Origin of the sequence: Desulforadius tongensis (assembly GCF_016907915.1) — a bacterium.
In the GTDB taxonomy this organism is placed as follows: domain Bacteria; phylum Bacillota; class Desulfotomaculia; order Desulfotomaculales; family Desulfohalotomaculaceae; genus Desulforadius; species Desulforadius tongensis.
In genome coordinates this window covers 1-47,206 of the sequence record NZ_JAFBCW010000019.1, presented here as the reverse complement: position 1 = coordinate 47,206, position 47,206 = coordinate 1, and the positions used below count along the sequence as shown (strand labels likewise).

General features: G+C 47.3%; 44 protein-coding genes, 1 tRNA gene, 1 pseudogene and 1 other annotated feature. Of the genes and pseudogenes, 44 read left to right on the top strand and 2 right to left on the bottom strand.

The annotated features are described in order from the left end of the window. Positions 1-154 precede the first annotated feature (154 nt). From JOC37_RS08710 to tatC, 30 genes and pseudogenes are all read left to right on the top strand, one after another. Entirely contained in the window at positions 155-742 is a 588-nt protein-coding gene (locus JOC37_RS08710; RefSeq protein ID WP_204618071.1) for an ANTAR domain-containing response regulator, read from the top strand. Positions 743-905: 163 nt separating this feature from the next. Continuing rightward, positions 906-2,240: a type I glutamate--ammonia ligase gene (glnA, locus tag JOC37_RS08705; RefSeq protein ID WP_204618069.1), complete on the top strand. Its 1,335-nt coding sequence runs from the start codon at positions 906-908 to the stop codon at positions 2,238-2,240. A 287-nt stretch (positions 2,241-2,527) separates the two neighbouring features. Further along, positions 2,528-3,859, top strand: a complete 1,332-nt coding sequence (glnA, locus tag JOC37_RS08700) for a type I glutamate--ammonia ligase (protein WP_204618066.1) — start codon at positions 2,528-2,530, stop codon at positions 3,857-3,859. Positions 3,860-4,283: 424 nt separating this feature from the next. After that, positions 4,284-8,876, top strand: a complete 4,593-nt coding sequence (gltB, locus tag JOC37_RS08695; RefSeq protein WP_204618064.1) for a glutamate synthase large subunit — start codon at positions 4,284-4,286, stop codon at positions 8,874-8,876. A 29-nt stretch (positions 8,877-8,905) separates the two neighbouring features. After that, positions 8,906-10,390, top strand: a complete 1,485-nt coding sequence (locus JOC37_RS08690) for a glutamate synthase subunit beta (protein ID WP_204618063.1) — start codon at positions 8,906-8,908, stop codon at positions 10,388-10,390. Between the two features lie 294 nt (positions 10,391-10,684). Next, positions 10,685-11,785: a class II glutamine amidotransferase gene (locus JOC37_RS08685; RefSeq protein WP_204618061.1), complete on the top strand. Its 1,101-nt coding sequence runs from the start codon at positions 10,685-10,687 to the stop codon at positions 11,783-11,785. Further along, positions 11,782-13,290, top strand: coding sequence for a glutamate synthase-related protein (locus tag JOC37_RS08680; protein ID WP_204618059.1), 1,509 nt, complete (start codon positions 11,782-11,784; stop codon positions 13,288-13,290). Before JOC37_RS08685 ends, JOC37_RS08680 begins: the two co-directional genes overlap by 4 nt. A 15-nt stretch (positions 13,291-13,305) precedes the next feature. Then, complete coding sequence (locus JOC37_RS08675) at positions 13,306-14,040, top strand: GltB/FmdC/FwdC-like GXGXG domain-containing protein (RefSeq protein ID WP_204618057.1); 735 nt, start codon at positions 13,306-13,308, stop codon at positions 14,038-14,040. A 20-nt stretch (positions 14,041-14,060) separates the two neighbouring features. After that, a complete protein-coding gene (gene lpdA, locus JOC37_RS08670; RefSeq protein WP_204618055.1) occupies positions 14,061-15,443 on the top strand; it encodes a dihydrolipoyl dehydrogenase in 1,383 nt (460 codons plus the stop codon). Positions 15,444-15,460: 17 nt separating this feature from the next. Then, positions 15,461-16,318, top strand: a complete 858-nt coding sequence (lipA, locus tag JOC37_RS08665; RefSeq protein ID WP_204618053.1) for a lipoyl synthase — start codon at positions 15,461-15,463, stop codon at positions 16,316-16,318. A 165-nt stretch (positions 16,319-16,483) separates the two neighbouring features. Further along, on the top strand, positions 16,484-16,987 hold the full coding sequence (ilvN, locus tag JOC37_RS08660) for an acetolactate synthase small subunit (RefSeq protein WP_204618052.1): 504 nt from the start codon (positions 16,484-16,486) through the stop codon (positions 16,985-16,987). A 103-nt stretch (positions 16,988-17,090) separates the two neighbouring features. Then, positions 17,091-17,357 (top strand): ribbon-helix-helix protein, CopG family, encoded by a 267-nt coding sequence (locus JOC37_RS08655; RefSeq protein ID WP_204618050.1) that lies wholly within the window; start codon positions 17,091-17,093, stop codon positions 17,355-17,357. Further along, positions 17,358-17,708 carry a type II toxin-antitoxin system PemK/MazF family toxin gene (locus tag JOC37_RS08650; RefSeq protein ID WP_204618048.1) on the top strand — a complete coding sequence of 117 codons (351 nt, stop codon included), beginning with the start codon at positions 17,358-17,360 and terminating at the stop codon, positions 17,706-17,708. It abuts the gene before it with no gap. A gap of 182 nt (positions 17,709-17,890) precedes the next feature. Next, positions 17,891-18,610 (top strand): gamma-glutamyl-gamma-aminobutyrate hydrolase family protein, encoded by a 720-nt coding sequence (locus tag JOC37_RS08645; protein WP_204618046.1) that lies wholly within the window; start codon positions 17,891-17,893, stop codon positions 18,608-18,610. Between the two features lie 186 nt (positions 18,611-18,796). Then, positions 18,797-19,930, top strand: a complete 1,134-nt coding sequence (locus tag JOC37_RS08640; RefSeq protein ID WP_204618044.1) for an amidohydrolase — start codon at positions 18,797-18,799, stop codon at positions 19,928-19,930. Between the two features lie 104 nt (positions 19,931-20,034). Next, positions 20,035-20,448, top strand: coding sequence for a response regulator (locus JOC37_RS08635; RefSeq protein ID WP_204618042.1), 414 nt, complete (start codon positions 20,035-20,037; stop codon positions 20,446-20,448). A 95-nt stretch (positions 20,449-20,543) separates the two neighbouring features. Beyond that, the gene (tsaE, locus tag JOC37_RS08630; RefSeq protein WP_204618040.1) at positions 20,544-21,017 is read left to right on the top strand and encodes a tRNA (adenosine(37)-N6)-threonylcarbamoyltransferase complex ATPase subunit type 1 TsaE; all 474 of its coding nucleotides are present in this window, start codon (positions 20,544-20,546) and stop codon (positions 21,015-21,017) included. Then, positions 21,004-21,726 (top strand): tRNA (adenosine(37)-N6)-threonylcarbamoyltransferase complex dimerization subunit type 1 TsaB, encoded by a 723-nt coding sequence (gene tsaB / locus JOC37_RS08625; protein ID WP_338017368.1) that lies wholly within the window; start codon positions 21,004-21,006, stop codon positions 21,724-21,726. The genes tsaE and tsaB overlap by 14 nt, the downstream gene beginning before the upstream one ends. Further along, on the top strand, positions 21,716-22,174 hold the full coding sequence (rimI, locus tag JOC37_RS08620) for a ribosomal protein S18-alanine N-acetyltransferase (protein WP_420797287.1): 459 nt from the start codon (positions 21,716-21,718) through the stop codon (positions 22,172-22,174). The genes tsaB and rimI overlap by 11 nt, the downstream gene beginning before the upstream one ends. Before the next feature lie 162 nt (positions 22,175-22,336). Continuing rightward, on the top strand, positions 22,337-23,359 hold the full coding sequence (gene tsaD, locus JOC37_RS08615; protein ID WP_204618036.1) for a tRNA (adenosine(37)-N6)-threonylcarbamoyltransferase complex transferase subunit TsaD: 1,023 nt from the start codon (positions 22,337-22,339) through the stop codon (positions 23,357-23,359). An 84-nt stretch (positions 23,360-23,443) separates the two neighbouring features. Beyond that, positions 23,444-24,823: a DUF512 domain-containing protein gene (locus JOC37_RS08610; protein WP_204618034.1), complete on the top strand. Its 1,380-nt coding sequence runs from the start codon at positions 23,444-23,446 to the stop codon at positions 24,821-24,823. A 70-nt stretch (positions 24,824-24,893) separates the two neighbouring features. Then, positions 24,894-25,234: a binding site (T-box leader), on the top strand. Between the two features lie 103 nt (positions 25,235-25,337). Next, on the top strand, positions 25,338-26,636 hold the full coding sequence (locus JOC37_RS08605; RefSeq protein ID WP_204618032.1) for a phenylacetate--CoA ligase family protein: 1,299 nt from the start codon (positions 25,338-25,340) through the stop codon (positions 26,634-26,636). Positions 26,637-26,657: 21 nt separating this feature from the next. Then, positions 26,658-27,089 carry an ACT domain-containing protein gene (locus JOC37_RS08600; protein WP_204618030.1) on the top strand — a complete coding sequence of 144 codons (432 nt, stop codon included), beginning with the start codon at positions 26,658-26,660 and terminating at the stop codon, positions 27,087-27,089. A gap of 113 nt (positions 27,090-27,202) precedes the next feature. Next, a pseudogene (locus JOC37_RS08595) lies at positions 27,203-27,789 on the top strand (5-formyltetrahydrofolate cyclo-ligase). Between the two features lie 105 nt (positions 27,790-27,894). Further along, positions 27,895-28,116 carry a Sec-independent protein translocase subunit TatA/TatB gene (locus JOC37_RS08590; RefSeq protein WP_204618027.1) on the top strand — a complete coding sequence of 74 codons (222 nt, stop codon included), beginning with the start codon at positions 27,895-27,897 and terminating at the stop codon, positions 28,114-28,116. 39 nt (positions 28,117-28,155) lie between these two features. Then, positions 28,156-31,188: a formate dehydrogenase-N subunit alpha gene (gene fdnG / locus JOC37_RS08585; protein WP_204618026.1), complete on the top strand. Its 3,033-nt coding sequence runs from the start codon at positions 28,156-28,158 to the stop codon at positions 31,186-31,188. A 12-nt stretch (positions 31,189-31,200) separates the two neighbouring features. Next, positions 31,201-32,013 (top strand): 4Fe-4S dicluster domain-containing protein, encoded by an 813-nt coding sequence (locus tag JOC37_RS08580; protein ID WP_204618024.1) that lies wholly within the window; start codon positions 31,201-31,203, stop codon positions 32,011-32,013. A gap of 47 nt (positions 32,014-32,060) precedes the next feature. Continuing rightward, the gene (nrfD, locus tag JOC37_RS08575; protein WP_204618022.1) at positions 32,061-33,191 is read left to right on the top strand and encodes an NrfD/PsrC family molybdoenzyme membrane anchor subunit; all 1,131 of its coding nucleotides are present in this window, start codon (positions 32,061-32,063) and stop codon (positions 33,189-33,191) included. A 108-nt stretch (positions 33,192-33,299) separates the two neighbouring features. Then, positions 33,300-34,118 (top strand): formate dehydrogenase accessory protein FdhE domain-containing protein, encoded by an 819-nt coding sequence (locus tag JOC37_RS13610; RefSeq protein WP_204618020.1) that lies wholly within the window; start codon positions 33,300-33,302, stop codon positions 34,116-34,118. Between the two features lie 34 nt (positions 34,119-34,152). Beyond that, positions 34,153-34,920: a twin-arginine translocase subunit TatC gene (gene tatC, locus JOC37_RS08565; protein ID WP_204618018.1), complete on the top strand. Its 768-nt coding sequence runs from the start codon at positions 34,153-34,155 to the stop codon at positions 34,918-34,920. A 67-nt stretch (positions 34,921-34,987) separates the two neighbouring features. Here the strand turns inward: tatC and JOC37_RS08560 are convergent, their stop codons facing one another. After that, positions 34,988-35,185 (bottom strand): hypothetical protein, encoded by a 198-nt coding sequence (locus JOC37_RS08560; protein ID WP_204618017.1) that lies wholly within the window; start codon positions 35,183-35,185, stop codon positions 34,988-34,990. Positions 35,186-35,450: 265 nt separating this feature from the next. Here JOC37_RS08560 and JOC37_RS08555 point away from each other — a divergent pair, with 265 nt between their 5' ends. The 4 genes from JOC37_RS08555 to JOC37_RS08540 all read left to right on the top strand — a co-directional run bounded on the left by JOC37_RS08555 (position 35,451) and on the right by JOC37_RS08540 (position 39,249). Then, positions 35,451-35,630: a hypothetical protein gene (locus JOC37_RS08555; RefSeq protein ID WP_204618015.1), complete on the top strand. Its 180-nt coding sequence runs from the start codon at positions 35,451-35,453 to the stop codon at positions 35,628-35,630. Positions 35,631-35,644: 14 nt separating this feature from the next. Further along, positions 35,645-36,868 (top strand): molybdopterin molybdotransferase MoeA, encoded by a 1,224-nt coding sequence (locus tag JOC37_RS08550; protein ID WP_204618013.1) that lies wholly within the window; start codon positions 35,645-35,647, stop codon positions 36,866-36,868. Positions 36,869-36,964: 96 nt separating this feature from the next. Further along, a complete protein-coding gene (locus JOC37_RS08545) occupies positions 36,965-38,899 on the top strand; it encodes a molybdopterin biosynthesis protein (RefSeq protein WP_204618011.1) in 1,935 nt (644 codons plus the stop codon). Further along, positions 38,899-39,249, top strand: a complete 351-nt coding sequence (locus JOC37_RS08540) for a winged helix-turn-helix domain-containing protein (RefSeq protein ID WP_204618009.1) — start codon at positions 38,899-38,901, stop codon at positions 39,247-39,249. Before JOC37_RS08545 ends, JOC37_RS08540 begins: the two co-directional genes overlap by 1 nt. Here the strand turns inward: JOC37_RS08540 and fdhD are convergent. Beyond that, positions 39,242-40,030 carry a formate dehydrogenase accessory sulfurtransferase FdhD gene (gene fdhD / locus JOC37_RS08535; protein ID WP_204618007.1) on the bottom strand — a complete coding sequence of 263 codons (789 nt, stop codon included), beginning with the start codon at positions 40,028-40,030 and terminating at the stop codon, positions 39,242-39,244. The genes JOC37_RS08540 and fdhD overlap by 8 nt on opposite strands. An 80-nt stretch (positions 40,031-40,110) precedes the next feature. Between fdhD and JOC37_RS08530 the strand changes: the two genes are divergently transcribed. The 10 genes from JOC37_RS08530 to JOC37_RS13700 all read left to right on the top strand — a co-directional run bounded on the left by JOC37_RS08530 (position 40,111) and on the right by JOC37_RS13700 (position 47,144). Further along, positions 40,111-40,602, top strand: coding sequence for a molybdenum cofactor synthesis domain-containing protein (locus JOC37_RS08530; RefSeq protein WP_204618005.1), 492 nt, complete (start codon positions 40,111-40,113; stop codon positions 40,600-40,602). A 297-nt stretch (positions 40,603-40,899) separates the two neighbouring features. Further along, a complete protein-coding gene (gene groES, locus JOC37_RS08525) occupies positions 40,900-41,187 on the top strand; it encodes a co-chaperone GroES (RefSeq protein WP_204618003.1) in 288 nt (95 codons plus the stop codon). 43 nt (positions 41,188-41,230) lie between these two features. Further along, complete coding sequence (groL, locus tag JOC37_RS08520; protein ID WP_204618001.1) at positions 41,231-42,859, top strand: chaperonin GroEL; 1,629 nt, start codon at positions 41,231-41,233, stop codon at positions 42,857-42,859. Between the two features lie 88 nt (positions 42,860-42,947). Next, positions 42,948-43,904 (top strand): cysteine synthase A, encoded by a 957-nt coding sequence (gene cysK, locus JOC37_RS08515; RefSeq protein ID WP_204617999.1) that lies wholly within the window; start codon positions 42,948-42,950, stop codon positions 43,902-43,904. A 115-nt stretch (positions 43,905-44,019) separates the two neighbouring features. Next, positions 44,020-44,961 carry a DMT family transporter gene (locus JOC37_RS08510; RefSeq protein WP_204617998.1) on the top strand — a complete coding sequence of 314 codons (942 nt, stop codon included), beginning with the start codon at positions 44,020-44,022 and terminating at the stop codon, positions 44,959-44,961. Position 44,962: 1 nt separating this feature from the next. Continuing rightward, a complete protein-coding gene (locus JOC37_RS08505) occupies positions 44,963-45,508 on the top strand; it encodes a methylated-DNA--[protein]-cysteine S-methyltransferase (RefSeq protein WP_204617996.1) in 546 nt (181 codons plus the stop codon). Further along, entirely contained in the window at positions 45,492-46,043 is a 552-nt protein-coding gene (locus tag JOC37_RS08500; RefSeq protein WP_204617994.1) for a 5' nucleotidase, NT5C type, read from the top strand. The genes JOC37_RS08505 and JOC37_RS08500 overlap by 17 nt, the downstream gene beginning before the upstream one ends. Positions 46,044-46,106: 63 nt before the next feature. Beyond that, positions 46,107-46,181 (top strand) — tRNA-Thr (locus JOC37_RS08495). Positions 46,182-46,727: 546 nt separating this feature from the next. Then, a complete protein-coding gene (locus tag JOC37_RS08490; RefSeq protein WP_204617992.1) occupies positions 46,728-47,003 on the top strand; it encodes a hypothetical protein in 276 nt (91 codons plus the stop codon). A 36-nt stretch (positions 47,004-47,039) separates the two neighbouring features. Further along, entirely contained in the window at positions 47,040-47,144 is a 105-nt protein-coding gene (locus tag JOC37_RS13700; RefSeq protein WP_420797288.1) for an ATP-binding protein, read from the top strand. Positions 47,145-47,206: the final 62 nt, after the last annotated feature.

The window sequence follows — 47,206 nt, the reverse complement described above, 5'->3', positions numbered from 1 at the left end:
ATGAACTTCGTTCCACAACATGAACCGCCGTATACCGAACGGTACGTACGGTGGTGTGAGAGGACGGGAGTTAATCACTCCCTCCTACTCGATCTTCCTTTATAATTTTACATAATACCATTGTGATTAGATGCGATGGAGTGAGGTGAGCTCCATGTCCGGCCAGCGAATTATCCTGGTTGATAATGATGCCAACTGGAGAAAAAATTCAAAGTCAATTTTGAGCAAAGTGGGTTATTTAGTTATTGGTGAGGCGGTTGATGGAGTAACAGCCATCAAATTGGTACGGGCAAGGCAGCCGGATTTAGTGATAATAGAGGCTTCAATACCCGGCATGGAAGGGGTTGAAGTGGCTAAAATACTAAATGAGGACAACCTGGCCCCGGTAATTTTAACGGCTAACAGTTACCAACAGGAGTTAATAGATAAAGCTGTAAATGCCGGTGTGCAGAGCTTTTTAATAAAACCCATAGACGAAAGCCATTTGGTTCCGGCGGTGGAGCTGGCACTGGCCAATTACCATGAAATGGTTAAACTGCAGCGAAAAATCAAACAATTGGAAGAGAAGTTGGAAAGCCGCAAGGTGATTGAAAGGGCCAAGGGTATTTTAATGGAAACAATGGGTCTTACCGAGGCTCAGGCGTTTAAAAAATTGCAGAAGCAAAGCATGAACAAGCGGGTCAGTATGCGGGCGGTGGCCGAGGCGGTGATTATGGCCCATAACCTGCGCAATGAGCTGTAGCAATAAAAGCTGAAGTAAATAAGCAGTTGAGTACAATGGGGTGCTCCGATGACAGGCAAGGATGCCTTTGCGTAAAAGGGACGTTTATCTCTTTTAGCAAAGGTTTTTTTAATTTATTAGAAGGTATTAAACTGACAAATTTTTTAAGAAAGGTGGATAACCGATGAATGAGCAGCTTAAACAAGAAGTAATGGAAAAGGCCCGTGAGGCAGGGGTGAAATTTATCCGACTCCAGTTTACCGATATTACCGGGGTACTAAAAAACGTGGCCATAACTGTAGAACAGCTGGAAAAGGCGCTGGATGGGGAGTTAATGTTTGACGGTTCATCTATTCATGGATTTGTGCGTATTGAAGAATCCGATATGTACCTGCGTCCCGATCCCAGTACCTTTGCAGTTTTTCCCTGGCGGCCGAGGGAAGGGGCGGTGGCCAGATTAATCTGCGACATTTATAAACCTGACGGCACCCCCTTTAGCGGTTGTCCCAGAAACGCGCTGAAAAAAGTACTGCAGGAAGCTAGAGAAATGGGCTACACCATGGCGGTGGGGCCGGAACTGGAGTTTTTCCTGTTCCAGGTGGATGATGAAGGTCGCCCCACGCTGGAAACCCATGACCGGGCGGGATATTTTGACATGTCCCCCATTGATTTGGGTGAAAATGCCCGTCGGCACATGGTGCTGACGCTGGAAGAAATGGGGTATGAAATAGAGGCCTCCCACCATGAGGTAGCCCCGGGCCAGCACGAAATTGACTTTAAATATTCCGATGCCCTGGACGTGGCAGATAAAATTGTAACCTTTAAATTTGTGGTTCGTACCATTGCCCAGCGCCATGGGCTGCATGCCACCTTTATGCCCAAACCCATTTATGGTATCAATGGTTCCGGTATGCACTCCAACCAGTCATTGATGACCCTGGATGGTAAAAATGCCTTCTATGATCCAGAGGCACCGGATCAGCTCAGCCAAATCGCTTATAATTATATTGCCGGGCTTTTAAAACATGCCCGGGCCGTTACCGCGGTAACCAACCCCACAGTAAACTCCTACAAGCGGCTGGTGCCCGGTTACGAAGCGCCGGTATATTTAGCCTGGTCCGGCAGCAACCGCAGCGCCGTAATTCGCATCCCGGCCAAACGGGGAATTTCCACCAGGGTAGAACTGCGCAGCCCGGACCCATCCTGCAACCCCTACCTGGCCATTGCGGTAATGCTGAAAGCTGGTTTAGACGGCATAAAAAACAACCTGCAGCCGCCTGCTGCCTGCAGCACCAACATTTACGATATGACCGCGGCCGAAAGGGAAAAGCAGGGTATTGATAACCTACCGGCCAGCCTGCCCGAGGCGGTGGAAGAATTAGCTAAAAACCGGGTCATTCGCAGTGCCCTTGGTGAACATATATTTAAAAAATTTGTGGAAGCAAAATTAAAAGAATGGGAAGAATTCCGCTTACAGGTTACACCGTGGGAAGTGGAAAATTACCTGACAATGTTTTAAAGCCCTCTAAGGGCTTTAATGTAAACCATCCTTTCTATTACCCTTCTCCTTTTTGGGGAAGGGTATTTTTTATGTATACAGCATTCTTGCAAAAAACACTAACATTGCATAAAATACTGTGCTATACTATAATAGAATCACAACCTAAATATACCGTTACAACGGCGTAGCGGTGTTAAGAAAGGCAATGGGGCCTCTGCGGTAATGCTGTGTGCATTACGGGCAAGGCCTCTTTTGTGTTATTGTGTTATAATATTAAGAAAATTTAACGAGAGGTGTGAGCCGTAGTGCCAAAGCTAACAGCAGCAGATGTGAAGGCCTTATGTAAAGAGCGGGATGTAAAATTTGTTCGTTTACAGTTTACCGATATTTTCGGCGTGTTAAAAAACGTAGCCATTACAGTGGAACAGCTGGATAAAGCGTTAAACAACGAATTGATGTTTGACGGATCATCCATCGAAGGTTTTGTGCGCATTGAAGAATCCGACATGTACCTGCGCCCTGATCCCAACACCTTTCAGATATTTCCCTGGAAGCCGCGGGAAGGGGCTACCGCCCGCTTGATTTGCGATATTTACAACAGTGATGGCACACCCTTTATCGGTGATCCCCGGTATGTTTTGCGCCGGGCGCTGGCCGAGGCGGAAGAAATGGGATATACCATGAACGTTGGTCCCGAGGCAGAATTTTTCCTGTTCCACGTGGATTCGGATGGTAAACCAACCACCATTACCCATGACCGGGCCGGTTACTTTGATATGACGCCGGTTGACCTGGGTGAAGATGCCCGCCGGGATATGGTGCTGATGCTGGAAGATATGGGCTTTGAAGTAGAAGCATCTCACCACGAAGTGGCCCCGGGCCAGCATGAAATTGATTTTAAATATTCCGATGCTTTGGATGTAGCTGATAAAATTGTTACCTTTAAGTTTGTAGTACGAACCATTGCCCAAAGGCATGGGCTGCACGCAACCTTTATGCCCAAACCGGTATTTGGTATCAACGGTTCGGGCATGCATATGAATATGTCGCTGATGAAAAATGGCGAAAATGCTTTTTACGATCCCAGCACCGACAGCAAGCTGAGTGAAACTGCCATGTACTATATAGGCGGGTTGATAAAGCATGCCCGGGCCATTACAGCAATAACCAACCCCCAGGTTAATTCATATAAGCGCTTGGTAGCCGGGTACGAAGCACCGGTGTATATTGCCTGGTCTGCCCGAAACCGCAGTCCGCTGATTCGTATTCCGGCCAAAAGAGGTATGTCCACCCGTGTGGAACTGAGAAGCCCGGATCCATCCTGCAATCCATACTTGGCTTTGGCAGTGTGCTTACGTGCCGGTCTGGATGGTATTAAAAATAAAATTGCTCCACCGCCTTCCTGCGACCAAAACATATATGAGATGACAGAGGAAGAACGCAGGGAGCAGGGTATAGCCTGTTTACCCGAAAACCTACGGGAAGCGATGGAAGAATTAGCCAAGGACCCGGTAATTAAAGATGCCCTTGGTCCCCATGTATACAACCGCTTTATGGAAGCCAAAAGAATAGAGTGGGATCGCTACCGCATGCAGGTTCATCCTTGGGAGCTGGAGGAATACCTAACCAAGTTTTAGCTGTGTTTTTCAACTGCTGGGGTAGTGAAAAATATAAAAAGTTAAGGCCCGGAATAAGGTTATGGCCTTAGCCCGGGCATTTTTCTGCTCTGGGAAGATGAATGAATATTCTGCCAATAAGGAATTATAGTATCGTTGATAAATACGCCTGCCGGTATTGTTCCGCCGGGATGGAAATGAGCATGATTTATCAGCCTTTTTTTAAATATATCAATAATACCATACTGGAGGTGATTAAAAATGGAGGTAATACTGCCTTTCTTAAATGAGGGACAGGAAAAACCGCCGTTTCTTCCTGGTGGGCTTACGAGGATTATACGCTTCTGAAACTGCTGGGGAGGAACGAAACGGTTAATCAGTTTCAGTGTGGTTTCAGCTGTTATTTAAAGATATAAACAATATTATGGAGAAAGGTTGCAAAATCATGAAAACATATGGATTGCCCCCGAAACAGGGTCTATATGATCCTAAATTTGAACATGATGCATGCGGCATTGGATTTGTAGCCAACATCAAAGGAAAGAAATCTAACCAAATTTTGCACCAGGCGCTTACCATTCTCATTAATCTTGACCACCGGGGAGGTCAGGGCGCTGAGACCAATACAGGGGATGGGGCCGGAATTCTGATGCAGATACCCCATGCTTTTTTGGAAAAAGAGTGTGCAGAATTAAATATTTCCCTGCCTCCTGCCGGTAGATACGGTGTAGGTATGCTTTTCCTGCCCACCGATGCCGGCCGGCGGGAAGCCTGCCAGCGAGTAGTGGAAAAAGTTGTGCAGGAGGAAGGCCAGGTTTTACTGGGATGGCGTACAGTTCCCGTAAATGACTCTATGGTGGGTGAAACCGCGAAACTGGCCCAACCATATATAAGCCAGGTGTTTATTGCCCCGAACCCGGAAATTAAAGACAACCTGGCCTTTGAACGTAAGCTTTATGTGATAAGAAAGCGGGCTAAAAAGGAAGTTCGCCGCTCATGCCTGCAGGATGGGGAACCCTTCTATTTTGCCAGTTTGTCCTCCCGTACCATTGTTTACAAAGGGATGCTTACTCCTGAACAGTTGGATCAATTTTATCTGGACCTGCAGGATCCGGACATAGAAACCGCGCTTGCCCTTGTGCATTCCAGGTTTAGTACCAATACCTTCCCCAGTTGGGAACGTGCTCATCCTTATCGCTATATAATCCATAACGGTGAGATCAATACGCTGCGCGGGAACGTCAACTGGATGCATGCCCGCCAGGCCATGTGCCAGTCAGAGCTCTTCGGCGAAGATATGAAAAAGATCCTGCCGGTAATTGACCAGGAGGGCAGTGACTCGGCCATGTTTGACAACTGCCTGGAATTTCTTACCCTTTCAGGGCGTTCACTGCCCCACGCTGCCATGATGATGATTCCAGAACCGTGGTCCAATCATGAAAGTATGAGCGATGAAAAAAAGGCATTTTATGAATATCACAGCTGCTTAATGGAACCGTGGGACGGACCGGCTGCCGTTGCCTTTACCGATGGTAGAATCATTGGCGCGGTGCTTGACAGAAACGGCCTGAGGCCCTCGCGTTATTACGTAACCAAGGATGACATTATTATTTTGGCTTCGGAAGTAGGCGTGCTTGATGTGGAGCCTGAGAAGGTGACATATAAAGAACGGCTTCACCCGGGACGTATGCTGCTTGTGGATACCGGCGCGGGCCGTATTGTTACCGACGAAGAATTAAAGCAGCGTATAGTTTCCGAGCATCCTTACCGCCGGTGGGTAGATAAATATATGATTAACCTTGAAGACCTGCCCAAGGCTTCCCGGGTTCCGGAACCGAACAAAGACACCATGGTCCGGCGGCAGCAGGCCTTTGGTTATACTCACGAGGAACTGGGTAAGATACTGGAACCAATGGCTAAGAATGCTGTTGACCCGGTTGGTGCCATGGGTAATGATGCCTCGCTGGCAGTGTTATCTGAAAAACCGCAGCTTCTGTACAACTATTTTAAGCAGCTGTTTGCCCAGGTAACCAACCCGCCAATTGATGCCATTAGAGAAGAATTAATTACTGCCACCGGAACAACCATTGGTGCCGAAAAGAACCTTATTAAGCCGGAGCCCGACAGCTGCCGGAGAATCAGGTTAAAAGTACCCGTTCTCAGCAATGAAGAATTGGCAAAATTGCGGCACATTGATTGTGATGGTTTTAAAGCGGTAACTTTGTCCATTTTGTACAAAGTATCTGAAGGAAGCCGGGGATTGGAAAAAGCATTGGATAACCTATTCCGGGCGGCAGATGGTGCCATTTCTAACGGTGCTAATTTACTGATTTTATCCGACCGGGGTATAGATAGCCAGCAAGCTGCTATTCCTGCCCTGCTGGCTGTGTCGGGACTTCATCATCATTTGATAAGAGAAGGCAGCCGTACCAAAGTAAGCCTGCTGCTTGAATCCGGGGAACCGCGGGAAGTGCACCATTTTGCACTGCTGCTGGGTTATGGTGCCAGTGCCATTAACCCTTACCTGGCTTTTGAAACCCTGGAGAATATGGTTCAAAAGGGGCTGCTTACCGGTTTGAGTTCCGGGGAGGCAATTAAGAATTACATTAAGGCAGCAACCAAAGGTGTAGTCAAGGTAATGTCCAAAATGGGCATTTCTACAATTCAAAGCTACTGCGGGGCGCAGATATTTGAGGCCATTGGAATTCACCAGTCGGTTATAGATAAATATTTTACCTGGACTTCTTCACGCCTGGGCGGTATTGACCTGGATGCCATTGCCAGGGAAGTTGAACTTAGGCATCGGCGGGCGTTTTCCGAGCCGGGGGACGCTGCTTTGGACTGCGGTTCCGCCTTCCAGTGGCGTCATGACGGGGAAGAGCACATGTTTAACCCGGAGACCATTTATACCCTGCAGCAGGCCTGCCGCAGCAATGACTATAATCTTTTTAAGCGCTATTCATCGCTGCTGAACAGTAAAGCGCAGAAAAGCTGTACTTTACGCGGGCTTTTTACCTTTAAATCAAACCGCAAGCCCATTCCAATAGATGAAGTGGAACCGGTGGAAGAAATCTGCAGGCGTTTTAAAACTGGGGCCATGTCGTACGGTTCCATAAGTAAAGAAGCCCATGAATGCCTGGCCATTGCTATGAATAGAATTGGCGGCAAGAGCAACACCGGTGAAGGCGGGGAAGATCCTGCTCGTTTTATACCCGATCCCAATGGTGATTCCCGCCGCAGTGCCATCAAGCAGGTGGCTTCAGGCCGGTTTGGGGTTACAAGCAATTATTTAGTTAATGCAGATGAAATTCAAATTAAAATGGCCCAAGGGGCAAAACCCGGTGAAGGCGGCCAGCTGCCGGGCAAAAAGGTGTATCCCTGGATTGCGGAGGTAAGGGGTACCACAGCCGGTGTGGGGCTTATTTCACCGCCGCCTCACCATGATATTTATTCAATTGAAGACCTTGCAGAGCTGATTCACGATCTTAAAAATGCCAATCCCAGGGCCAGAATTAATGTCAAGCTGGTTTCAGAGGTAGGTGTGGGCACCATTGCTGCAGGGGTAGCCAAAGGGCGGGCCGATGTTGTGCTGATCAGCGGTTACGACGGGGGTACGGGTGCATCCCCGCGCACAAGCATCAGGCATGCCGGGCTGCCCTGGGAATTAGGTGTTGCGGAAACACACCAAACCCTTGTATTAAACAAGCTTCGTGACCGAATAGTTGTAGAAACCGACGGTAAACTTATGACCGGGCGTGATGTAGTAATAGCAGCACTTTTAGGTGCTGAAGAATACGGTTTTGCCACCGCTCCCCTTGTGGCCATGGGCTGCGTTATGATGCGGGTCTGCAACCTGGATACCTGCCCGGTGGGTATAGCCACCCAGAACCCGGAACTGCGCAAGAATTTCCGGGGTGATCCGGAGCATGTGGTTAATTTGATGCGTTTTATTGCCCAAGAAATGCGGGAGATAATGGCTGAGTTGGGCTTCCGTTCTGTGAATGAGATGGTGGGTAGAACTGACGTGCTTGAGGTTAGTAAGGCTGTTGACCACTGGAAGACAAAAGGACTGGATCTTTCCGCTCTGCTGTACCGGCCGGATGTTCCGGAAAGTGTGGGTAGATACTGCCGGGTTGCCCAGGATCACAGGCTGGAGAAATCCCTTGACATGCAGGAACTGTTAAGGATCTGCCGGCCTGCCCTGGAAAATGGGGAACCGGTGGAAGCTAAGCTGCCCATTCGCAACATTAACCGGGTTGTGGGAACCATCCTGGGCAGCGAGGTTACAAGGCGTTATGGTGCGGAAGGACTGCCCGAGGATACCATTCGATTGTATTTTGAGGGTTCGGCCGGGCAGAGTTTCGGTGCCTTTGTCCCCAAGGGGATTACACTTACCCTGGAAGGGGATGCCAACGACTATATCGGTAAGGGTCTTTCAGGTGGCAAAATAATTGTATTTCCTCCAACCAAGTCCACCTTTGTGCCTGAAGAAAATATTATCATCGGCAATGTGGCTTTTTACGGCGCTACATCGGGAGAAGCGTATATCCGCGGTGTGGCCGGTGAGCGATTCTGTGTCAGAAACAGCGGTGTGCGGGCGGTTGTGGAAGGTGTAGGTGATCACGGGTGTGAATATATGACTGGCGGCCGGGTGGTGGTGCTTGGTTCCACCGGCAGAAACTTCGCAGCGGGCATGTCCGGCGGTGTTGCCTACGTGCTTGATGAAGACGGTACTTTCCATAATCGCTGCAACCTGGAAATGGTTCTGCTTGAAAAACTGGAGGATACCGGTGAAATTGAAGAGGTTAAAAATTTGATTAAACGGCATGTAAAATATACGAGAAGTAAAGCTGCTCAAAGGGTGCTGGATAATTGGGATGACATGCTGCCAAAGTTTGTACGGGTTATTCCCAAGGACTACAAGCGCATGATGGAAGCCATTGAGCGGGCATATAAGATGGGGTTAAGCGGAGAAGAAGCTATTATGACTGCTTTTGAGGAGAACAAAAACGACCAATCTCGGGTCAGCGGTAATTAATTGAGCAAAATTGGTTGGGAGGAAACGTTATGGGTAAACCTACCGGATTTATGGAATATAACAGGGAACTTCCTGCCCATCGGGAACCTTTAGAGCGTGTAAACGATTGGCAGGAGTTTCACCATCGCCTGCCGGAAGAAAAATTGAAAACACAGGCAGCGCGGTGTATGGAATGCGGCATACCATTCTGTCACAGCGGAATTATGATTAACGGGATGGTTTCGGGCTGTCCCAACCATAATTTGCCGCCGGAATGGAATGATTTAGTCTACCGGGGATTGTGGAAAGAGGCCCTTAATCGCCTGTTGAAGACAAATAACTTTCCGGAGTTCACCGGCAGGGTTTGTCCGGCACCCTGTGAGGGGGCATGCACTGCCGGGCTTGTTGGCTCGCCTGTTACTATAAGAAACATTGAGTGTGCCATTATTGATAAAGCATATGAAGAGGGGTGGATCGTGCCACAGCCGCCTGCTAAACGCACCGGCAAAAGGGTTGCCGTGGTTGGTTCGGGGCCTTCCGGCCTGGCCTGTGCGGCCCAGCTTAATAAAGCCGGCCACTGGGTTACTGTTTTTGAGCGTGCCGACAGAATTGGCGGGCTTTTGATGTACGGTATTCCCAATATGAAGCTTGACAAACGGTATGTACAAAGGCGAGTTGATATTATGGCAGCGGAAGGGATTAAGTTTGTAACTAACACAGAAGTTGGTAAGGATTATCCGGCAGAAAAACTTCTTCGGGAATTTGATGCGGTGGTTCTTTGCGGTGGAGCTACCAAAGCCCGTGACTTACCTGTTGAAGGGCGAAATCTTAAAGGTATTCATTTTGCAGTAGAGTTTCTTCATGCCAATACTAAAAGTCTGCTGGATTCCAATTATGCGGATGGAAATTTCATTTCTGCTGCGGGGAAAGACGTTGTTGTTATTGGCGGTGGAGATACCGGCACCGACTGTGTTGGTACCTCGCTGCGTCATAAGTGCAGGAGTGTTGTACAGCTTGAAATTATGCCTAAACTCCCCTCCGAGCGCAGTTCAAGTAACCCTTGGCCGCAGTTTCCCAGGGTGCATAAAGTTGATTACGCCCAGGAAGAAGCAGCAGCTCTTTATGGTGCTGATCCGCGCCAATATTGCATCATGACGAAAAAATTTGTTGGAGATGAGCGCGGGCATGTAAAAGAGGTGCATACCGTTAACGTTGAATGGGCGAGGAATGACCAGGGGCGTTTAGTGCCGAGGGAAATACCCGGCACGGAGAAGGTTTGGCCTGCCCAGCTGGTGCTGCTGGCCATGGGTTTTACCGGTCCCGAAGACACTCTTCTTGACCAACTGGGTATTGCTCGCGATGAGCGTTCTAACGCCAAAGCTGAGTATGGTAAGTTTATGACCAATGTTGAGGGAGTATTTGCTGCCGGTGACATGCGCCGGGGGCAGAGCCTGGTGATATGGGCTATCAATGAAGGGCGGGGTGCAGCACGGGAGTGCCACCGCTACTTGATGGGATTTTCAAACCTGGTATAATAATATATTTGTAAGATGACGCTCCCTTTTAAAAGGGAGCGTTAATCCTTAAAAATTACCGGTTAACGGGAGTATGGGGTAAGTTAATCGGCTGAAGTAAGTAAAAACAATGAAGTGAAGCAGCTGCCGTAGTATGCAAGTTCACTCATGGGTGTTAGAGGAGAATTTGCAGCCTTCTTTTGCTAGCTAGCGACAGCTTTATAAGTTAAGGCCCGGTTTAGAGTTCGGTTTTAACCTCGGTTTTTGGCCTCATCAGCATGATAAAAATTCTAGTAATAGGAGGTTATTGCACCAATGATTGGTACATTCCCCAGAATCCCTTCAGGATGCGCCATCAGCGGGATGATGAGTAAAAAAGGCCGCCGTATGAACGGGGAAGCGGTAATTAAATCCATTGCACTGATGCATGACCGATCCAACGGTTTAGGCGGCGGTTTTGCTGCCTACGGCATATATCCTGACTTTAAAAATCACTACGCGTTTCACATCCTGTACAGCAGTAAACAAAATCGCATTGATACTGAAACCTATTTAAAAGATAAATTTATTGTTGATCGCTGCGAACCGATTCCAACGAGAAATGTGGATAATATTACCGATCCTCCGATTATCTGGAGGTATTTTCTCTTGGTTGACGGTAAAAGTTTGTATGATAATGCCGGTCAACCGGTTGATGAAAGAGATTATGTGGTAGAAGCTGTAATGTATATTAATAATTGCCTGGATGGTGCCTTTGTAATATCTTCCGGTAAAAATATGGGTGCCTTTAAGGGGGTTGGCTACCCGGAAGATATCGGTCGTTTTTTCTGCCTGGAAGATTATGAAGCCTATATTTGGACTTCACACGGGCGTTTTCCCACTAACACACCGGGCTGGTGGGGTGGTGCCCATCCCTTTTGTTTGTTAGACTGGTCGGTGGTGCACAACGGGGAAATATCCTCTTACGGCATCAACAAGAGATACCTGGAAATGTTCAACTACCGTTGTGAATTACAAACAGATACCGAAGTGGTGGCCTATTTTGTGGATTTACTGCACAGAAAACAGGGAATTCCCTTGGAATTAACTTGTAAAATATTGGCAGCGCCTTTTTGGCAGGAGATTGACAGAATGGAACCGGAGCAGCGGGCTGTTTATACCGCCATCAGGCAGGTGTACGGTTCGGCGTTGTTAAATGGTCCCTTCAGCTTTATTATTGCCAACAGCAGGGCGATGATAGGACTCAATGACCGGATTAAACTGCGTCCCATGACTGTGGGAATTAAAGATGACATGGTTTATATGGCCAGTGAAGAAAGTGCCATCCGCGAAATATGCCCGGATTTGGACGAAGTATGGACGGCTGAGGCGGGGGAACCAGTTATTGCTGAATTGGAAGAGGGGGTAGAAGTATGAGTGTTTATCTGCCGGCAGAATTTAACGTGCAAATCGATCACACCCTCTGCCGCCGCTGCAGGCGCTGTGTGGCGGAGTGCGGCTTTGGCACGCTGAGTTTTAAAGGGGATAAAGTGGTGGCTGACCACAAAAAGTGCGTGGCCTGCCAGCGCTGTGTAAGTACCTGCCCGGAAGCGGCTATTAATGTTGTTAAGAATCCCCTGGCCTATAAAGAAAATCATCACTGGACGCCGGAGCACATTAAAAACCTGCATAAACAGGCGGCCACCGGCGGAATGCTGCTTACCGGCGGCGGCAACGACAAAGTATACAAGAGCTACTTTGATCATATGGTGCTGGATGCCTGCCAGGTAACTAACCCTTCCATTGACCCGCTGCGGGAACCAATGGAGTTAAGGACTTACCTGGGTTCAAAGCCCGACAGCTTGGAGTTCCGGTACAGTGAAAACGGTGAGTACAAGTTAAAAACGAAGCTAAATCCCCAGGTTAAACTGGATACACCCATTGTATTCAGTGCCATGTCCTATGGGGCCATCAGTTTAAATGCCCACAAGGCGCTGGCCAGTGCCGCTAAAGAGTGCGGCATTTTGTACAACACCGGTGAGGGTGGTTTGCACAAGGAGTTGTATTGCTATGGCGAAAATACCATTGTGCAGGTGGCTTCCGGTCGTTTTGGGGTTAATCAAGAGTACCTGAATCGGGCTGCGGTGGTAGAAATTAAATGCGGCCAGGGGGCCAAGCCTGGTATTGGGGGACACCTTCCCGGCGAAAAAGTAAACCGGGAGGTTTCCCAAACCAGAATGATACCGGAGGGGTCTGATGCTATTTCACCGGCACCCCATCACGATATCTATTCCATTGAAGATTTGGCCCAACTTATTTATGCTATTAAAGAGGCCACCGGCTATGAAAAGCCTGTCAGTGTAAAAATTGCCGCGGTGCACAACGTTGCGGCCATTGCCAGCGGTATTGCCCGGGCCGGTGCAGATATCATCTACCTGGATGGTTTCCGGGGCGGCACCGGGGCGGCACCGACCATTATCCGGGATAATGTGGGTATACCCATTGAAATAGCCTTGGCTGCAGTGGATGACCGGCTGCGTAAAGAAGGCATCAGGAATAAGGTATCCATTATAGCTTCCGGCGGCATTCGTTCCAGTGCTGACATGGCTAAAGCAATTGCACTGGGGGCTGATGCTGTGGCCGTAGGTACTGCCGCCCTTATTGCCATGGGCTGTCGTCTCTGCCAGAAGTGTTACACCGGCAGCTGTTCCTGGGGTATTGCCACCCAGCGCCCGGAACTGGTTCGCCGCCTGAACCCGGATAAAGCGGCCCAATGCTTAATTAATATGATCCGCGGCTGGTCGCTGGAATTAAAAGAAATATTAGGGGCGTTGGGTGTAAATGCAGTGGAGAGCCTGCGCGGCAGTAGAGAGCGCCTGCGGGGTATCGGTTTAAACGAAACGGAACTGAACATCTTAGGTATTAAACCGGCAGGCCGGTAATGAGGAGGGGTGTACATGCGGATAGATGCCCGGGGTATGTATTACCGGGATTTAAATAAAATGATTCACCAGGCGGTGAAGAACGGCGAAACAGAGATTGTACTGGATAATGTTAACGGCCAGCGCTATATCGGTACCGGTATTAACGAAAAAGTGCGTATAACTGTCAACGGTGTACCGGGGAATGACCTGGCCGCCTTTATGAACGGTCCGGAAATTACTGTTTATGCCAACGCCCAGGATGGTATCGGCAACACCATGAATGACGGCACTGTTGTGGTACATGGTGGGGCAGGAGATGTACTGGGTTATGCCATGCGCGGTGGCAAAATTTTTATCAAAGGTAATGTGGGCTACCGGGTGGGTATTCATATGAAAGAGTACCAGGACCGGGTTCCCGCCATTGTAGTCGGCGGTACTGCCGGCGATTTCTTTGGTGAGTATATGGCCGGCGGTATTTTAGTGGTGCTGGGATTAAACCGTAAACCGGGGGACCCCCTTACCGGAGACTATTTGGGTACAGGAATGCATGGTGGAATAATTTACTTGCGCGGGGAAGTAGAAAGATATAAACTAGGAAAAGAAGTAGAAGTCTTTGAACTAAACGAGGAAGATGAAAAAAAACTGCAGCCGTTTCTTGAAGAATACTGTGCCCATTTCGGGTTTGAACTGGAAGAAGTTTTAAGTGTTCCATTCTGTAAACTGCTTCCGGTTTCTAAGCGTCCTTACGGAAGGCTGTACGCCTACTAAAAGAGTCCGGAGGTGTGGTCATGGCCTACAAAGTTGTTGTTATCGGCGGCGGTCCCGGTGGATACACGGCAGCCATCCGGGCCGCCCAGCTGGGTGCCAGTGTTGCTTTGGTAGAAAAAGACCAGCTGGGGGGGACCTGTTTAAACCGGGGGTGTATTCCCACCAAGGCGCTGGTCAGCGGTGCAGAAACACTGGCTGCCGTGCGCAGTGCCGGTGATTTCGGCATTGATGTAGCGGGTATTTCCCTTGATTACGCCCGGTTGGCAGCCCGTAAAAATCAAGTTGTCGGTCAATTGGTAAAGGGCCTGCAGTTTCTGCTGAAGAAAAAACATAAAATAGAAGTGATAAACGGTGTTGGCCGCATAATTGCCCCGGGAAGGGTAATGGTGGAAACCGGCCGGGGTGAAAGTGTGAATTTGGAAGCGGAAAACATTATTGTGGCCACCGGCAGCAGGCCGGCCTTAATACCGGCACTGGGTTATGACGGGGAAAATGTTATTACTTCTGACGAAGTATGGCAGTTAAATAAACTGCCCGGTGAAATGCTGATTATCGGCGGCGGTGTGATAGGGTGTGAGTTTGCCGGTATCTTTGCTGAATACGGGGTAAAGGTAACCGTTATTGAGGCCATGCCCACCATATTGCCCACGGCAGACCGGGAAGCGGCACGTCAGCTGCAGTCCCTGTTAAAACGCCGGGGTATAGCCATAAAGACAAAAACAAAGGTAGAAAAGGTGAAAAAAGAAGGGAATAAAGTTGCCGTAGTGCTGGAAGGTGGAGAAACCATCTCTGCGGATAAAATATTAATATCCATTGGCCGTGCCTTTAATACCGATAACCTGGGCTTAAAAGAGGCCGGGGTGGAGCTTGGGCAGAAAGGTGAAGTGTTAGTAAACCGGTTTATGCAGACCAATGTGCCCGGCATTTACGCCATCGGTGACATTACCGATAAAATTCAATTGGCCCATGTGGCTTCAGCCCAGGGGTTGGTGGCGGTGGACAACATCATGGGCAGATCAAGGGCCATGGATTACCGGGTGGTGCCCAGCTGTATATTTACATCACCGGAAGTGGCCGGGGTGGGTTTAACCACCCAGCAGGCCAGTGATGAAGGTATTAAAGTTAAAACGGGCAAATTCCCATTCATGGCATCGGGTAAAGCCCAGGCCATGGGTGAAACCAGCGGCTTTGTTAAAGTGCTGGTGGACCCGGAGAGCGACAAAATTTTAGGCGTGCACATAGTGGGACCCCACGCCAGCGACCTTATTGCCGAAGCGGCCCTGGCAATACAATTGGGAGCCACTGCGGAACAGGTGGCCAACACCATCCATGCCCATCCCACGCTGGCCGAAGCACTGGCCGAAGCGGCAGAAGCGGTGCACGGCAGAGCGATAAACATTTAAAAAAGAGGTTATTAATTATGAGCAAAGAAAGACGTTTTCCGGACTGGATGCGGCGGAAGGTAACCTGTTCCCAAGACCTGGCCAGAACCAGGGAAATGCTGAAAGACCTGTCGTTAAACACAGTTTGCCAGAGTGCCCGCTGTCCCAATCTCTCGGAATGCTTCTCCCGGCGCACTGCCACCTTTATGATTTTAGGTCCGGTGTGCACCCGAGGCTGTCGTTTTTGTGCGGTGGATAAAGGTTTGCCGGAACCGCCGGATATTCATGAACCGGAGCGGGTGGCCGAGGCGGCGGTGAGATTGGGGTTAAAACATGTGGTGGTTACATCGGTAACCAGGGATGACTTGCCCGACGGGGGAGCACAGCACTTTGCCAATACCATAGAGGCGATAAGGAAAAGATTGCCCTGTTCCACAATAGAAGTATTAATCCCTGACTTTCGCGGTGACCGGGAGGCTCTTTATAAAGTGGTACAGGCAAAACCCGATGTAATTAATCATAACGTGGAAACGGTACCCCGGCTGTACAGTGATGTCCGCCCCCAGGCGGATTACAAACGCTCATTAGAACTGCTGAAACAGTCAAAAAAGTTAAACAGCGGTATACTGACCAAATCCGGCCTGATGGTTGGCTTAGGTGAAACCACCGCCGAGGTGCTGCAGGTGATGAGCGATTTGCGCCGGGTGGGCTGCAGTATACTAACCATTGGGCAGTACCTGCAGCCAACGGCCGATCACCTGCCGGTGGGTGAATACATCACGCCCCAGACATATCAGTACTACCGGGATAAGGGTTTCAGCATGGGTTTTAATGCTGTGGAAGCCGGGCCCTACGTACGCAGTTCCTACCGGGCGGGAGATGTTTTTAAACGTTAGTAGGATAAAATTTGCAATCAATGGTTATATCTATAATAAAAGGAAAAGGGCTCGAATTATCGAGCCCCTATTTAGTTGCCAGAGAAAGGAAAACAAGTTACCCTTGGAAAGGCCGGGCGGACTGTGTTACAATAAACTATGGATTTATTTTGGTGAGGGGATATTATGAAACACAGTCTTGCTGTTTTAGTAGTAAATAAACCCGGCGTACTGGCACGCATTTCCGGTTTACTGTCCAGGCGGATGTTCAACATTGAAAGTATTGCTGCCGGCTTGACTGAAGATCCCGATATCACCAGAATTACTGTGGTGGTACAGGGCGATGACCAGGTGCTGGATCAAGTGATTAAGCAGCTGTCCAAACTGGTGGAAGTTATTAAAATACTACGCATAGAAGGAATGGATGCCATTAACCGGGAGCTGGCGTTGATAAAAGTTAAAGCTAACCCGGACAAACGCTCAGACATTGTGGATATTGTAGAGATATTCAGAGCCAAAATAGTGGATGTCAGCCGGGAAACCATGGTAATAGAATTAACCGGGGATGAGCAAAAAATTGATGCCCTGTGTGAAGTGCTGCGGGATCACGGTATTATAGAGATGGTGCGCACCGGGAAGATCAGCCTTTCCCGAAAGTCTGTGGCGGCAAAAGATGGCACGGGGATTTAATATACCTTGAACATTGATGGGTGACCATAAGATTTATTGCACTGTAACTGTATATAATTAATTACATCAGGCGAAAATGGGGGCCAAGGGAGGGGTTCGGTAGGTGAGTTACAAAAAAGTAGAAGTGAACCTACCCGACAATCTTGTGGATGAAATTGATGTTTTAGCCCGGCGGGAAGACCTGGATCGAGGGGAATTGATGCGCCAGGCTGTTTACGCTTACATCTCTGAAAAGAAACGCTGGTATATGCGGGAACAAATGAAAAAAGGGTATTTAGAGATGGCCAGTATAAATTTAGAACTGGCAACGGAGCAGGCCAAGCTTGAAGCAGAGGCTGACGAGTACTTGCCCGCTGCGGAGGGTAGTTAAATGCAAATAAAACGTGGGGATATATTTTATGCTGACCTTAGCCCGGTGGTTGGCTCGGAGCAAGGTGGCACCAGGCCGGTGTTGATACTGCAAAACGATATCGGTAACCAGTACAGCCCCACCACCATTGTGGCAGCCATAACGTCCCAAATTGCCAAGGCAAAGCTGCCAACTCACGTGGAGATTAGTGGTGAAATCAGCGGTTTAAACAGGGATTCGGTAGTATTGTTGGAGCAAATAAGAACCATTGATAAAAGCAGGCTGCTGCAGAGGGTAAGTTCCTTAAATGATGGATTGATGAATGACGTAAAAAAAGCAATAGAAGTAAGCCTTGGGCTTATTGAACTTTAACTGGGGCGCGGTTAAACGCACTTTTAGTTTTTAGGTATTGAAGGATAAATTTTTCAGAATAGGGTAAAACTGCCGCCAGACTGAGTAAATAACGAAATGTTATTTATCAGTCTTTTTTTATTTGCCCAAAACTATATTTATTTAAGATAAAAGTTTAACTTGAAAACCATAAGGAGGCCGAAATGTCATTACCGGTTATTGGGATTACCTGCTGTTTTGATGAAGACACCGGGCGGGTTTGGCTGAGCAAATACTACATTGAAGCAGTAGCTGCCGCCGGCGGGGTGCCGCTGATACTGCCGGTACTGGCCCCCAACTATCATGTACGGCGGATGCTGGCGCTCTGCCAGGGACTGCTGCTGCCCGGTGGGGGCGATATTGACCCGCTGCTTTTTGGGGAAGAACCCCAACCGGGCAGCGGTGAAATATGCCCCCGGTGCGATCACTTTGAACTGGAGATAGCCCAAAAAGCATTGGAAGAGGGAATGCCCATTTTAGGAATATGCAGGGGAGCCCAGGTGCTAAATGTGGCAGCGGGGGGGACCGTTTGTCAGGATATAACCAGCGAAATAAAAAAACCTTTAAAACACAGCCAGCAGGCTCCCAGGTGGTATCCAACCCATACCGTTACCGTTACTGCTGGTTCACTGCTGGAAAAGATCTTGGGCCAAAAATCAATCAAAGTAAACAGCTTTCACCATCAGATGGTGGGTAAATTGGGTCAAAACATAAAAATTTCGGCATTGGCACCAGATGGAGTAATAGAAGCCATAGAGCATGAAAGTAGTAATAAATTTGTGCTGGGGGTACAATATCACCCGGAAGTAATGTGGAAGAACAATTCCCAGGCCATGGCCATATTTAAAGCACTTATTAAATATGCAAACGAATTTTGTAAATAAGTTATAATTGTGCAATTGTGAAATTTAATGTCGATACTAATAAGAAATATGTCAATAATGTCGATAAAAGCATGAAAAACAAACAAAATTAAAAATGTTCGCTGCAGAGAAGGGTTTTTGGCCATTTTCACGAATAAAATAAAAATTAGCATTAAATAATTGTAAATATCTGGAGTGTTTAAATATATGTTGGCAATTACTGGAGGAACTGTTTATACCATTACCGGAAGGGTGCTGGAAAAGGGCACTGTGTTGATCGAAGACGATAAAATTACTGATGTGGGCGTTGGTATCGATATACCTTCCCGGTGTGAAGTGATTGATGCCAGCGGTAAATTGGTGCTGCCGGGGTTTATTGATGCCCACTGTCACGTGGGTATCATGGAAGAGATTTACAGTCTGGAGGGTGACGACGGCAACGAAACCACCAATCCTGTCACTCCGCACCTGCGGGCAATTGATGCCATTAATCCCTCTGACATTGCTTTTACCGATGCCCTTTTTGCCGGAGTGACCGCAGTGGTTGTAACCCCCGGCAGTGCCAATGTCCTTGGTGGGGAAATGGTGGCGCTGAAAACCAAGGGTACCGTTGCAGATCGCATGGTTATTAAAAACCCTGTGGGTGTAAAGGCGGCATTGGGAGAAAACCCTAAAAGGGTATATGGCGGCGAAAAAAAGACACCGGCAACCAGAATGGCCAATGCGGCTCTGCTGCGTCAGACGCTGGTGGAAACCATTAACTATATGCGCAGGGAAAGTAAAGAACGGGATTTAAAATATGAGTCGCTGGTTCCGGTTATAAAAAGGGAATTGCCCTTGAGGATTCATGCCCACAGGGCGGATGATATTATGACAGCGGTGCGCATTGCAGAGGAATTCGATATAAAAATAGTTATTGAACACTGTACCGAGGGATATAAAGTAGCAGACCTGCTGGCGGAAAAAAAGATTCCTGTTATTATTGGTCCCATTATTACCAACCGGGCTAAGGTGGAACTGCAGGGGGTAAGCTTGAAGAATGCTGCCGTCCTGTACCAGGCGGGAGTAAAGTTCGCGGTGATGACCGACCACCCGGTAGTGCCGGTACAGTACCTGTCACTTTCGGCTGCTCTGACCATACGGGCCGGTTTGCCTGAAGAAGAGGCTTTAAGGGCGATAACCATTAATCCGGCAGCAATACTGGGCTTAAGTCATCGTTTAGGCAGCTTGGAACCGGGTAAAGATGCAGATATAGTTATTCTTGATAGGCCTTTTTACGATATACGCTGTCGAGTGGAACAGGTCTTTGTAAATGGGAGAAAAATTTTACCCCAAAATTAATTTATCTGGCAGGAAAAGGAAGAGGGATGTAGAATAGATAAAACAATGGTAAAAATATACTTAATTACTAATTAATGTTATATTTTGTCGGAAGGGGTATGAATATGACAAGCAAGCCTCTCAACATATTAATTGTTGACGATCAATCGGGGGTAAGATATTTACTGGAAATACTGATAAAGGAAGCGGGACACAATGCCAGTACTGCGAAAAATGGTCAAGAGGCAGTGGAAGCGGTAAGAAAAGGTCATTATGATTTGATTTTTATGGATATTCGCATGCCGGTAATGGATGGATTAGAAGCATTGAGTAAAATAAAAATGATGGCCTCTAACGTGGAAGTGGTTATGATGACGGCTAACAATACTGAAGATATAATCAATAAGTCCCTGGAAGGGGGCGCTTTGAAGTGTATGGCCAAGCCCTTTGATGTTGAAGATATAAGGGACACCATTGATGAGTTTATTTGGTCCAGAGAAATGAGAAGGGAAGAAATGAAAAATTCATGTGCCATGTAAATATCTTTATACAGCCATGGAAACCCGGGAGCCTCCCGGGTTTTTTGTTTCGCAACTATGGACTTTCGGGTATAATATATGGTTGAGGTGGAAATATGTACGAAATTATATCAAAATCACCGGAAGACACCCGGCGGTTGGGAAAGCTCTTGGGACAGTTGGCTGAACCGGGAGATGTGTTTTGCTTGTATGGAGATTTGGGAGCAGGCAAAACCAGTTTTTCCCAGGGAGTGGCTGAGGGTTTAGGGGTAAATGAATATGTAACCAGTCCCACATTTACTTTGATTAACGAATACCAGGGGCATTACCCTTTTTACCATATGGATGTATATCGCCTGAGCGGGGCCGGCGACATGGCCGACCTGGGTTACGAGGAATATTTTTATGGTAACGGGGTAACTTTAGTGGAATGGGCTGATGTTGTCAGTGAAGTGCTGCCGGAAGAAAGACTGGACTTAAAAATAATCAACCGGGGAGAAGGGGAAAGAATTTTAAAGTTTTATCCCCGGGGTGATAGGTATAATAAAGTGGTTGAGGAGTTGTGGAAAATTGTACGTGCTGGGAATTGAAGCTGCTACACCGGTGGCCGGAGTGGCAGTGCTGGAGGAAAACAAACTGCTGGCAGAAGGATTTGTCAATAATAAGCGTACCCATTCCGTCAATTTACTGCCCATGATTAAAAAGGTCATTGCCGATGCCGGAATTAAACCGGAGCAGTTGGACGGCATTGCAGTATCATCGGGACCGGGGTCGTTTACCGGCCTGCGGATTGGAATAACCACTGCCAAAACCTTGGCCCACACCTGGAAACTGCCTGTGATGGCGGTTTCCACATTGGATGCCTTGGCTTATCCGCTGGTTGGCTATCACGGGCTGATATGCCCGGTATTAAATGCCCGTAAAAATGAAGTATATACAGCGGTATACCGGGGAAAGGAGAAGGAATTAAAAAGACTGACCGGGTTAATGGCTGTTCCGCCCGGTGAACTAATGCAAATTTTAAATCAGTGGCCGGATAAGGTGCTGTTTTTAGGTGATGGGGTAGATGTTTACCGGGAAGAAATAATCCAAACCATGGGTAACAGGGCGCAGTTTGCTGCCCGGGCCGTGGCGCTGCCCCGGGGCGCTGTGGTGGCGGAAATGGGGATGCTGGAACTTAAAAGGGGAAAGGGTATATCGCCGTTAGAAATAAAGCCGCAGTACATCCGTCAATCTGAGGCAGAGATAAAATGGGCCGAGAAGCATAAATTGTCCGGGGAATGCAGCTGTGGAAATTAAATTTAAAGACATGCAGCCGGAGCACCTGGTTGAGGTGCTGCAGATAGAAAAAGAATCCTTCCCCACACCTTGGTCATACCAGGCCTTTGTATATGAAATTATGCATAATGATTTTGGACATTATATAGTGGCGCTGAAGGGTGACCGGGTGGTTGGCTATGGCGGTATATGGGTGGTGCTGGATGAAGCCCATATTACCAATATTGCTGTGCACCCCGATTATCGCCATCAAAAGATCGGCCGCCGGTTGATGCGGCAGTTAATGAACAAGGCGCTGGAACTGGGTGCCGACAAAATGACGTTGGAAGTACGCCCGTCCAATATATATGCCCGCAGGTTGTATACCCGGTTGGGTTTTAAAGAACAGGGTTTGCGAAAAAACTATTACAGTGATACCAATGAAGATGCCATCATTATGTGGAAAAACGATCTTAAAAATGAAGACTGAGATTAATATACCGCCGGTGGTATAAAAATTAAGTGTACTGGAATTTTTTCAGGTTAGTGTAGTTTGGGCCGCAGGGCCCAAAATGTATTTTTAATACAAAATATAAGAGTTATAATTTTAATGCTCAGGGAACTTTTAGTTGCTTTAAAGGTGGTTGTAAAAATGAGTGTAACAATATTGGGTATTGAGACTTCCTGTGATGAAACTTCTGCCGCCGTGGTTGTGGACGGGGTAGAAGTGAAAGCAAATATTATAGCTTCACAGGTGGAGCTGCATCAAAAATTTGGCGGTGTGGTTCCAGAGGTTGCCTCGCGCAAGCACTTGGAGCTTATAAACCACGTGATCATTGAAGCCGTCGAAGAGGCCGGTATTACCTATCAAGACTTGGATGCAGTGGCTGTAACCTATGGCCCCGGTTTGGTGGGGGCGCTTTTGGTTGGCGTGTCTGCGGCCAAAGCCATGGCCTATGGCCTGGAAAAACCCTTAATTGGCGTTAATCATATTGAAGGGCATATTTATGCCAACTTTTTGCACCGGCCGGATTTGCAGTTCCCGGTGCTCTGCCTGGTAGTTTCCGGCGGCCATTCTGACCTGGTATTAATAGAGCATCACGGCAGCTACCGGTTGTTGGGGCGCACCCGGGATGATGCTGCCGGTGAAGCCTTTGACAAAGTGGCCAGGGCAATGGGGTTGGGATACCCCGGCGGCCCGCTGATTGATCGCCTGGCCCGGGAAGGAAATGCTCAGGCTGTCCAGATACCCAGGGCTTACCTGGAAGAAGGCAGTTTAGACTTTAGTTTCAGTGGTACAAAAACGGCAGTGTTAAATTATTTAAATCGCACCAAACAGAAGGGAGAAGAAGTAAATACAGCCGACCTGGCGGCGAGTTTTCAACAGGCGGTTGTGGATGTTCTTGTGGATAAATCCCTTTTGGCAGCCGCCAAATATAATGTTAAGACCATCATGCTGGCGGGAGGGGTGGCGGCTAATGGTTTGCTGCGCAGGCAGCTGCAGCAGGAGGCGGGAAAGAAGGACATTCAGGTTGCTTATCCGCCTGTGATATTATGTACGGATAATGCGGCCATGATTGCCTGTGCAGGCTACTACAAGTACCTGCGGGGAGATTTTGCTCCGCTGACGCTGAATGCCATTCCGGCATTGACCTTGGGGGCAGACAAATACTGATAAGTTATCCAAACTTTTGTGGATGTTCGGTTGTGGATAATGTGGATAACCTTGTGCATAACTTGTGATTAGAGGGGTTTGTTTGTGGAATACCGGGCGAACGCTGATAAAAAATCTTACATAGAAAGTATGCTTTTTGATTCGGCCAGGCGGTCCAACATACTGCCGATAACCTCTACCTGCAATGTAAGGTGTGTATTTTGCAGTCACCACCAAAATCCACCGGGGATAGAAAGTTACCGCATACCACCACTGACCATGGATCAGGTACACCAGGCGCTGGCCCTAATGGACGGCGGCAAACCGGTGGTAATTGGTGAATCTGTTACCAAAATAATGGAGGGAGAACCATTAACTCATCCCCGGTGCATCGAAATACTGCAGGAAATAAGACGGGCCCTGCCTCAAACGCCCATTCAGCTCACTACCAACGGAACTTTATTGGACCGGCGGGTGGTGGAAACTTTTACCACCTTGGCTCCCTTTAGTATAAATCTTTCTTTAAACAGTTCGTCAAACAGTTCGTCCTGTTCCGGCAGAACTAAATTGATGCAGGACAAATTTGCGGAACGGGCCATTAAATCTGCTGTACTGCTGAAAGAATACAATATTCCTTTCCACGGCAGTGTTGTAGCCATGCCCCACATCACTGGGTGGCAGGATTTGACGGAAACAATACTTTATCTTGACCGGCATGATGCCAAATCGGTACGGGTGTTTTTGCCCGGATTTACCAGACTGGCGCCGGCACGGCTGCAGTTTGATTTTAAAATGTGGGATGAGCTGCGCCGGCATGTGGACCAACTGCGGACCAGGGTATCTGTGCCAATTACCTGTGAACCGGAACGGTTGATTGATTTAAATGCAAAAGTGGCGGGAGTGATTAAAAACACCCCTTCTTACCGGGCTGGGATTAAGCCCGGGGACATAATTCTTGCGGTTAACGGGGAGGAAGTGCTGAGCAGAGTTCATGCTTTTCATATGGTGCTGGCAGCTGAAAATCCGGTGTTAAAAATAAAGAGAGATCAAAATGTAATGGATATGAAGTTAAAAAAACAAGCCCGGGAAAGCTCTGGGCTGGTAATGGCCTATGATGTGCACCCGGATACAGTGCTGGATATGGAAATGGCTGCCCGCCGCCACCGCAGCCGCCGGGTACTGGTGCTGTGCTCACGGTTGGCTTACCCGGTGTTAAAGAGGGCGGTGGAGAAATTATATGACGGTGACTGCAGCTTTCATATCCAGCCGGTGAAAAACCGCTATTTTGGCGGAAACATCATGGCTGCCGGGCTGCTGGTGGTGGATGACTTTGATGCAGCATTAAAAAGAATGAATTTTAATAACAGTTATTACCGGGTGGTGCTGCTGCCGGCGGTGGCCTTTGATATCCGCGGCAGAGATTTGACCGGTAAATCATATTTGGAACTGGAGCAAAGGTGGAATACAGCGGTGGAATTAGTTTAATATAAGGTTGAAAATTAGTTATTGACAATTACATGAATTAGTGTTACCATCAAACAAAAAATTGAGCTGGCAAAAGACAATGAAGGAGAAAAGTAGGTAAGCCCCAGCTTTACAGGGAGGAAGCGCCAGGGACTGGAAGCGCTTCTAAGGCATGACTTGCTGAAGTTCTCTCCGGAGTTTCCGGCTGAAACCATTTTAGGAAAGTAGGCTGAGACGGTTTCTTCCACCGTTAAAAGGAAGGGGGTATCGGAATAAGTACCCGTGTGTTGAAAGTAGGCTTTTTGCTTGGTAGGGTGGTGTGTCCCTACAGCGAAAAGTTTTTTGCTTTTAACGGTATTGTTCCCGTACCTTCAATGAGTGGGCATTTTATATGCCAATTAGGGTGGTACCGCGAGTCTCTTCGTCCCTAACAGGAGGATGAAGGGGCTTTTTATTTTGTACTAAAAACAGGCAGCTGAACACAGAAATATTGTTTTCAGCATGAAAAAGAAACCATAGTTAAGGAGGAAAACTTATGTACTGGCAAAGGGAATATGAGACCATGTCACGGGAGCAGATCAGAAAGGTGCAGTTGGAACGACTGCAGGCGCTGGTAAAACGTCTTTACAATGAAGTACCCTTTTATCAGCAGAGGTTTAAAGAAAAGGGGCTTTTGCCGGGAGATATTAAGACTCTGGAAGATATAAAACACCTGCCCTTTACCACCAAGCAGGATCTCCGGGATACCTACCCCTTTGGTATGTTTGCCGTACCGATGGAAGATGTGGTACGATTACATGGTTCCAGCGGCACCACCGGTAAACCTGTGGTGGTGGGTTACACTAAAAACGATTTAAGAATCTGGGGTAATTTAATAGCCCGTTCAATGGTAATGGCCGGGGTGACCAAAAACGATGTGGTGCAGAATGCTTACGGGTACGGGCTGTTTACCGGTGGTATGGGAATTCACTATGGTGCGGAAACCCTGGGGGCTGCAGTTGTACCCATGTCCGGCGGCAACACTGCCAAACAATTAATGCTGATGCAGGATTTTGGCACCACCGTTCTAACCTGTACACCCACTTATGCTTTGTACATGGCTGAAGAGGCCCATGCCGGCGGTGTGGATTGGGAAAAGATAAAATTAAAGATCGGTATATTCGGAGCGGAACCATGGTCCAATGAAATGCGGCGGCAGCTGGAAGAAAGCTGGAATATAACTGCCGTGGATATTTACGGGCTTTCGGAGGTGCTGGGCCCCGGTGTGGCCTGTGAATGCCGGTATAAAAAGGGACTGCACATTAATGAGGATCATTTTATAGCGGAAGTTATCGATCCGGAAACCGGGGAACCGCTGCCCTATGGGCAAAGAGGGGAATTGGTGTTTACTTCTTTAACCAAAGAGGCTTTTCCGGTGCTGCGTTATCGTACCAGGGATATTTCTGTTTTATATGCAGATAAATGTGAGTGCGGCCGTACCCTGATAAGGATGGAACGGGTAACCGGTCGTACAGATGATATGCTGATCATCCGGGGAGTTAATGTGTTTCCGTCTCAGGTGGAAAGTGTGCTGTTGGAGTTTGGTGAAACTGAGCCCCACTATTTACTGGTGGTGGATAAAAAAGGTACCATGGACGACCTGGAAATCTGGGTGGAAGTGTCTGACCGGATGTTTTCGGATAAAGTGCGCGGCCTGGAGGATTTAGAAAAAAGACTTAGGGCCAGGGTATTAAGTGTTTTGGGCATTTCTGCTAAAATTAGATTAGTGGAACCCAAATCAATACCCAGAAGTGAGGGTAAAGCCAAACGTATTATTGACAAGCGTCCAAAGTAATAGGAAAGGAGGGGCGATAATATGAAAGTACAGCAGATATCAGTTTTTCTGGAAAATAAAACCGGCCGGCTGGCCAGGGTAACGGAAGTGCTGGGAGAAAATAATATTAATATTCGAGCCCTTTCCATTGCCGACACCACTGACTTCGGCATATTACGCCTTATTGTTGACGCGCCGGAAAAAGCTATGCCCGTACTGCGCGATGCCGGTTTTGTGGTTAGTTCAACAGAGGTGTTGGCTGTGGAAGTGAATGACCAGCCCGGCGCGCTGAGTAAAGCCCTGCGGGCCCTGGACAATACCGGTATCAACATTGAGTACTTATATGCCTTTGTACAGAAGGACCCGGAAAAGGCGCTGGTGGTATTTAGGGTGGAGCGGCTGGATGAAGCAATTAAAGTGTTACAGGATAAAGGAATTAATTTAATGTCCAGCAGACAAGTTTACAGCTTGTAATTTCAAAATGTTTTTCCCCTTTTAGGGGGATATTTTTTCTACAGCAATAAAGCAGGCTAAAAATATTGACAGATAATTTAGAAAAAAATAAAAATGGTTAAGAAGGATTTATAATGAACAAAGTAGAAATAAGAAAGCAAGTTTTAATTAAAAGAGAAAGCCTATCCCCCGATGAAGTTCTGTTTCGCAGTCAAAAAATTCAAGACAACCTGTTTAATATGTATGCTTTTGAACAGGCCCGCCTGCTGATGACTTATATGGCTTTTAGAAATGAAGTCTTAACGCAGCAGGTGGTGGAAAAGGCATTGGCCCAGGGCAAGAGAGTGGCTGTTCCGTATGTGGTAAAGAAACAGAACAAAATTGTACCATCGTTAATAAAGGATCCAGCTGCTGATTTGGCACCTGGTTCATACGGGATTATGGAACCAAAGCCATCGGTTCTCAGGCCGGTAAACCCCAAAGAGATAGATATGGTTTTAATACCGGGATTGCTTTTGACAGCAGTGGAAATCGCCTGGGTTACGGTGGCGGGTACTATGATCGCTTTTTACCACGGTGTGCTTCTAAAACTTTGTTTGTTGCCCTGTGCTACGATTTTCAAGTGGTAAACGACTTATCCGCTACAGCTGAAGTTCACGATCAAAGGGTGCATTATCTGGTAACTGAAAAAGAAGTACTGTACACCGGCGGAGAGAATTAATAACCCGTGTACGAAAGTAATAATTTACAGTTAAATAGAATATTTAACTCTAAGTAGTTTACCGAGGTTACCAGGTTAAAAAGTCTTGGAAGGGAGGGAAATGAAATGTTTGGATCAGGATTTTTGCAGCCGATGCATTTATTATTGATTTTAATTGTGGTACTGATTATTTTTGGCCCCGGTAAGCTACCTGATGTAGGAAAAGCTGTGGGCAAGTCCATTCGTGAATTTAAGAGTGCTGCTGCAGAAAAAGACGATAATAAGAAAGAAGAGAATGTGGTTGAAGCAAAGCCTGCCAAGGAAAATAAAAATAATGATGCTAAGTAGCACTTAACGATGGTGATTAAGGGGGGTTGATGGTTTATTATGAGAAAATTAAACAGGCGCGAATTTCTTAGAAATATTGGTTTGGGCTCAGCAGGTTTAACTTTGTTTGCTGCACCTGCTGCAGCCTCAGAAGTGCAAACTGCGGCGAACGGTAACCTGGCTGCAAAACTGACAAAATTGAAAGAGACTTTCACTGTATGTTCCTACTGTGGATGCGGCTGTGGAATCCTGTTATATTCTGATGGGGAGAGAATTGTTTTTGCTGAAGGGGACCCCGATCATCCCATTAATGAAGGTACACTTTGCCCCAAGGGCAACGGAATTATCGATGTTTATAATGTGGTAAACAGAAAACACAAAAGGAGAATAATCAACCCTAGGCGTATTACCAAGCCGTTATACCGTGCACCCGGTGCTGCCCAGTGGCAGGAAATAAGCTGGGATGAAGCGCTGGCTCGAATAGCTAAAAGGATTAAAAAAACCAGGGATGAAACCTTTGAAGAAAAGGATAAAAACGGTATTACCGTTAATCGTACCACGGCCATTGGTGCCCTTGGCAGTGCATCGCTGGATAATGAGGAAAACTACCTGCTGCACAAAATGTTTAGGGCTTTGGGCATTATTAACATGGAGCACCATGCCCGTCTCTGACACAGCACCACGGTGGCCGGTCTGGCCAACTCATTTGGACGTGGCGCTATGACGAATCACTTTGTGGATTACCAGCACACAGATGTGTTCTTGATGATTGGCTCCAACTCTGCTGAGAACCACCCGCAATCCATGCGCTGGATTGGTAAAGCGAAGCGGAACAGGGGTGCTAAGCTGATTGTGGTTGATCCCCGCTTAACTAAGTCCACTGTATATGCAGATATTTTTGCCCGCCATCGCCCCGGTACTGACATTCCATTCCTGCTGGGTATTATGAACTATGCCATACAAAACAATCTCTATCATAAGGAATATGTTGTTAACTATACAAATGCCAGTTATTTAGTTAACCCGGAATTTGGCTTTAATGACGGTTTGTTTTCCGGTGCCGGTGAGAAGAACGGCAGGGTAACCTATGATAAAGCTACCTGGCAGTATCAGAAAGATGGAGAAACCATTAAAAAGGATCCCACCTTAAAACATCCCAACTGTGTATTCCAGCTGCTGAAAAAACATGTCAGCCGTTACGATATCAAAACTGTTTCCAATATCACCGGTATTCCGGAGGACGTGTATCGCAAGGTTTGTGAAACCTTTGCTTCTACCGGTGCACCCAATAAATCCGGAAACATCATTTATGCCATGGGTATAACCCAGCATACCACCGGAACTCAGAATGTTCGCGCAATTGCCATGCTGCAGCTTTTGTTGGGCAACATCGGCAGACCCGGCGGCGGGGTCAATGCCCAGCGTGGTGAATCTAACGTGCAGGGTTCCACTGACCTGGCCATGCTCAGTCACCTGCTGCCCGGCTATCTTGGTGTACCCAATGCCACAAAACACAAGAATCTGCAGGATTATATCGAAAGGGAAACGCCTGCTTCCGGGTACTGGAAAAACAAGCCTAAATTCTTAATTAGCCTGTTAAAAGCATTTTATGGTCAGCATGCCGCTAAAGAAAATGACTTTTGTTTTGACCTGCTGCCCAAGGTGGACGGCAAAAACCGCACCCATATGGGTATTTTCCAGGAAATGATGGCCGGTAATATAAAGGGATTTTTAGCCTGGGGACAAAACCCGGCTGTTGGTGGGCCCGGTGCCAGTTACGAGCGTAAAGCCATGGAAAAACTGGACTGGCTGGTGGTTGTTGACCTGTTTGAAACGGAGACAGCGGCATTCTGGCATGCCCCCGGTGTAAATCCCCAAAATATCAATACTGAAGTTTTCTTACTGCCGGCGGCGTTTTCTTATGAAAAGCAGGGCACCGTTACCAACAGCGGGCGCTGGATTCAATGGCGTTACCAGGCAGTGAATCCCCCGGGGGAAGCCAAGAGCGACCTGTGGATAGCTGACCGATTATTTAAAGCGATTCGTAAAGAATATCAAAGTGGCGGCAGGTTTCCGGACCCCATTTTAAAAATGAACTGGGATTATGATATACCTGGCCATGATGAGCCGGATGTGGAAAAAGTGGCGGTGGAGATTAACGGTTACGAAATTGGCAAAAATGAGCCGCTGGACAGCTTTGGGAAGCTGAAGGATGACGGTTCCACTGCCTGCGGTATGTGGATTTATACCGGTTATATGGCTGTAGATAAGGATTTAAATGTTCCCAATTGCAAGCGCCGCAGCAGGGAAGACAGCGGCCTCGGGTCCTTCCTGAAGTATTCCTTCAGTTGGCCGTTAAACCGCCGCATTATTTACAACCGCTGTGCCGCTGATATGGATGGTAATCCCTGGGATCCGGAACGGGCGCTGTTTAAGTGGGACGGGAATAAATGGATATGCCATGACGTTCCTGACTTTGGGGGTGGCAAACCGCCCCGGGAATCGGGGGCAGCACCCTTTATCATGCTGCCGGAAGGTCACGGGCGGTTGTTTGCCAGCGGTCCCGTTGATGGTCCCTTTCCGGAGCACTACGAGCCCATGGAGAGCCCCACTGAAAACATAATATCTAAGCAGCAAGCCGCTCCCTGTGCCAACGTGTTCAAAGGCGATTGGGCCAAGCTGGCAGAGTTAGGTGATCCTAACTATCCCATTGTGGCCACCACTCACCGTACAATTGAACACTATCAAAGCGGTGCGGTCACCCGCAGCTGCCCCACACTGGCGGAAATCGGGCCTTACATGTATGTATCTGTTTCTGAGGAACTGGCGAAGGAAAAAGGTATTAAGCCCGGTGATGATGTGTGGGTAGAAACCGCCCGGGGGAAAATCAAATGTAAGGCTTCGGTACTGCCGGTTGTTAAACCGTTAATCGTTAACGGCAGGAAGGTGGAAATAGTAGGTATGCCCTGGTGCTTTGGTTATCAGGGTATAGTCACGGGGCCTGTTGCCAATGATCTTGTTCCGGCAGTGGGTGACGGCAACACAAGCATTCCAGAGTCCAAGGCGTTTATGTGTAATATTAGAAAGGCCTAGGGGGTGTGATTGTTGACTTTAAGCGTTTTGGTAGATTTAACCAGATGCACCGGCTGCAAGGCATGTCAAACTGCCTGCAAGCAGTGGAACGACCTGCCTGCGGGTATACCTGAATTTGATAACAACCTCACTTTTCCAAGTAAAACTGACGGTAATACCTATACCGTTGTACAGCACCGGGTAACTAAAAAGGATGGTCAAGATGTAATGCGGTTTGCTAAAATGCAGTGCCTGCACTGCCTGGAACCGGCCTGTGTTTCGGCCTGCTTTGCCAAAGCACTGCAAAAGACTGCCGAAGGGCCGGTGGTATATTACCCGCATTTATGTGTGGGCTGCCGTTATTGCATGCTGGCCTGTCCCTTTAATGTACCTAAGTACGAGTGGGATGAAGTTTTCCCGCTGATTTCCAAATGCCAATACTGCTTTGATCCCAATGGCAGATATGACCGGGTTGGCCGCGGTCAGAAACCTGCCTGTGTGGACAGCTGCCCGAACGACACCATGATTTTTGGTAATCGTGATGAAATATTGAAAGAAGCCTGGAACCGTATTAACGGTGACCCCAAATATGTGAAACATGTTTATGGAGAAAAAGAAGCAGGTGGTACAAACTGGCTGTACATTTCTGATGTGCCCTTTGAAACCTTTGGCTTCCGAACGGGTGTAACCGAGAGACCGCTGCCGGAGTATACCCATGACTATTTAAAGTGGACTCCCACGGTAATTGCTGCGTGGGGTGGGCTTCTTACTTTGATGTATCTCTACACCAAGCGGCGTGGTGAGGTGGGCAAAGAACAAGGGCAGGATAAGAATATAAGTGCATAGATGGCGGGTATTAATACGAGCATTCCGTTATTGGGGGGGTTGGAATAATGGCAGCTCAAAAGTGGAGTTTTAAAATCACTGCGGTGAGAAAGGTGTTAATAGCCTTGGCGGCTCTGGCGGCAGCCATTGCTGTTTACCGTTTAGCCACCGGGTTGGGAACTACAACAAACTTAAACGACAGATGGCCCTGGGGGCTGTGGATTGGATTTGACGTTTTGACCGGTGTTGCTCTAGCCGGCGGTGGTTACAGCACCGCGCTGCTGGTACACATACTGCACTATAACAAGTTTAACGTTATTGCCCGCAGTGCCATGCTGACATCACTGCTGGGGTACCTGCTGGTGATGGTGGGGTTGTTCCTGGACATCGGCCGGTGGTTTAACTTCTGGCGTCCCTTTGTATCATGGGGTTACCACAGCGTGCTGTTCGAAGTGTTCTGGTGTATTTCGCTGTATACCCTGGTGCAGGTGATTGAATTTGGAGAAATTGCCACCGAAAGGGTTGCTAAGTCCTGGCACAAGCCTTTGAAGAAAATTATGCCGGTAATGCTGATCCTGGGTGTTTTGCTGCCCACATTGCACCAGTCTTCGCTGGGGGGCCTGTATGTGATTGAAGTGGGTAAACTGCACCCGTTGTGGTGGTCGCCGCTGCTGCCTCTGTTTTTCTTGATGTCATCGTTCTTTGTTGGCCCGGCTATGGTAACCATCGAGACCACATTGGCCGGCAGGGCACTGGGACACCGTGTGGAAGACAATATACTGCGCAGCCTGATCCGCATTGCCGGCGTGTTGATGGTGATTTACCTGGCCTTAAAAATCATTGACCTGGTAAACCGCGATGCCTTTGGTTATGTATTTGCCGGGGGTTTGGAATCCAACATGTTCCTGCTGGAAATGATTGTTGGTGTAATTATACCGATAATCATCTGCTTTACCCCGTGGAGTGCCGGTAGATCCGGTTTGGTGACCTTTGGTGTGCTAACTGCTGCCGGATTAGTAATTAACCGCATGAACGTGGTAATTACCGGCATGTACCAAGCCCTGGGGCCCGGCTACTTTCCATCCTGGATGGAGTGGGCGGTAACCATAGGTTTAGTTTCCGGCGGCGTGCTGGTATACCTGTTTATTGCAGAAAATTTCAACATTTTGGGCCGCCATGAAGAACAGGAGACGGCGTAATATTTTTCAGGGCAGCCCCTGGTGCCGACAGGGATGAAAAAACAGGCGCTCTTTGGCACCAGTGAGCATTTATGGATCAGACGCAGTGAAACTAAGGGAGGGGTGCCGGTGGAGAATTCAAAAATAAATAAAAACAGGCTGGCTAACTTTTATTTGGAATTACTGGAGCTGGAAGACAAAGTAAGCTCCGTAGGGTGGAAAGAAATAGTGACGGGTAAAATTAAAGAAAACTGGCTGTTGGGTGTACCTGTGCTGAGCCAGCTGCAGCCTGAGATAGATGTAAAATTATTTAGCGATGTTTTCATGGGTGTGGTCCGGGCCTGCCTGAAGTGGCAGCCCGGGCCACAACCCCTGTCAGAAGAAGTTATTTCCCGAATAAATGGGTTGAGTAAAGGGGATGTGTCAAATTTAATTGGTGTTATAATAAAAGATGTGGAAGGCGAAAAACTGAAATGGGTTGAAAAATTAAATATATCGCGGGATATGATGGACTTTTTGGCTGACAATACGGCAAGGATTTTACTCAGCGGTTTTGCTGCCTGCATTATGCCGCAGCTGGATATTGAAAGATGGGACAAAGGTTACTGCCCGGTATGCGGGGACAGCCCGGTAATGGCCAAGTTAACCGGTGATGCCGGTATCAGAAAATTGTACTGCGGCCGCTGTGAGTCGGAATGGCGTTTTAACCGCCTGGGATGTCCCTTTTGCGGCAGTAAAGATTCGTCCCAAATATCCTTTATCATGCCTGAAGACAAAAAACAATACAGGCTTTACCTGTGTGATCAATGCAAAAGTTATATAAAAACAGTTGACGAGCGCCAATGTGGTGAAGTAGACTTATTTTGTGAAGATCTTGCTACTGCTGATTTTGACAGGCTTGCTAACAGTGAAGGTTACCGGTGCGGAAACAAAAGATACCGTGCTTAAGGCTCTTTGCTGAAAGACAAAAGGAGGTCGCTGGATGTCACAGGATACAGAAATGACAATGGTAGAACATTTAGCAGAATTAAGAAGGGTACTAATTATTTCCCTCGCTTCGACCTTTGTAATGGCAATAGCCTGCATGGTATTTGCAGACCGTGTTCTGGAAATACTTTTAGAGCCGGTTTCCAAAACCGGCAACCAAATGGTTTACATCAATGTGACCGAAGCATTGATGACTAAAATATCACTCTCTTTTTTCCTGGGCTTCTTGGCTGCCCTGCCGATAATACTGTGGCAGTTTTGGGGCTTTATTATTCCAGCCCTGCGTAAAATGGAGAGGGTTTACTTTACATTATTTATCACCATATCATACCTGCTGTTTATTGCCGGCATATTATTTGGGTTCTTTGGAGTATATCACCTGGGGATTAAATTTTTAATGGAATTCGGCGGCCCGGAACTGCTGCCCATGATTACCATAGGCAATTATATTTCTTTTACCATTAAATTTTTACTGCCCTTTGGGTTAGTTTTTGAACTGCCGCTGGCGGCATTGTTTTTGGCCCAACTGGGGTTAATCAGCTATAAATTCATGACCCAAAAACGTAAATATGCTGTTTTGATAGCAGTGGTTATTTCAGCAGCTATTATTCCCACACCAGACATGATTACACCCCTATTGATGGCTTCACCAATGATAATACTGTACGAAATCAGTGCCCAGATAGTGAGGTTTATTGAATGGCGCAAGCGTAAGAAAGCAAAACAGCAGGAAGAAAGCGAACCGGAAGAAAGTGAAGGTTAAACTATAAAAAAACCTTGGCCTGTAACAAAGGGTCAAGGTTTTTCTGCTTTTTATACATAATGCCGGTTTAAACAGCACTTTCAATTGCTTTTTTCAGATTTTGCGGGTTATTGTCGGCTTTATTAGCCAGTTGGATCAATTGTTTTTCTTTGATTGTAGCTACTTTACCGCTGGGGAGGGTTATATTATACTTACTTGTGCCTGGAACCGGCATGGCTTTAATACCTGCCAGCTTGAGCATTTCAATGGTACGGCTTAAATTCATGCAACTCACCTCCAGGGATTGAGAAAGTTATCACTAGCTTTTATATTTAGTATACGCCATTGTTTCCGAAAGTGAAAGGTTTTTTTGTTTTAAAGCACAAATTTAAGATTAAATAACAATAACCTGCTTTTAAGCACCTTATCAACACTATGTTTTTAATAAAGCATAACTTGGTTTACTTGGCAGGAAATTTTATGTTTAGTATGAAATATTAAAATTTAATAAATTTAATACCATCATTTTGGAAATTGAGGGGGTTAAGCTAATGGGTAACATACCGGAAAATATTCTTGAAGCGGTGCGCAGGGCTGCTGAAGATAACAGCCTTTCTTGTGCCAGGGCCCGTAAATTGGCTGAGGAATTAAAAGTAGCACCGCGGGTGGTAGGTGAAGCGGCAGACCAGTTAAAGATAAAGATTAAGAACTGTGAGCTAGGCTGTTTTTAACCGGAGGCGGGTAAATGGACCTATTTAATGTATTGACGGTAGCTGAATCCAGGGAACTGCTGAATAAAAATATCAGACAAAAACCTTTTGAAGTGGTCCCCCTTTTATCCAGCCTGGGAAGAGTGCTGGCTGTCGATATCACTGCCCGGGAGGATGTGCCGGGGTTTCACCGTTCTACCATGGATGGTTACGCGGTGAAAGCCAGGGACACCTTTGGAGCCTCGGAAAGCTTACCTGCCTACTTGGATGTAGTTGGCCAGGTACATATGGGGAAAACACCGGGCGGAGAATTAATAGAGGGACAGGCTTGGGCCATTCCCACCGGCGGCATGCTGCCCGCCGGTGCTGATGCAGTGGTGATGGTGGAGTACACTGAAGAACTGGATGAAAGGACCATAGGAGTTACCAGGCCGGTGGCACCGGGAGAAAACATGGTGCGCCGCGGCGAAGATGTACCGGCCGGTGGTGTGGTTTTAACTGCCGGTCACCGCATTAGGCCCCAGGATCTGGGCATACTGTCGGCCATCGGTGTTACCGAAGTGCCGGTAATGCCCCAAGTGGCGGTGGGTATTATATCCACCGGTGATGAAGTGGTTAATCCCGAAACTGTTCCCGGTCCGGGGCAGGTAAGGGATATCAATTCATATACCCTGTACGGCTTGGTGCAGCAGGGTGGGGGAATTCCTAAACTGTACGGTGTTGTGGAGGATAATTTTAATTCATTAAAAGAAACCATATCTGCTGCTATAAATGAAAACGATATTGTGCTGGTATCCGGAGGCAGCTCGGTGGGGGTTAGAGATGTCAGTGCCAAGGTAATAAACGAACTGGGTAGACCGGGTGTGCTGTTTCACGGTATAAATATCAAACCGGGCAAACCAACCATTGGTGCAGTGGTGGATGGCAAACCGGTATTCGGCCTGCCCGGGCATCCGGTTTCAGCCATAGTTGTATACAACCTGCTGGTAGATCCCCTGGTGCGTTGGGGCAGTTATAGCCATACGTCCAAAGAAGTATTTGTAAGAGCCAGGGTGACCCGCAACATGCGCTCCGCTGCCGGAAGGGAAGATTTTTTACGGGTGCGTCTTTATGTTCGGCAGGGTGAACTGTATGCAGAACCGGTACTGGGTAAATCCGGTTTAATCAGTACCATGGTTAAGGCAGACGGTATCGCCCGTATACCGGAAGGAAAAGAAGGGGTGGAAGCAGGGGAATACTTGGAAGTGAAGTTATTTTAAAACCCTCATGCCGCATGCAGTACCATCAGAGTATGAAAACTCCGGCGGCCATTTGCAGGAGTGAACATTTTTTCAGGATGGATAGGTGAATGGAAAATGAAACGTGACGTTTATCTGGATGACAAACCATGGGAACAGGCGTTGGAAGAATATATTTGTTATTTAAGCGAAATTGGGGCATTAAATCCCGGCAAATCTGAAATGATTAATGTAGAAGATTCCCTGGGCCGGGTTACATCTGAACCCATTTATGCCCGCTGTTCATCCCCCCACTACCATGCCTCGGCCATGGATGGGGTAGCTGTGCGCTCTTTGGATACCTTTGGCGCTTCCGAAACTGCCCCCAAGCAGTTAAAAATGGGTGAACAGGCAGTGATGGTGGACACCGGTGATCCCATACCAGAGGGATACGATGCGGTGGTAATGATTGAAGATGTGCATTTCATAACCCCGGAATTAATAGAAATTACCGCTGCCGTGGCACCATGGCAGCACGTGCGGGTAATTGGTGAAGATGTGGTGGCCACTGAGATGATTCTGCCGGGCAATCATCTCATCCGCCCGGTAGACATTGGGGGTATACTGGCCGGTGGAGTTACAAAAATAGCTGTTCATCCCCGGCCTAAAGTGGCAGTGCTGCCCACCGGAACCGAACTGGTACAGCCCGGCAGTGAACGGCTGAAGCCGGGGGATATAATAGAATATAACAGCCGGGTGCTGGGCTCTTATATAAGGGAGTGGGGCGGCACACCGCTGCGGTGGGAGATAACGGTGGATGATTATGAACAGTTAAAAAGTCAAATTATAAAGGCTGTTAAGGAAGCGGATATAGTGGTAATTAATGCCGGCTCCTCCGCCGGCAGGGAAGATTATACGGTGGACTTGGTACGGGAGCTGGGTAAGGTACTTACCCACGGGGTGGCCACCAAGCCGGGCAAACCTGTAATACTGGGGGAAGTCGCAGGCAAACCGGTGATTGGTGTGCCGGGTTACCCGGTATCGGCAGTTCTTGCCAGCGAACTTTTTGTCAAGCCGCTGGTGTATAAAAAGTTGGGCATTGTGCCCCCGGCAGTGTCCAAAACGACGGCCACCATTTCCCGTAAACTGGTTACCCCGCTGGGAGTGGAAGAATTTGTAAGGGTAAAGTTGGGCCGGGTGGGAGACAAAACCATTGCCACCCCCATCTCCCGTGGAGCGGGGATGATTATGTCTGTGGTAAGGGCAGACGGGATGCTGAAAGTACCCCGGAACAAGGAAGGGTATCAAGCCGGTGAAACTGTACAGATAGACTTAATCCGCTCGATGGAAGAAATAGATGAAACCACGGTAATTATCGGCAGTCACGATATAGCGCTGGATATATTGGCCAATTACCTGCGCAAGCTTTATCCCCAGGCCACACTGTCTTCTGCCCACGTGGGGAGCCTGGGGGGATTGACCGCCCTAAAACGTAAAGAAGCCCACTGTGCCGGTTCACACCTTTTAGATGAAGAAACGGGGCAGTACAATGTTTCTTACATCAAGCGGCTGCTGCCCGGTAGAAATATCGTACTGGTTAACCTGGTTTACCGGGAACAGGGATTGATGGTGGCCAAGGGTAACCCGAAAAATATTGGCGGGCTGGCTGATTTGGTTAAACCGGGTGTCCGCTTTGTTAACCGCCAGCGCGGTGCCGGCACCCGCATCCTGCTGGATTATAAACTAAAAGAATTGGGTATCAATCCCGGTAAAATACATGGCTACCAGCATGAGGAGTATACCCATATGGCGGTGGCCGCTGCGGTGGCCAGCGGGTCTGCTGATGCCGGTTTAGGAATTAAGGCAGCGGCTAAAGCGCTGGGTTTAGACTTCATTCCGGTGGTGGAAGAAAGATATGACCTGTGCATACCGGGTGAATATTGGGATCAGCCTGTTATCCAGCGGCTGCTGAAAGTAATGGCTTTACCGGAATTTCAACAACATGTGCAGGGCCTGGGTGGATACGACCTGCGGGATTGTGGTAAAGTTATGTGGCGCCAGGGTGACGAATAATGATTGAGCCGAGCCGTTTAAAAGTAAGGTATAAAGTTTGGCTGGAATGGGACGGCACGGTGTTTGGTGAGGGATTGTTTAAACTTTTGCAGCTGGTTCATAAAACAGGATCGATATCCGCCGCTGCCCGGGAAATGAGTATGTCTTACCGGGCAGCCTGGGGAAAAATAAAAAAGGCCCAGGAGAGATGGAACGTTAAACTGGTAGAGACCAAGGTAGGGGGGGACCAGGGCGGGGGTGCATCATTAACACCTTCTGCCCTGGAATTAATCAACCGGTATTATAAATTCCAACAGCAGGTGGACGATGCCATAACTGAAATTTTTAAAGATAATTTCATCGTTAAATGATTATCCGCCGGGGGTTGGTGTAAATATTAAAGCGGTTGTCCCGGGCAAACCCCACCACCGTCATACCCAGTTCATTGGCCATGTTTACTGCCAGTGCTGTGGGTGCTGAACGGGAAACCAAAATGGGTATATTCATTTTAGCCACTTTAATTAATATTTCTGAGGATATGCGGCCGCTGAATACCAGTATTTTATCATTCATCTGGATAGTTTTTAAAAAGCAGTGGCCAAAGATTTTGTCCACCGCGTTATGCCGCCCAATGTCTTCAAAAAAGACAACCACATTCTCCGGGGTACAAAGTGCGGCATTGTGTACCCCGCCGGTATTTTGGAAAAGGGTTGACATGCTTTCCAGTTGGGTTGTGAGATTCCATACTTGATAAGGTGTGATGGAAATGTGGGAGTTGATCCGGGACATGGAACGGGCATCGTTGATGAAATAAAAGGATGAGCGGCCCCGGCCGCAGCATGATGTAATATACCGTTTCAGAAACTGCTTTTCGGCCTGCCCGGCGGTGGCGTTAATTTTAATAATGCCTTCTTTTTCATTTACAGAAAGGTAATGTAAATCAGAGGGCTGCTGTAAAATGCCTTCGGAGCAGAGAAATCCCACTGCCAATTCCCGCAGGTGTTGTGGGGAGCAAACCAGGGTGACAAATTCTTCATCGTTTAAAAAAAGGGTTACCGGAACCTCCTGTACAACTCGGTCATCCTGCGGGTAAGTCCTATCTTTAACAACCTTGGTGATGGGAAGGGAAATAAAGTTTTTTAGCTGGCTCATTTTTAACCTCCCGGCAAAAGTTCATTTCTTTCATTTTAACTCAATAAACTTTACAATGTACATACCAAGAGGTGATGCAAGTGATCAAAGTGGGAATTTTAACCATGAGCGACAAAGGAGCCCGGGGTGAGCGCGAGGATAAAAGCTGTGAGGTAATTAAGGAAATGGTAAAGGAGATCGGTGGGGAAGTAAAATACTATAAAATCATTCCCGATGATTTTGATGTCATCAAAGAAGAATTATTTCACTGCTGTGACAGGCTGGAACTGGATTTAGTGCTTACCACTGGAGGGACGGGATTTGGCCCCCGGGATAATACGCCGGAAGCCACCATAGAGGTAATAAAAAAACAAGCACCCGGTATTACGGAAGCCATGCGCATGGAATCATTAAAAAAGACTCCCAAAGCCATGTTATCCAGGGCGGCTGCCGGTATTCGCGGTAAAACGCTGATTATCAACCTGCCGGGCAGTCCCAGGGGAGTGAGGGAGTGCCTGTCAGTTGTACTGCCGGTACTGCCGCACGGGTTAGAAATACTATCCGGCCGGGGTGGAGAATGCGGCAAGGAATAGTTATATAAATGGAATTTTTTTATTTTATTAGTATAATAAGACAATTATTAGGTAAGAATTATAAATGTTAAATTACAATTTAATAGAAATCCAGGTAAATATAATATAGACTGAGAAATTAAAAGCTAAATTCCCCTAATTTTCAATTTTGATAAATATATGCAGTTTTCTTCCCTCAAGGGTATTTGCTTTTGATTTTTTAGTTCTATATTATATTACCTGGATGTTAGCACTCGGCTTAAGCGAGTGCTAGTAATGAGTAAAAAAAATATCTTTCAATATTAAGGAGGGGTATTTGTGGCTATTAAACCATTAGGAGACAGAGTGGTAGTTAAAGCTTTGCCCAGCGAAGAGGTAACCAAGAGCGGCATTGTTCTGCCGGATACTGCGAAGGAAAAACCCCAGCAGGCAGAAGTTATTGCCGTTGGACCGGGACGGGTGTTAGAAAACGGCCAACGTCAAGCCATTGATGTAAAAGTTGGGGACAAAGTACTATATTCCAAGTTTGCTGGTAACGAGTTTAAAATTGATGGTGAAGAATACTTAATTTTGCGTGAAATGGATATTTTGGCAGTAGTAGAGTAATTATTTATCCCAGTAAATACCAATTAAAAAGGAGGTAATTATTTTGGCAGGAAAAGAAATTGTTTTCCGTGAAGATGCTCGCAAGAAGCTGGAAAAAGGTGTTAATGCCCTGGCTGAAGCGGTAAAAGTAACTCTCGGCCCTAAAGGTCGTAATGTTGTATTAGAAAAGAAATTTGGTTCCCCGTTAATTACTAACGACGGTGTAACCATTGCCAGAGAAATTGAGCTCACCGATCATTTTGAAAATATGGGTGCCCAGCTGGTAAAAGAAGTTGCTACCAAAACCAATGATGTTGCCGGTGACGGTACCACCACTGCCACTGTACTGGCTCAAGCCATGGTGCGCGAAGGTTTGAAAAACGTGGCTGCCGGTGCTAACCCCATGGTGTTAAAGCGCGGTATTGAGCGTGCTGTGGAAAAAGCAGTGGAAGAAATTAAGAACCAAGCTAAAACTGTTGAAACTAAAGAGGCCATTGCTCAGGTGGCATCCATTTCTGCCAACGATAAATCCATTGGTGAACTGATTGCTGATGCTATGGATAAAGTTGGTAAAGATGGAGTAATTACCGTAGAAGAATCCCAGGGTATTGGGACTTCTTTAGAAGTGGTTGAAGGTATGAACTTTGACCGCGGCTACATTTCCCCGTACATGATTACCGATACCGATAAAATGGAGGCTTCTTTAAAAGAGCCCTACATACTGATCACTGATAAGAAGATCAGTGCAGTGGCCGATATACTGCCGATTTTAGAAAAGGTTGTACAAAGCGGCAAGCCCCTGCTGATCATTTGCGAAGACCTGGAAGGCGAAGCTCTGGCCACCTTGGTACTGAACAAACTGCGCGGTACCATTACTGTTGTGGCAGTTAAAGCTCCTGGCTTTGGTGATCGCCGCAAGGCTATGCTGGAGGATATTGCCATCCTCACCGGCGGTACCGTGGTAACCGAGGAAGTTGGCCTGAAGCTGGAGAATGCTACCATTGATATGCTGGGTACAGCTAACCAGGTTACTGTTAAGAAAGAAGAAACCATCATTGTTGGCGGTCAAGGTGACCAGGACAAAATTACCGCCCGGGTTGCTCAAATTAAGAAGCAAATCGAAGAATCCACTTCAGATTTTGATAGAGAAAAACTGCAGGAGCGCCTGGCTAAGCTGGCCGGCGGCGTAGCAGTGATTTCCGTTGGTGCGGCTACCGAAGTGGAAATGAAAGAGAAGAAACTGCGCATTGAAGACGCCCTCAATGCTACCCGTGCCGCTGTTGAAGAAGGTATTGTACCCGGTGGCGGTACCTGCTATGTAGATATCATCTCTGCACTGGAAGGCTTAACTGCCGATGCGCAGGATGAAAAGACCGGTATCGAGCTGGTTAAGCGTGCCCTGGAAGAACCCCTGCGTCAAATTGCTAACAATGCCGGCGTAGAAGGTTCTGTTATCGTAGAAAAAGTTCGCCGTGAAGCTAAAGGTATCGGTTACAATGCTTTGACCGGAAAATTTGAAAATATGATTGAGAACGGTATTGTTGATCCTGCAAAAGTAACCCGTTCAGCTCTGCAGAACGCAGCCAGCATTGCTGCTATGATTCTGACCACCGAAACCCTGGTGGCCGATATTCCGGAAGATAATAAAGGCGGAGATGCAGCAATGGGCGGCGGAATGCCTCCGATGATGTAAATAGACGTAAAAACCCTTGCGTTTTTCGCAAGGGTTTTTACGTATTTGACGGGATCACATGATACATCCATAAGAAAGTGGTGATTTTATGAACATAAAAAACAACTTACTGGAATTAATTGGCGGCACCCCGCTGGTGCGCTTGAACAAAATGGCCTCCGGTGCTGCAGCTGAAGTGGTGGCCAAGGTGGAGTATTTTAACCCCGGGGGCAGTGTTAAAGACCGCATTGCAGCGGCAATGATTCAAAGGGCGGAGGAGCAGGGGCTGGTGGATGATGATACCGTGATTATTGAACCCACCAGCGGCAATACCGGTATCGGGCTGGCCATGGTATGTGCTGTCAAAGGATACCGCCTGGTGCTGACTATGCCGGAAACCATGAGTTTAGAACGGCGAAACCTGCTGAAGGCATACGGGGCTCAAATTGTGCTGACTCCCGGAGATAAGGGGATGACAGGAGCGGTAGAAAGGGCAAAAGAACTGGCCCATCAATACCCCAAGGCTTTTATTCCCCAGCAGTTTGAAAACCCTGCCAACCCGGCTGCACACCAGGTTACCACAGCGGAAGAAATCTGGCGTGATACCGAGGGTAAAATAGATATTTTTGTGGCCGGTGTTGGTACCGGCGGTACAATAACCGGCGTGGCCAAAACATTGAAAGAAAAAAAGCCGGATTTACAGGTGATAGCGGTGGAACCGGCGGAATCCCCTGTGCTGTCCGGCGGTAAACCGGCAGCCCATAAAATACAGGGTATCGGTGCGGGGTTCATTCCCGGTGTTTTAAATTTAGAACTGGTGGATGAAATATTTCAAGTTACCGGCCAGCAGGCCATGGATACTGCCCGCAGGCTGGCGCGGGAAGAAGGAATGCTGGTGGGAATATCCTCCGGAGCAGCGGCCTATGCTGCCATTAATGTGGCCCGGCGGCCTGAAAACCGGGATAAACTGGTGGTAACCCTGCTGCCGGACACGGGGGAGCGCTACCTTTCTACCGGGCTGTTTCAAGAAACTAACCCCAAAGAGCCCTTTAAAGCCAATCAATAGGTGTTAAAAGCAGCGGGTTTAAAGAAATAAATATTTTGACCTTTTAAAAGGAATTGCCGGCCCGATAGCCAATATTATTAGCCTAACCACCTAAATTGAATAAGGAGAAAGTTAGATGACCAGTGGCAATAAACCAATAATCAACCCTTACCTGGCGGTGGTGCTGGGAGTTGTAGGGGCGGCTTTTTCTTCTATTTTTACCAAACTGGCCGAGGCACCACCGTTAATTATTGCTTTTTACCGGCTGGGTTTTACAGTACTGCTGCTGGCCCCTGTCACCTATGTTACCGGACGCCATGAGTTAAGGCGTATTGGCAGCAGGGACCTGTTTTTGGCTGTCCTTTCCGGTGTTTTGCTGGCTATGCACTTTGCCGTTTGGATAAACTCGTTAAATTACACCTCGGTGGCCAGCTCCACCGTGCTGGTAACCATGCAGCCCCTCTTTGTTATTACCGGGGGATATTTTTTATATCGCGAAAAGCTGAGCAGACGGGGACTGGTGGGAGCGGGTATGGCCTTGCTGGGCAGTATAATTATCGGCATCAATGACTTTCAAGTGGGGGGGCAGGCTCTGTGGGGAGACCTGCTGGCCTTTGCCGGAGCCATATTTGTGGCCGGTTACGTACTAATTGGGCGTACTTTGCGGGCCCACCTTTCATTATTTTCGTATGTTATTTTAGTTTATACCGCATCTGCCATTACACTGCTGCTGTGCAGTTTAGCAATGGGACTGCCCCTTTATCCCTATCACCCTCTTACCTGGCTGTGGTTTTTACTGCTGGCCATAGTGCCTACCATATTCGGTCACACGGTGTTCAACTGGGCGCTGCGCTACGTAAAGGCGGCGGTGGTGTCGGTGAGCATACTGGGCGAACCGGTGGGAGCCACCGTACTGGCTTACTTTATATTTCATGAAGTTCCAACCGTACTGCAGGTGCTGGGGGGAATAGTTATTATCTCCGGTTTATATATCTTCATCACCTCGGTGGTGGGCCGGCCGGCAGAAGAAAAAGATGCCGTTAGTGAAAATAATACCGCACAGTCGGCGGTGTGTTGAGATGAAATATAAATTAGTGCCTGTAAAGGCCGGGTGGATTGGTGTATCCTGGTCTGATAGGGGATTAAAAGCTTTGACGCTGCCGCAAAAAGAACCGGGTGAAGCAGCAGCAGTTTTGGCAGAGTATCTTAAACGAAACCCTAAGGCGTTGATACAGGACGACGGTGCCAATAAATTGATAGCGGAACTGGCCCGTGAGCTGAACAACTATTTTGAAGGGCAGCTATGCTCTTTTGATTACCTGGTGGACCTGGACTGGTGTACCCCTTTTCAGCGCATGGTACTGCAGAGTATAAAAAGTATACCCTATGGAGAAACCCGCACATACAAACAGGTTGCCGAAATGATCGGGCATCCCCTGGCCAGCAGGGCAGTTGGCGGTGCGCTGCGCTCCAACCGGGTGCTGCTGGTGCTGCCCTGCCATAGAGTAATACGCCGTGACGGTTCGCCGGGCGGTTTCGGTGGCCAACCGCAGTGGAAAGAGAAACTGCTTAAAATGGAAAAAATAATGGCTGTGAGGTATCAAATTAATGATCATTGGCTGTGACCTGGATGGAACAATATGTGACAACCTGCCGCTGCTGGTGGATGAACTGAACCGTTTTACCGGTGAAAATATAGCCATGGATGATATTTCTGAATACGATGTTACTAAAGTTTATAACATAACAAGGGAAGATTTTATTCAGTTAATGAAGGAAAAAGAAGAGAAGATTATAAAAAAATCACCGTTGATCCCCGGCGCAGACAAATATTTAAAGAAACTGGCCGGGGAAAATCACCGGATTCACATTATCACCGCCCGCAGCCCGGTATTAAAAGAAATCACCAGCGCCTGGCTGAACCGCTGCCAAATACCTTACCACGGCCTGCATCTTTTGAACAGCCATGATAAGGTAGAAATATGCCAGCGGCTGGCGGTGGATGTAATGGTGGAAGATAATTATAATAACGCGGTACAGCTGGCCGCGGCAGGAATAAGGGTAATACTGTTTGCAGCCCCCCATAACCAAAAATGGCGGTGGCCGGGAGAACGCTGCGTCTGGTGGAGGGATATTTACAAATTGCTGGCCGGTATTTAAAATATTGCAATCTTGACAATAAAGAATATCGATAGTACCATATAATATGCTGTAAATATAATTGCCAGAGTAGCTCAGTGGTAGAGCAACGCACTCGTAATGCGTAGGCCGTGGGTTCAAATCCCATCTCTGGCTCCAGGAATATCAAGGGTTCCGGAAAACCGGGACCCTTTTTTAAGTTCATTTTGACAATCACTTGACAATCATTTGATTGTCAAGTCAACTTTTCTTCACATCTTTTAAATGTTTCTTCCGAATCACCGCATTATTTTTGTTTCAAAGGTTTTACGCAAGGCAGCAAATGCTGGATATTAAGCAAAAACAGAACAACAAGGAGCTACACCACCGTGACCAATCATTTTTTAGAAGTGCTGGCCATGGTCAGGCTTAGCGGGGTGTAAATGGGGTGCTGCAAAAACATACAGAATTATTTTGCAAAAATGGATTTTTATCCTGCAAAAAACAATGTAAGCTAATAGGGAATATATTATAGATATTGAAGATATATATATAAACATGTAGAGAAAATAAACATGAAAATATATAATATCTTTAAGGGAAGATATTTAACCGGCGTATTTGATATATAAATGTTGGTGACTTAATAATAGCGGGAAGAACTAGGATTGAGGGTTTTAGAATATCACATAACCAAAGATACATTTGTTGGAGGTGGGTAAGATTTTGAATACCATAGAAGAATTTAAAAAAATAAAAAAATTTAGAACATGGTCTTGGATTTCAATTTATCTTATTCCTGCAACATTTTTCCTTATTAATTCAAAATTTAAATTTATTGGATACCTCTTGATGTTATTACTTATATTTGCAGGAGTTTATTTTAGTCTTAAATATAAATGTCCAGCATGTAACACAAGACTTGATACAAGAGTATTTTTATCAAAGTTAATATATTGTCCTAAATGTAGTGTTCAATTACAAGAAAAAGACAACTATTAGCTAAAACTAATAAGCCTTTCCTGATATTTCAACAATATACAATGGGTGGAACAGGCCTATAATTTAATACTGTTGGGCCCACCAGGCGTTGGCAAAACCCATACTGCCAGGGAGTGTAAATTATTTTGTGTAAATGGGTAATTCCGTTGAATAATGGTTAACCTTATAATGGCTCTTACCCTCTGGGAGGATAGGGCTCTGCT

Excerpts from the sequence above, each read along its gene's own strand:
- gltB (WP_204618064.1), top strand. The coding sequence starts at position 4,284 with ATGAAAACATATGGATTGCCCCCGAAACAGGGTCTATATGATCCTAAA.
- lpdA (WP_204618055.1), top strand. The coding sequence starts at position 14,061 with ATGGCCTACAAAGTTGTTGTTATCGGCGGCGGTCCCGGTGGATACACG.
- JOC37_RS08510 (WP_204617998.1), top strand. The coding sequence starts at position 44,020 with ATGACCAGTGGCAATAAACCAATAATCAACCCTTACCTGGCGGTGGTG.
- JOC37_RS08590 (WP_204618027.1), top strand. The coding sequence starts at position 27,895 with ATGTTTGGATCAGGATTTTTGCAGCCGATGCATTTATTATTGATTTTA.
- JOC37_RS08640 (WP_204618044.1), top strand. The coding sequence starts at position 18,797 with ATGTTGGCAATTACTGGAGGAACTGTTTATACCATTACCGGAAGGGTG.
- ilvN (WP_204618052.1), top strand. The coding sequence starts at position 16,484 with ATGAAACACAGTCTTGCTGTTTTAGTAGTAAATAAACCCGGCGTACTG.
- JOC37_RS08645 (WP_204618046.1), top strand. The coding sequence starts at position 17,891 with ATGTCATTACCGGTTATTGGGATTACCTGCTGTTTTGATGAAGACACC.
- JOC37_RS08650 (WP_204618048.1), top strand. The coding sequence starts at position 17,358 with ATGCAAATAAAACGTGGGGATATATTTTATGCTGACCTTAGCCCGGTG.
- tatC (WP_204618018.1), top strand. The coding sequence starts at position 34,153 with ATGTCACAGGATACAGAAATGACAATGGTAGAACATTTAGCAGAATTA.
- JOC37_RS08505 (WP_204617996.1), top strand. The coding sequence starts at position 44,963 with ATGAAATATAAATTAGTGCCTGTAAAGGCCGGGTGGATTGGTGTATCC.
- JOC37_RS08555 (WP_204618015.1), top strand. The coding sequence starts at position 35,451 with ATGGGTAACATACCGGAAAATATTCTTGAAGCGGTGCGCAGGGCTGCT.
- JOC37_RS08560 (WP_204618017.1), bottom strand. The coding sequence starts at position 35,185 with ATGAATTTAAGCCGTACCATTGAAATGCTCAAGCTGGCAGGTATTAAA.
- JOC37_RS08605 (WP_204618032.1), top strand. The coding sequence starts at position 25,338 with ATGTACTGGCAAAGGGAATATGAGACCATGTCACGGGAGCAGATCAGA.
- tsaD (WP_204618036.1), top strand. The coding sequence starts at position 22,337 with ATGAGTGTAACAATATTGGGTATTGAGACTTCCTGTGATGAAACTTCT.
- JOC37_RS08685 (WP_204618061.1), top strand. The coding sequence starts at position 10,685 with ATGATTGGTACATTCCCCAGAATCCCTTCAGGATGCGCCATCAGCGGG.
- JOC37_RS08540 (WP_204618009.1), top strand. The coding sequence starts at position 38,899 with ATGATTGAGCCGAGCCGTTTAAAAGTAAGGTATAAAGTTTGGCTGGAA.
- JOC37_RS08635 (WP_204618042.1), top strand. The coding sequence starts at position 20,035 with ATGACAAGCAAGCCTCTCAACATATTAATTGTTGACGATCAATCGGGG.
- cysK (WP_204617999.1), top strand. The coding sequence starts at position 42,948 with ATGAACATAAAAAACAACTTACTGGAATTAATTGGCGGCACCCCGCTG.
- JOC37_RS08675 (WP_204618057.1), top strand. The coding sequence starts at position 13,306 with ATGCGGATAGATGCCCGGGGTATGTATTACCGGGATTTAAATAAAATG.
- JOC37_RS08690 (WP_204618063.1), top strand. The coding sequence starts at position 8,906 with ATGGGTAAACCTACCGGATTTATGGAATATAACAGGGAACTTCCTGCC.
- nrfD (WP_204618022.1), top strand. The coding sequence starts at position 32,061 with ATGGCAGCTCAAAAGTGGAGTTTTAAAATCACTGCGGTGAGAAAGGTG.
- JOC37_RS08500 (WP_204617994.1), top strand. The coding sequence starts at position 45,492 with ATGATCATTGGCTGTGACCTGGATGGAACAATATGTGACAACCTGCCG.
- JOC37_RS08710 (WP_204618071.1), top strand. The coding sequence starts at position 155 with ATGTCCGGCCAGCGAATTATCCTGGTTGATAATGATGCCAACTGGAGA.
- lipA (WP_204618053.1), top strand. The coding sequence starts at position 15,461 with ATGAGCAAAGAAAGACGTTTTCCGGACTGGATGCGGCGGAAGGTAACC.
- JOC37_RS08680 (WP_204618059.1), top strand. The coding sequence starts at position 11,782 with ATGAGTGTTTATCTGCCGGCAGAATTTAACGTGCAAATCGATCACACC.
- JOC37_RS08545 (WP_204618011.1), top strand. The coding sequence starts at position 36,965 with ATGAAACGTGACGTTTATCTGGATGACAAACCATGGGAACAGGCGTTG.
- tsaE (WP_204618040.1), top strand. The coding sequence starts at position 20,544 with ATGTACGAAATTATATCAAAATCACCGGAAGACACCCGGCGGTTGGGA.
- glnA (WP_204618069.1), top strand. The coding sequence starts at position 906 with ATGAATGAGCAGCTTAAACAAGAAGTAATGGAAAAGGCCCGTGAGGCA.
- fdhD (WP_204618007.1), bottom strand. The coding sequence starts at position 40,030 with ATGAGCCAGCTAAAAAACTTTATTTCCCTTCCCATCACCAAGGTTGTT.
- JOC37_RS08600 (WP_204618030.1), top strand. The coding sequence starts at position 26,658 with ATGAAAGTACAGCAGATATCAGTTTTTCTGGAAAATAAAACCGGCCGG.
- JOC37_RS08550 (WP_204618013.1), top strand. The coding sequence starts at position 35,645 with ATGGACCTATTTAATGTATTGACGGTAGCTGAATCCAGGGAACTGCTG.